Genomic DNA, 57671 nt, shown 5'->3' on the forward strand with positions numbered 1-57671 from the left:
CGCCAAGTACAGATTTAAGCAACGCCAATCAGTTTGCTTATTCCAGAGCAGTATCACAATTTGGATTAAACGGAAGATTTGGTTTTGCACGTTTAAGTTTCAAATTCTAAAATGTAACAATTGAGATTGGCCACAGATTATATTGATTAAACGGATTAACACAGTTTTGTTTTATTCTTTGATTTGTGGCTAATTTTTTTAACAGATACGGATGATTCTATGGCGCGTAGCTTCGGTAGTAAGCTGAACAAGGAAATAAAAACCTGCGTTAATCCGTTTAATACGTGATGTCTGAGGCTGTTTTTTCTAGCGTAAGACCTGTATTTACAAGGAGTAATAAAAATTTTACATTAAATATTGATATTTAATTTGGTAGTTAAGAAAATACTTATTACATTTACTCTATAGAATTAGTCGAATTAAAAAATACATTAATTTTAAATCAAATAAAAATGAAAACAATAGCAAATAGTATGATGATGTGTTGTGAGATGATGCAAATGTGCATCCCAAATTGCTATTACCAAAAGTGAAAGAGTGAATCTTTGTTATAGTTAGAACTATAAGCCCTTTTGGTCGCCATCCGAAAGGGCTTTTTTTAATTCTGAAACTAAAACGAATATCATGAAAACACTACATATTATATTAAGAGAGATTGTATACCGATTGAAAACAGATTTTAAACGATTTGTAGGTATACTTAAAAACAAAAAAGCAAATGCAGTTAAAATAAAAGGAGAGCTGTATTCGAGTGAATCAAACTCCCTGCTTTTTCAAATGTATTTACACGAAGAAGAAGATCTTTTTATATGAGATGAAAAACGACTTAAAAAATTAATAATAAACCAAAAGCTATTAACAATATCTAAAACTAAGAAATCATGAGCACACAAAAATTTGCCACAAACGCACTACACGCAGGACACGACGTTACTAAAAATGCAGGAACCAGAGCAGTTCCAATTTATCAGACATCCTCGTATGTTTTTAACAATTCAGATCACGCAGCCAAATTGTTTGGTCTTGCCGAAGCCGGATTTATTTACACCCGATTAAATAACCCTACAAACGATGTTTTAGAACAGCGTCTTGCAGCGCTTGAAGGCGGAATTGGAGCAGTAGTTACAGCCTCAGGAGCCTCTGCAATTTCCACATCTTTATTGACTTTGCTAAAAGCAGGAGATCATATTGTGGCTTCTAATAGTTTGTACGGAGGGACGTATAATTTATTGAGCGTAACTTTACCGCGTTTAGGGATCACAACTACCTTTGTAGATCCTTCAAAACCCGAAAATTTCACTAAAGCTGCCAAAGAAAACACCCGGGCATTTTTTGTTGAATCTTTAGGGAACCCCAAATTAGATGTGCTCGATCTGAAAGCGATTGCAGTGGAGGCTAAAAAGTTTAAAGTTCCTTTTATTGTAGACAATACAGTAGCTACTCCTTATTTATTAAATCCAATTGAATACGGAGCAGATATTGTCATTCACTCCCTTACCAAATATATTTCAGGAAACGGAACCTCATTAGGAGGAGCCATTATCGACGCCGGAACTTTTGACTGGGCGAATGGTAAATTTCCTGAGTTCACAGAGCCTTCACCGGGTTATCATGGCTTAGTGTATCATGAAGCTTTAGGAAATGCAGCTTTCATTGCTAAAGCAAGAATCGAAGGATTACGTGATTTTGGAGCAGCTTTGAGTCCGTTTAATGCTTTTCAGATCATTCAGGGACTAGAGACTTTACCAATTCGAATTCAAAAACATAGCGAAAATGCTTTGGCTTTGGCTTCCTGGCTAGAAAAACAGGAAGAAGTAGCCTGGGTGAACTATCCGGGCTTAAAAACCAATAAATATTATGACCTGTCACAGCAGTACTTGCCAAAAGGGCAAAGTGGTGTCGTTACCTTTGGATTAAAAGGAGGTTTTGAAGCAGCCAAAAAAGTGGTAGATGAAACCAAACTTTTCTCGCTTCTGGCCAACATTGGTGATACAAAGTCATTAATCATTCATCCGGCAAGTACAACGCATCAGCAATTGTCTGATGCCGAACAATTAGAAACGGGAGTTTCAAAAGATCTGGTTCGACTTTCTGTTGGATTGGAAGATATAGAAGATTTAATTGCTGACTTGCAAACTGTTTTTGCAAGCGTGACCGAGTCACAATACAGCATTAATAAAAACTAGGTTTTTTTGTTTTTTGTTTGAAAAATTGCCTTTAGCAGCGTGAGTTCTGCTAGAGGTGATTTTTTATAAAAAGCAAATCAGTATAAAAGTTTTAAACCTTATAGGTGTTGAGGTTTAATGTAGAGTTAGAGTGCTACAGTGTACTTAAAATAGGTATAAGGTTTAAAAAATAAAAAAGTAAAATTATGTCAAAGCTTAAAATAAATATCATCCTTTTTGGAATTGGAAATATAGGGAGTACTTTGATCAATCAAATTATTGAAAGTCAGGAGTTTTTTCTCAAAAGTAAGAATATCGATTTTCACTTTCCGATTATCACCAATTCAACTGTTGCTTTTTTCGAGAAAGAAGGCGTAGGATATGCTTGGGAAACCAATTTTCTGGAATTGGCCGTTCCTTTTAAGGTGCAGGATATTATTGAATTTGCCAAAGAAAATGAATTTGAAAATTTAATCGCTGTAGATGCCACTGCGAGCGATGAATTAATACATCACTACAACACATTAATCGAAAACGGGTTTAATATTGTAGCGGTAAATAAAAAAGCCAACACGTTACCGATTGATTTGTACAAAGAGATCAGGTCAAACCTTAAAAAGTACGACAAAGAGTTTTTGTATGAAACCTCAGTAGACACCGGATTCCCGGTTTTACAAACTTTGAGAGACTTGTATTATTCAGGCGAAAAAATCACAAAGATTCGTGGTGTTTTTTCAGATAATCTGAGTTATGTTTTTAATCGCTTTGCTGCCGAAGAAACAACCTTCTCTTCTTTATTAAAAGATGCAAGTTTACTCGGTTTAATGCGTTCCACCTTTAAAGAGGATTTATCCGGAAATGATACAGCCCGAAAATTACTGATTCTCACGAGAGAAATTGGAAAAGATTTTGAGCTGTCAGATATAAAAATTAATTCCCTTATCAATGAAGAGCATCTGGAACAAAACGGCATTCTGAATAAAGAAGCAATTGATCGATCGTTTAAGATCGCTAAAATTAGTCAGGCGGATGATCATGTACTGCGATACGTGGGCGAATTTGATGTTCTAAAAAATACATTAGAGGTCAAACTGGTTTCAGAACCTATTACTTCAGCAATAGGTCAGTTGAAAGGATCAGATACCATTTTCGAAATTTATACACAATCGTATGCAGCTGTTCCAATTGTGATTCAAAGTGCTTCGGCCTGTAAGCAAGCCATTTCAAGGGGTGTAATTACAGATATTTTAAAAGTAGCCGAAAAGATCAAAAATAAAGAAGCAGTCTGGTTGTAAGTGGTTTCGAAATACTAGTAAGTTGTTCTTTGATATAATGAAACAGGAAAGTTTTTTAAGTTATTTTTTGTAAGATTTATCTTTTAAATATTGATATGTTAATTTTGTAAGATGTTTTTTAACCTAAAAAGGTCGCTTTTTAACGTTTTTTGGGATTAATTTATTGAGAGTCACTTGCATAATTGATAAAATATTCGCAAATTTGTAAGACTTCAAAGCTAAAGAAGAAATAATTTAGTATTCTGAATGAAAGTTACCTCAATTGAAGCAAAAGTTTTGTCCTCTGTTGATTTAAAAAAGAATAAATTAGAAATATTTCTAAAGTTTAAAGAAGTTTATTAAAATAGAAAAAATGCAAGAATTTTTTAAAATAGCAATTAAGTCCCAAATGAATAAGTCCCTACAGATGAACAAGATGTTTAACGTCGCACGTATTTGTGTATGCGTCTGTTGATACTAAAAGTATATATAAGTTGTAAAAAACTTGAACCCTTTTGGTATTAAAAATCCAAAAGGGTTTTTTTATTCCATTTGGTTACGATAACAAAGAAATAAACATAAAATAAAGATAATAACACGCAAACTAACATAAACTTAAATGTCATGAGCACAATAAACTACCTAACAAAGACTTTTTCAACATTGAAAAACATCAGAGCTAAAAGAAACAATGCACCGCCAACAAATGAATTGACCGATTCAAGATTCGGGGTGACTGAAACAAATAAAAAAACGGAGAAAAAAAATCCGGATTCATTATTATTTTTGATGTATTCAAAAGAAAATGAAACGCTTTTTATTTAAATCTAAAAGCATCATAAAATAGAGGGAAACCTGCTTAATTTTACTGGGCAAATTGTTCGGTAATTTTTTGCGTACACTAGTTTTTGTTTGAATTATGTTTAAGAAATTGAGGAATCAGTTTCGATAAAATTTGTTTGTTTGAGAAATTAGTAGTTAATTTGCACCTTTAAGTTCAAAAACGTATTGAAATGTTATAAAGAAAGGACGAGGGATTAGACCCGATGAATCCTTAGCAACCCTTCGTTAAATCGAAGAAGGTGCTGCATTCTACCACGCCTAAACGTGGAAAGATAACAACAAGAAATTTTCTGGTTTCACTCTAGACTTTCTTTCTAATATTTCCACATACAAATCAAAATTAAATAGATTTGAAATTGGAAAATATACCAAGTCCCATTATAATTCAGGAATTCATCACCGAAAGTGGTGTGTCCTACTCATCATTACCCTTAAGTTTTACACTTTCCGGTTTACCATTGTATAGTGCGCCTATTGTTCTCGTTAATCATGCTTTGACAGGGAATGCAGAGGTCACCGGAGCAAACGGCTGGTGGAATGACCTTATTGGGGAAGAGAAAACAATCGATACTCATAAATTTACTGTACTGGCTTTTAATGTGCCGGGAAATGGGAATGATTCCTTTATCATCGAAAATTACCAGGATTTCACTACCAGAGATATTGCCCGTATTTTTATAAAAGGTTTAGAACTTCTAAATATTAGCCAACTTCACACCATTATTGGTGGTTCTGTTGGAGGAGGCATCGCATGGGAAATCCTTGCATTAGAACCTAATATTACTCAAAACCTAATTCCTATCGCAACGGATTGGAAGTCGACCGACTGGATGATCGCCAATTGCTATTTACAAGAGCAAATTTTGAACAATTCTTCAAAACCTATCGAAGATGCCAGAATTCATGCTATGTTGTGTTACAGGTCTCCGGAATCATTCAAAGAGAAATTTCAACGTACCATTAATGCCAATCGTCCTGTTTTTAATATCGAAAGCTGGCTGGCACATCACGGCGAAAAACTGCAAAAAAGATACCAATTGGCTTCTTATAAACTCATGAACCAATTGCTAAAAACCATAGACATCACCAGAAACAGAGAAGATTTCGAGACTTTGTTATCTAAAACAGACGCCGCGATTCACATTATCGGAATCAATTCGGATTTGTTTTTTATACCCAAAGAAAATCGGGAGACTTATCAGGAATTAAAAAAGTTCAAAGACAATGTTTTTTACAGCGAAATAGATTCTGTTCACGGACATGACGCTTTTTTAATCGAGTACAAACAATTAGATCATTTACTTGCCGATATTTTTAAGGCAGAAACAATAGAAAAATAAAATGAAAATATTAAAATTTGGCGGTAAATCGTTATCAAACGGAGAAGGACTTAATAAAGTAGTTTCAATTATTACGGATAAAGTACAGCAGAATGAAAAAATAGCTGTTGTGGTTTCGGCCCGCGGAAATGCAACAGACGAGTTAGAGTACATTTTAAAAATTGCTGCGAAAAATGGGGATTATAAACCATTATTTGAAAATTTTAAAGCGTATCAGGTTTCAGATTATCCTCAGGTTGATTTATCTGAAGAATTTAATGTGCTCGAGAAACTTTTTGAAGGAGTAAGTCTGATTGGTGATTACAGCAATAAAATTAAAGATCAGATTTTATCAAAAGGAGAATTACTTTCGGCTAAATTGCTGACAGCTATTCTAATCGGAAAAGGAGTTCCGGCAAATTTTGTCGATTCAAGAGAATTGTTGAAAACCGATTCTAAATTTGGTGATGCACAGCCTTTGGAACAGCTTTCTAAGAAAAATGTGATCAATTATTTTAAAGAACACAACGGTTCAACAGTTAACATCGTAACTGGTTTTATTGGATCTAACAATAACAACGATACAACCACTTTAGGAAGAAACGGAAGTAACTATACCGCGTCGCTAATTGCAAACTACCTGAATGCCGAAGAATTGCAGAATTTTACGCATGTTGACGGAATTTACACCGCAAACCCTGATTTGGTTGCCGATGCTAAAAAGATAGAATTCCTGTCGTTTAATGAGGCGAACGAATTAGCCAATTTTGGCGCTACCATTTTGCATGCTAAGACTATTATTCCATTATTGGAAAAAAATATCCCGCTTCGTATTTTAAATACTTTTAATCATGAAAATCGCGGGACTTTAATTACCTCTGATTCAGCTAAAGAAGGAATAAAAACACTTTCTGTTTTAGAGAATGTGTCTTTGGTGAATCTGGAAGGCCGCGGATTACTTGGGAAAGCAGGTGTAGATGCCCGAATTTTTAAAGTAATGGGCGATCACAACATCAGTGTGAGTATTATTTCGCAAGGTTCTTCAGAGCGAGGTATTGGTCTTGTGGTGGCGACCGACAAGGCTACATTGGCAATGGTTGAATTAGAAAAAGAGTTCGAAAATGACTTCTATTCTAAAGATGTAAATCAAATTACGGTAACCGATAATGTTTCGGTAATTTCGATTATCGGTCAGGATTTGAGTACTTTTCATAAACCATACACGGCATTAATTAAAAATAAAATTGTTCCAATTTTGTTCAATAACACCGTTACGGGTAAAAACGTGAGTTTGGTTGTTAAAAAATCTGAACTACATAAAGCCTTGAACGTAATTCACGGAGAGATTTTTGGAGTTTCCAAAAAAATCAATATTGCGATTATTGGTCACGGATTAGTGGGAGGAACTTTAATCAATCAGATTTTAGAATCGACTGACGCTATCGAGAAAAGAAAAGATGTGAGACTGAATGTTTTTGCAATTGCCAATTCTAAAAAAGTACTTTTAGATAAAAACGGAGTAAGTTCGAACTGGAAAACAGACATTGAAAAGGAAGGACTTGCCTATACCATTCAGGATATTATTGCTTATGCGAATCAGCATCATTTAGAAAACCTGATTGCGATTGATAACACCGCCAGTGCAAAATTTGTTGAGAATTATATTCCGCTGGTGGAGAGCAGTTTTGATTTAATCTCTTCTAACAAAGTAGCCAATACACTCAGTTACGGCTTTTACAAAGAATTGAGAAAATCTTTAGCCGAAAATCAGAAGAATTATTTATACGAAACCAATGTTGGTGCCGGATTGCCATTAATTGATACGATTAAATTATTACACCTTTCAGGAGAAAACATCACAAAGATAAAAGGGGTATTCTCCGGAACACTAAGTTATTTATTCAATAATTTTTCGGCAAAAGATGTTCCGTTTAGTGAGATTTTGCAGGAAGCAATTGATAACGGATACACAGAACCGGATCCTCGTGAGGATTTATGCGGAAATGATGTGGGAAGAAAATTATTGATTCTGGCAAGAGAATTAGACTTGCAGAATGAATTTGAAGAAATCTCGATTCAGAATTTAATTCCGGAACATTTGCGTGAAGGCAACGTTGGAGATTTCTTAACGAAATTGAAAGAGTTCGATCCAATTTATGAAAAAATCAAAGCCGATCAAAAGCCAAATCACGTATTGAGATACATTGGTGAATTGTCAGGAGATTTACAAAACGATAAAGGGATTTTGGAAGTAAAGCTAGTTTCCGTGCCTTCTGACACCGCTTTGGGCGGATTAAAAGGATCTGATTCTTTCTTCGAAATTTATACCGAATCTTACGGAGACCGTCCAATCGTAATCCAGGGAGCTGGTGCAGGCTCTGCGGTAACAGCGAGAGGAGTGTTTGGTGATATTTTGAGATTATCAGATAAAGGGTAAGGGGTTTTAAATTTTAAATTGCAGATTTTAGATTTTGGATTTCTGATTTGTCATTTTGACGTAAGGAGACTTGAGCGATAGCGAACAGACGAAGTAAATCACACAAGGAACTCCGCAACGAAGAATTCTAATCTTTGTCAACAATCTAATGTGATTTTTCCTTACGTCGAAAGGATAAGATTGCAAAGAATAAAAAATAAAAAAATAACAACACAATGAAAGTAACTTTGAACAGAGTAAATGACGCGTTTCATTTTAAACTTAAAAACGAACGTGGTCATGTAGTGGATGTTGACAGCAGAGCCGAATTTGGCGGAAGCGATTTAGGTGCAAGTCCAATGGAATTAGTATTAATGGGGGTTGCGGGATGCAGCGCCATTGATATGATTTCGATCTTAAAAAAACAACGTCAGGAAATCACTTCATTTAATGCTGAGGTAGAAGGAGAGCGTGTGCAAGTTGGTGAAGCAAAACCTTTTAAAGAAATCTATGTGGTTTTTTATTTAGAAGGAGACATTAACCCTGAAAAAGCACAACGTGCAGCCCAGCTTTCTTTTGAGAAATATTGCTCGGTTTCTAAAACAATTGAGCCAACTGCTACTATAAAATATAAAGTGGTTCTGAACAACGAAGAATTAAAATAATTAGATAATTAGTCAATTAGATAATTTTTTGATTTTTAATCACACAATGAAAATTCATATTAAACTCCAGGCGAAACACTGCGTTTTGCTTTGTGAATCTTTGTGAAATTTTATAAAAAGCGAATTTGTGCTAATCGGTGCAATTCGTGTTTTAGTCAATTTGAGAATTAGATAATTTTCGAAATGAATATTAATTAATAACGCTATACCGTTTAAATTTTAAGTTTTTGTTTTAAACAATGCCGAAACTTGAAACTTGAAACAAGAAAAACAAAAAAAATGAACACAGAAGAATTTGGTTTTGAAACCCAGGCCATTAGAACGCAATTAGAAAGAAGTCAGTATCTAGAGCATTCGGTGCCATTATACTTATCATCAAGTTTTGTATTTGAAGATGCCGAAGACATGAGAGCTTCTTTTACAGAAGAAAAAGAAAGAAACATTTACAGCCGTTTCAGCAATCCGAATACCACAGAGTTTGTGGACAAAATTTGTAAAATGGAAGGCGCAGAGGCAGGCTATGCTTTTGCAACCGGAATGGCAGCGGTATATTCTACTTTTGCGGCCTTATTAAATTCAGGAGATCATATCGTGTCTGCGAGCAGTGTTTTTGGCTCGACACATGCTTTGTTTATGACGTATTTTCCAAAATGGAATATCGAAACTTCTTATTTTGATATTAGCAAGCCGGAAACCATTGAAGGATTTATTAAACCGAATACAAAAATTTTATACGCAGAGTCGCCTACAAATCCGGGTGTTGATGTGATCGATTTACAATTGTTAGGTGATCTTGCTAAAAAACACAACCTGATTTTAATTATCGATAACTGTTTTGCCACGCCTTACCTTCAACAACCTATAAAGTTTGGAGCGCATCTGGTCGTACATTCAGCAACTAAATTGATTGACGGTCAGGGAAGAGTTTTAGGCGGAGTTACGGTTGGAAGCGAAGATTTAATCAGACAGATTTACTTGTTCTCCAGAAATACAGGACCGGCTTTGTCTCCGTTTAATGCATGGGTTTTGTCAAAAAGTTTAGAGACATTGGCAGTTCGCGTTGAAAAACACTGTGAAAATGCTTTAAAAGTAGCAGAGTTTTTAGAGGCACATCCAAATGTGAATAGTATAAAATATCCATTCCTGAAATCACATCCACAATATGAAATTGCCAAAAAGCAAATGAAATTGGGTGGAAATATTATCGCTTTTGAAATTAAAGGCGGAATTGAAGCAGGAAGAAAATTTTTAGATAAAATAAAACTTTGCTCGCTATCTGCAAATATTGGCGATACGAGATCGATTGTGACGCATCCTGCTTCAACAACACACAGTAAGCTGTCTGAAGAAGATCAGCTGGCAGTCGGAATTACACAAGGTCTTGTGCGTGTTTCTGTAGGTTTAGAAACCGTAGAAGATGTAATTGCTGATTTGAAACAAGCGCTTTCTTAAGATAATTTTAGATTTCTGATTTTAGATATTAGATTTTATGCTGATATCTAAAATCTTATCTTTACACTATGATAAAACCAAGATTACTTATTTTATCAGATTTATTTGGAGGTAAAGATCCGGAGTGGATAAAAATCTATTCAGAATTATTAAGGTCTGAATTTGAGATTCAGTATTATGATGTTCTGGAATTGGCTGATATTAATTCTGATAACCTTATTGAAAGCGATATTCATAATCAATTTTTAAACGGCGGTATTGATCGTGCAGTTCAAAAAATACTTCAATTAGAAACAGAAAAAATAGTTGTTTTAGGATTTAGCATTGGAGGAACTATTGGTTGGAAAGCTTCTTTGCGAGGATTAAATACTACTCATCTGTTTGCTGTTTCGTCAACAAGATTAAGATACGAAGCTGAAGTTCCAAATTGTGGTATAAAATTATACTTTGGAGAAGAAGATCCAAACAAACCGGACTCACAATGGTTTTTTGAATTGAATGTGGTCCATAAAATGATTAAAAAAGAGAATCATCAGCTATACAGAACGGAAAATAATGCGTCCTTGGTTTGCAATGATATTTTGAAAATTTTATTAAGATGACGGCTTTTAACGAAAAAAAAACAGTTAAAGGCCGTTTTTTATTGGGTTTTATTTAAACTATACTGATTTAGTAGAATTTAAATTTTTGTTCTATTACTATTCTCATTTAAAAAGTTTATTTTTGTGGCAGAAAAACAAGACGATTGTTGTTTTGGGTCAGAGGCCTAAAATTGGCAATAGCAATTAAAATAGATATAACGTGCTTTCAAAGAAAACTAAATACGGAATCAAAGCTTTAACTTACCTGGCCAGACGTGAAAACAATGAGCCGGTACAAATTGCTGAAATTGCGAAAAGTGAACATATTTCGATTAAATTTTTGGAAAGTATTTTGCTGTTGCTTAGAAACTCAGGATTTCTGGGGGCTAAAAAAGGAAAAGGCGGAGGTTATTATCTGATAAAAGACCCAAAAGACATTAGTATGGCCAAAGTCTATCGCATTCTCGAAGGGCCTATTGCATTGCTTCCCTGTGCAAGTCATAATTTTTACGAAAGATGTGATGATTGTGATGATGAATCTACCTGTGCTGCAAGACGTTTAATGACCGAAGTGAGAGATAATACACTTAAAATTCTGGAGAGTAACTCGTTAGCAGATATTGCATTTTAAGCAGATCTCTATTCTGGGATTTCCTATAAAAAAGACCATTTCAATATTTTTAATGAAATGGTCTTTTCTTTTTAGATTCAGATTATATTTTAAAGAGTAGTAATACGTTAGAAAATCAATTTATATCCTGCCATAAAAAGCATTACGGCAATCGCATTTCTAAGGAATTGATCTGGAACTTTTCCGCTCAGCATACTTCCCATATAAATTCCCGGAAGCGAGCCCATCAATAATTGCCCTAATAAAGCAAGATCTAAATTTCCCATTGAGGCGTGTCCGATTCCCGCAACTAATGTCAAAGGAACGGCATGTGCAATTTCAGTTCCTACTAAACGAGGGGTCGGCAGTAGCGGATAAAGAAAAAATAAAGTGACAGTTCCTAAAGCTCCCGCACCAATTGAAGTTAGAGTTACAGTAGCACCTAATAGAACACCTATGGCGATAGTTAGTGTGTTTTGAGTGGTACTTTCGCTGTGAAATTTATCTCCGGCATGTTTTTGAGAGAATTCTAAAAGTCTTTTTTTAAAGATAATAGCAACCGAAGTAAATAACAATGCCCAGCCTAAGCTGTATTTGATAACATGATTTATAGTTTCAATGTCGGTTTTGATACTGTTCAGAATCCATAAGGTGACCAAAGCGGCAGGAACACTCCCTAAAGTCAGCCAGCCTGTGATTTTCCAGTTGATGTTGCCTTTTTTGTTGTGAACGAACACCCCTCCGGCTTTAGTAAAAGCAGCATAAAGTAAATCGGTACCAACTGCTGTTGTTGGGGGGATACCAAACCATAATAAAATTGGAGTCATCAAAGAACCGCCTCCAACACCTGTTAACCCCACTATAAAACCTACTGCTAAACCTGCAATTATAAGACCTATTTGGAAATCCATGGATAAATATTTGCTGTAAAAATAACAACATTTTTATAATTATCCTATGGATGTTGTAGACTTTAAAAATACTATTTAAAAAATGATGAAATTTTTACTGTTATAGTTCTGTAATACAGTTTTATATGTTTTTTTTGAGCCGTTTGACGATTGATGGATATTGTTATGGATTCCTTTTTGTTATTATTAAGATAAGGAGGATGTAAAAAAATCAAATATTGTTTTGATATTTAGAAATAAGTAGTAATTTTGCCATTCAATCTACTAACCCGATAGGGTAATAGATTTTAAAGCAAAAACAAGTCACAGGAATGGAAAAGGAACTTAAAATAAATACCGCAGCAGTTAAGGCTGATGCCACAATTAAAGAAAGATTGTGGGTTTTGGTACCGGCAGCTTTACTGATAGGTTTGTTGACGACTTTGATCTACAATCACCATGCGGAATTTTCATGGAATGCATTTGTTGACGGTTTTAATCAGGAATTTTTAGTATTTTTTGCGATTGGAGTTTTTGCACAATTGGTGGATGGAACTTTAGGAATGGGATATGGAGCAACTTCTACATCATTTTTATTAGCATACGGGGTTCCGCCGGTTATTAGCAGTACGGCAGTTCACGTTTCTGAAATGTTTACCACTGGAGCATCGGCACTTTCTCACCACCGATTTGGAAATATCAATAAAAAATTGGTAAAACATTTATTAATTCCGGGGTTTTAGGTTCCATTACAGGTGCTTATTTATTATCGGATGTTATTAACGGAGATATTATAAAGCCTTTTATTGCAGTTTATATGATTGTTTTGGCTATTATAATTATTAGAAAAGCTTTAGTTAAAAAAATCATCAAGAAGAAAACTAAAAAACTTGGAGCTTTGGCTGTTTTTGGAGGTTTTATGGACTCAGTTGGAGGCGGAGGCTGGGGGCCGATTGTAACTTCAACCTTGTTAGGAAGAGGCAGAAATCCGAGATACACTATAGGTTCTGTAAATGCAGCCGAGTTTGCAATTTCATTTGCAAGTGGTTTAACTTTCATGCTTTTTGGCGGAATCCATGGCTGGCAGGTTATTATAGGTTTGATTTTGGGAGGTGTAATTGCAGCACCATTGGGAGCTTATCTTTTAAATAAAATCAGAAGAAAACCAATGATGATTGCGGTTGGTATTTTAATTATATTATTAAGTTTAAAAACATTATCTAAATTATTGTAATATTTTTTAGAAGGAAAGAGAGAGAATATGAGTGCGACTATTATACAATCATTATTAGATAAAACGAAAGACTTTTCACTTGACGAAACATTGGCTTTCTTAGCAAATGAATACCCAGGAAAAGTAATCTTCTCAACATCTTTTGGACAGGAAGATCAGGTTATAACTGATTTTATTGCAAAAAGCAATCAGGATATAGCCATTTTTACACTTGATACCGGAAGGTTATTTCAGGAAACGTATGATGTTTTTCATAAAACATTAAAAAAATACAAAAAGCCAATTGAGGTTTATTTCCCGGAAGCGGCAGCCATAGAGAGTTTACTTCAGTCAAAAGGGCCGAATAGTTTTTATGATTCGGTTGAGAACAGAAAAGAATGCTGTTTTATTCGAAAAGTAGTTCCGTTACGAAAAGCTTTAGCAGGAAATTCGGTCTGGATTACAGGTTTAAGGGCAGAACAATCCGAGAATAGAAACGATTTACAATTGTTTGAATACGACGGAGGTTTTGAAATTATAAAGTTCAATCCCTTGTTGAAGTGGACATTAGAAGAGGTTGAAACTTATTTGTCCGAAAACAATGTTCCTCAAAATGCTTTGCACAAACAAGGTTTTGTAAGCATCGGATGCGCACCCTGTACGAGAGCAATTTTTCCGGGTGAAGATATCAGAGCCGGAAGATGGTGGTGGGAATCCAGTCATAAAGAATGTGGATTGCATAGTGCTAAGAAAGAGTAGGTAGAAGAAAGAAGCTAGAGGCAAGAGAATAGATTAAAGAATTAAAGAATATAGATTTTTGAGTTCCGAAGGAATGACCGATATCGTAGCGTCGGGTTTCAACCCGATGAAGATGAAGGAACGACCCATATTGTAGCGTCGGATTTTAATCCGATGGGAATGCAAGAAGAAGATTTATAATATATCGTCGGAGTTTAACCCGATGAAGAGTAAAGAAAGTAAAGAATAATAGTAGAAAGTTTTAGGAAACTCACAATAAACAACAACCTGAAACTTTAAACTTGAAACAAAAAAACAAAATGAGTTCAGTATTAAAAACAAACGCTTTAGAGAGCGAAGCAATATATATTTTCAGAGAAGTAATTTCACAGTTTGATAAACCGGTTTTACTTTTTTCTGGAGGAAAAGATTCGATAACATTAGTGCGTTTGGCACAAAAAGCATTCTTCCCTGCCAAAATCCCGTTTCCTCTTTTGCATGTTGATACCGGACATAATTTTCCGGAAACTATTGCTTTCAGAGACAAATTGGTAGAAGAGTTAGGGTTAGAACTAATTGTACGTAATGTTCAGGATGCTATCGACGAAGGAAAAGTGGTAGAAGAAACCGGTAAATATTCCAGTAGAAACAGTTTACAGACGACTACACTTTTAGATGCAATTGAAGAATTTAAGTTTGATGCCTGTATCGGAGGAGCGCGTCGTGATGAGGAGAAGGCAAGAGCGAAAGAGCGTATTTTTTCAGTTCGTGACGATTTTGGTCAATGGGATGAAAAAAACCAACGTCCGGAATTATTTGACATTTTAAACGGAAAAATAGAGAATGGTCAAAACGTTCGTGTTTTCCCAATTTCAAACTGGACAGAATTAGATGTATGGAGTTATATCGAGAAAGAACATATCGAAATTCCATCTATTTATTTCTCACATAAAAGAAAAGTTTTTTTGAGAGACGGTTTGATCTGGTCACATTCTCCTTTTGTGTACCAGGAAGAAGACGAACAAATCGAAGAAAGAATTGTTCGTTTTAGAACCGTTGGAGATATGAGCTGTACAGCAGCTGTTGAATCTTATGCAGCAACCATCGAAGAAGTAGTAGGAGAAATCAGAAGCTCTACGATTTCTGAAAGAGGAGCCAGAATTGACGATAAACGTTCTGAAGCGGCAATGGAAAAGAGAAAACAACAAGGGTATTTTTAATTGATAATTGATAATTGACAATTGATAATTAAAAAGTAGAATCAAGAAAACAAAAAAAACATACAGCTTGAAACTTTAGTTCAAAGGAAATCAACTTGAAACCTGAAACTAAATTTTTAAACCTGAAACAAAATAAAATAGAATGGACGTTTTAAAAATAGCAACAGCAGGAAGTGTAGATGACGGGAAAAGTACTTTGATCGGAAGATTACTGTACGATACAAAATCATTGACGACAGATAAAATCGAAGCGATCGAGAAAAGCAGTAAACAAAAAGGATACGATTATCTTGATTTTTCACTGGCAACTGACGGATTAGTGGCGGAGAGAGAACAAGGAATCACAATTGATGTGGCTCATATTTATTTCTCGACTGCAAAGAAAAGTTACATTATTGCCGATACTCCGGGACACGTAGAATATACCAGAAACATGGTAACGGGAGCTTCGACTTCTCAGGTCTCCATTATCTTAATTGATGCGAGAAAAGGCGTAATCGAGCAAACGTACCGTCATTTTTTTATCAATAATTTATTGAGAGTAAAAGAGGTGATTGTGGCGATCAACAAAATGGATTTAGTTGATTATTCAGAAGAAGTTTTCAATAAAATCAAAGCCGATTTCCAGGCTTTGAATGCTAAAAGCACTTTCAAAGAACAAAACGTAAGTTACATTCCGTTAAGTGCCATCAACGGAGGAAATGTTGTGGACAAATCAGAAAACATGAAGTGGTACGATGGACAAACGGTGCTGGAGCATTTAGAAGGATTGCATTCTCATGATGTTTACGAGCAGGGGAAAGCACGTTTTCCGGTTCAGACCGTTATTCGTCCTAAAACGGAAGAATACCATGACTTTAGAGGTTATGCCGGGAAATTATACGGAAACTCAATAAAAGTAGGAGACGCTGTAACAGTACTGCCTTCATTGACAGAATCAAAAGTTTCAAAAATTCACTTTTTCGACAAACAATTTGATGAAGCCGTTGCAGGTTCTTCGATTACCATCGAATTAGAAAATGATATCAATGTGACAAGAGGTGATATGATTGTAAAATCGTCAGAACTTCCAAAAATTGAAAAAGAAATACACACAACAGTTTGCTGGATGGACAGTAAAAAACTGGTTCCGGGTACCAAATATATTGTTCAGCACAACACCAATTCGGTTTTGGCAAAAGTAGAAAGTATTAAAAATACAATTGCAACAGATTACTCAGGAACAACACCGGCATCGCAGTTAGCAATTAACGAGATAGGAGAAGTAAGCATTAAATTAAGCAAGCCGTTATATTTTGACGCCTATAATGACAATAAATCAAACGGTGCATTCATCTTAATTGATACTGCAACGAATACAACAGCAGGAGTAGGATTCATCAGGTAAACCTGCTATAAGCAATAAGCTTTAGGCTGTAAGCTTTAAGCGAAAATGTATAACAAGGTATTTTAAAAAGCTTATAGCCTAAAGCTTAAAGCTAAAAAAAAGCCTAAAGCGAAATAAAAATGGAAAGTTTTAGAACAGAAATAGAAAATCCGGTAGTTCAGAAAGAGATTATCGAGTTAGAAAAAAAGATTCATTTGTTCCGTGGAGGAAAAATTGATGATGAGCGTTTTCGTAGTCTTCGTTTAGCACGTGGAATCTATGGACAACGCCAGGAAGGTGTTCAAATGATTCGTATTAAACTGCCTTATGGTAAAGTAACCAGCGAACAATTGATTCGTATTACAAAAGTTTCTGATGAATATTCTACAGGGCGTTTGCACATTACAACACGTCAGGACATTCAGATTCACTATGTAAGTCTGGACAGAACTCCGGAACTTTGGGCAAATCTGGCCAAAGATGATGTTACTTTGCGTGAAGCTTGTGGTAACACTGTTCGAAATATTACAGGAAGCGAATTGGCAGGTGTGGATGTAAACGAACCATTTGACGTTTCGCCTTATGCACATGCCTTATTTCAATATCTTTTAAGAAATCCTATCTGTCAGGAAATGGGACGTAAATTTAAAATTTCGTTCTCGTCCTCTGATGAAGATACTGCTTTAAGTTATTTACATGATTTAGGATTTATTCCAAAAATTGTAAATGGTGAGCGTGGTTTCAAAATCATGTTTGGTGGAGGCTTAGGTTCTCAGCCTGCTCATGCCGAATTACTTTCCGAATTCGTTCCGGCAAATCAGATCATTCCAACAGCAGAAGGAATCGTTCGTATTTTTGATCGATACGGTGAACGTGCTAAGAGAATGAAAGCTCGTATGAAATTCCTGATCAAAGAAATGGGAAGAGATGTTTTCCTTGATTTGGTTGAAAAAGAGAAAAAAGCAATCGCTTTTGAAACGTACGAAATTGACACCACAGCTTTTGACGGACCAATTCCGGAACCGTTATTAGAAGTGCCACAAGTTACCATTGAAGATACAGAAGCATACGAAGCCTGGAAAAAATCTAATGTAATTGCTCAAAAGCAAGAAGGTTATTACGCTATTGGAATCAAAGTTTTATTAGGAGACTTTTACACCGATAAAGCCCGATTATTAGCCGATTTAATTAAAAATTACGCCGCAAATGAACTTCGTTTTTCATTGCGTCAGAATATTGTAATACGTCATGTGAAAGAAGCGAGTTTGCCTTTCTTCTATCAGGAATTGGCCAAACTGAACTTTGTTCATTTAGGATATAATTCAACGGCAGATATTACAGCTTGTCCGGGTACAGATACTTGCAATTTGGGGATTGCAAGTAGTACCGGAATTGCAGAAGAATTAGAAAAAGTATTAAATGCTGAATATCCTCAGTATTTAAACAACCGCGAAATTGAAATCAAAATCAGTGGTTGTATGAATGCTTGCGGACAGCACAATATGTCGGCAATTGGATTTCAGGGAATGTCAATCAATTCCGGAAAACTGGTAGCTCCGGCTTTACAGGTTTTGTTAGGCGGAGGAAGATTAGGAAACGGAGTAGGTCGTTTTGCCGATAAAGTAATTAAAGTACCTAGTCGTAGAGGACCGGATGCGTTGCGTACGATCTTAAATGATTTTGATACCAATGGAAGCGGACAAAAGTTTCTTGATTATTATGATTCAAAAGGAGAGAAGTATTTCTATGAAATCTTAAAACCTTACGCTGATGTAACCAATTTAACTGAAGCTGATTTCGTAGATTGGGGTAATGCAGATAATTATGTAAAAGCAGTAGGAGTTGGAGAATGTGCCGGAGTGGTAATTGATTTGGTGGCGACCTTATTGTTAGAAGCCAAAGACAAATTAACATTCGCACAGGAATCTTTCGACGAAAATAAATGGTCAGATGCGATTTACCATGCTTATGCCGGATTTGTAAATGGTGCAAAAGCTTTATTGCTTTCTGAAAATGAAAAAACAAACAATCATGCAGGAATCGTTGATTTGTTTGATACCGTTTTCATTGCGACCGGTAAAATTGAACTGGCAACATCATTTAGAGAATTAGTGTATCAAATCAATGCAATACAACCTTCAGAAGCATTTGCAAAACAATACATTCAGGAAGGAATTGCATTTTTTGATACGATAGAAAAATATAGAGCTCAACAATTAGAAAATGCTTAATATCAAACCAAAAGTAACTTTAGTTGGTGCGGGTCCCGGCGATCCGGATTTGCTTACGCTGAAAGCTGTAAAAGCACTTGCTGGAGCGAATGTGGTTTTGTACGATGCATTGGCCAATGAAGAGATATTAGCACACGCCCCTAAAAATGCGATTCGGATTTTTGTTGGAAAAAAAATAGGCAATCATGCATACACGCAGGATCAGATTAATCAGCTTATTGTGGATAATGCTTTGACCTACGGAAATGTAGTCCGTTTAAAAGGTGGTGATCCGTTTATTTTTGGACGTGGAAGTGAAGAAATTGAATTCATCGAAAGTTTTGGAATCGAGACGTTAGTGGTTCCCGGAATATCTTCGGTAGTGGCAGTTCCGGCAAGCCAAGGCATATCAATCACCAAAAGAGGTGTCTCCGAAAGTTTTTGGGCCATTACTGGTACAACTTCTGACAGGAAATTATCTTCAGACGTTGCTTTGGCTGCACAGTCATCAGCAACAGTCGTAATTTTGATGGGAATGCACAAATTGCCTCAGATTATTGATTTGTTTCAAAAAGAAAACAAAGGAAATTTGCCCGTTGCGATCATTCAAAATGGAACAATGCCCGATGAAAAAGTAGGTGTAGGAACCGTAAATTCGATTCTGGAAATTGTAAAAGAGAAGAAACTGAGTTCACCAGCAATTATTGTGCTTGGAGAAGTTGTTCGCGAAAGCAATAAACTAAAAGGATTTTACGAAGAATTTCTCTCAAAAGAAATGGTGAGATAAAGTGCCGTAAAAATGATTCCTATCATAACGGTGATTTTCAGTCCGTAAAATGTCTTGGGTATAAAATTGGATTTTTAACCTGATGAAAGCAAAAAATCATCTAATTTTGATTGGATGAAATTGAATTAAAATGGAACAAAACGAATTATATCCTGTATTCCTGAAGCTTCACAATCTAAATGTTCTTATTGTTGGCGGAGGAAATGTAGGATTGGAAAAGCTCTCTTTTTTATTAAAGTCGAGTCCCAATGCAAATGTTGAGGTAGTCGCTCCAAATTTTCATTTGGAAATAAAGGTTTTGGCTGAGAAACATCCTTCGATTACATTAACAAAATCGAAGTTTAAAAAGAGAATGCTTAAAAGACGCCATATGGTAATTGCCTGTACGGATAATCTAAAAGTCAATAAAAAGATATATGAATTATCCCGAAAGCGTTATTTGATTTGCAATATTGCAGACACACCGGATTTATGTGATTATTATTTAGGTGGAATCGTAACCAAAGGCAATGTAAAAATTGCCATTTCGACCAACGGAAAATCGCCAACAACAGCCAAAAGACTTCGTGAGTTTTTTGAAGAGGTAATTCCGGAGGATATAAATAAAATGGTTGAAAACCTCAATGAATATCGAAAGACATTGAAAGGTAATTTTGAAGAGAAAGTGAAAAGAATGAACGAAATCACAGCTTCATTGAAAAATAAGGAATAGTAATAGTTCCGTAAGAACAGTTCCTATTGTAGCGTCGGGTTTTAACCCGATGGATGAACGAAATAACCGCTTCATTAAAAAATAAAGAGTAAAAAATTCCGCAAGGAAATCAATGACAAAAATCATTGAAATTAGAATAAATTATTCGTTCCTTTGCATTATTAAGAATGATTATAAACAACAACATAATGATTAAAACAGATATACTTATAATTGGAGCAGGCCCAACAGGATTATTTGCCGTTTTCGAGGCAGGATTATTAAAATTAAAATGTCATATTTTAGATGCTTTACCACAAGCAGGAGGACAACTTTCGGAATTGTATCCAAAAAAACCTATTTATGATATTCCTGGATTCCCTGAAGTATTGGCAGGAGATTTAATCGACGGACTGATGGAGCAAATCAAACAATTTGAGCCTGGTTTTACGTTAGGAGAGCGTGCGGAAACGATTGAGAAGCAAGAAGACGGAAGTTTTATTGTAACTTCAAATAAGGGAACTAAATTTCACGCACCGGTTATTGCTATTGCAGGAGGTTTGGGAAGTTTTGAGCCACGTAAACCACTTATTGAAGATATCGAGTTTTATGAGGATAAAGGAGTTAAATATTTCATTAAAAATCCGGAGAAATTCAGAAACAAAAAGGTTGTAATCGCCGGAGGAGGAGATTCGGCTTTAGACTGGAGTATCTTTTTAGCGAATGTAGCTTCAGAAGTTACTTTAATTCACCGTAGAAATGAATTTAGAGGAGCTTTAGATTCAGTAGAAAAAGTACAGGAATTGAAGACAGCCGGAAAAATTAAATTAATCACACCGGCAGAAGTGATCGGAATCAATGGTGCTGAGCATGTTGAATCATTAGATATCGAAGAAAACGGAGCGCACCGTAAAATTGAAACAGACTATTTTATTCCGCTTTTCGGATTAACACCTAAATTAGGACCAATCGGAGACTGGGGATTAGAAATCGAGAAAAATGCCATTAAAGTAAATAATGCATTAGATTACCAAACTAATATTCCGGGAATCTTCGCTATTGGAGACGTAAACACTTACCCAGGAAAATTAAAACTGATTCTTTGTGGATTCCACGAAGCTACTTTAATGTGTCAGGCCGCTTATCAAATCATCAATCCGGGTAAAAAATACGTTTTAAAATATACTACTGTTTCAGGTGTAGATGGTTTCGACGGAACTCGTAAAGAAGCTCCAAAAGCAGTTGTTAAGGCGATAGTTTAATTCTAAGGTGCTGAGGTATTGAGGTGCTAAGGTTCTAAGATTTTATATAGAGAAAGCTCAAACTTTTAGTTTGGGCTTTTTTTGTTAAATCCCGGCGGGATGCCGTATATTTTGAGGTGCTGAGGTACTGAGGTGCTAAGGTTCTAAGATTTTATATATAGAAAGCTCAAACTTTTAGTTTGAGTTTTTTTAATCCCAGCGGGATGCCATATTTATAGAATTAACGGTGTTTGAAAAAAAAGCCCCCGAGGGGCGATACATAGATAGAGGAAAGAAAGATAATGCCGCTCCGTTGGAGCTTTCATGTGTATGGAGATAGTTTTGTTATAAATATTATGCTCCTCTGGAGCTAAACTATTTTAAACTTTTTGTTAAATCCCGTAGGGATGATATATTTATAGAATTGACGGTGTTTGTAAAAAAGCCCCAGCGGGGCGGCATATAATTAAAAACCAGAATGGCAATGTTGCTCCGTTGGAGCTTAAAGACATTTGGTAAAATAGTAGGAAAGCACAAAGTAATTTCAAACTTAGCATCTCAGTTTCTTGGCCTCTTAAAAAAAGAAACTTAGAACCTCAGAACCTTAGCATCTCAGAAACTTTAAAAAACACTTGCAATTGTTGAGACTATGTCTTTACTTTGCACTGTTCTTAAAATTATTGAAAGTTATCACGAAAGGCGGAGGGAAAGACCCAATGAAACCTTAGCAACCCTTTATCATAAAGAAGGTGCTACATTCTACTTAATACAACATCTTTGTATTCAAGATAGATAACACAAATACATTACACGTATTTCTCAAACTTTTCCTGACAACCTTACAATATTATTTTACTGAATTCAGTATCATGAGCGAATCATTAACGCATTTTTTTGTGCTTAATCTTTCCCGCTTTTTGTTACAAACCTTTTAGATCTGACAGAATTTTTTAACTGTTGGATTTAAAGCGAAAATAGAATTAATAAAAAACTTAGCGCCTAAGAACCTCAGTGTCTTAGTGGCTAAAAGAATAAAAATATGTCAATAACAATTCAGGAAGCAATAAAAAAAAATATCCTAATCCTTGATGGAGCAATGGGAACGATGTTGCAGCGTTATAATTTCTCGGAAGAAGACTTTAGAGGAGAGCGTTTCAAAGATTTTCCGCATCCGTTAAAAGGAAACAACGATTTACTATCCATAACACAACCACAAGCAATCCGCGATGTTCACGCCGCTTATTTTGAAGCTGGTGCAGACATCGTAGAAACCAATACTTTTTCAGGAACTACGATCGGTATGGCTGACTATTTCCTGGAAGATTTGGTTTATGAACTGAACTATGAATCGGCGAAAATTGCCCGTGAAGTAGCGGATGAATTCACCGCTAAAAATCCGGATAAGCCACGTTTCGTAGCGGGTTCTATCGGACCAACAAACCGTACGGCAAGTATGTCACCGGACGTAAACGACCCGGGGTACAGAGCTGTAACGTTTGATGATTTGCGAATTGCCTACAAACAACAGGCGGAAGCCTTAATGGATGGTGGATGTGATCTATTATTAGTAGAAACGATTTTCGACACCTTAAATGCAAAAGCAGCACTTTTTGCCATCGAAGAAGTAAAAGAAGAACGCAATCTGGATATTCCAATCATGGTTTCAGGAACGATTACAGATGCTTCAGGAAGAACACTTTCAGGACAGACGGTTGAAGCATTCCTGATTTCAGTATCACATATTCCGTTATTGAGTGTAGGGTTCAATTGTGCTTTAGGAGCCGATTTGCTAAAACCATACCTGAAAACATTATCACAACATACGCAGTTTAATGTTTCGGCACATCCAAATGCAGGATTGCCAAATGCTTTCGGACAATACGACGAAACTCCGGAACAGACACAAGCCTTAATCAAAGAATACTTAGACGATAACTTAATCAATATTATTGGAGGCTGTTGCGGAACCACTCCGGATCATATTCGATTAATTGCTGAGGTGGCGAAGGATTATAAACCGAGAGTGGCGCCTGTCTTGACTTAATCGTTATGGGTGAAAGAAATGATGCGAAAGTAAATTATTTGGCAGTAGCTGGTTTTATAATAGCAATAATGCTAATGATTCTTTTTAGTCGTAAAAATGCTGATGAATCTGAAAAGTATGGAAAGACTTTTAAAGGAGAAACTATTGGATTTACAACTAGAATTGAACATGAAGGGAAAAGAGATTATTTAAAATATTATTTCTATTCAGATAGAAAAATTTTGTCCGCGGTTTTAAGTAGAGATTATGATCTTGTTAATAAGTTTTACAAGGTAAAATATGACTTAAATAATCCAGAAGAAAACTATATAGTCTTGGAAGAAGAATTAAAACCGGATTCACTTTCGCTTGTTAAAGCGGGCTTTGTAAAAACTAAATATTATTTCTATGATGCAGGTGTAACCTGCAAATACATAGAAAAATCAAAATGGAAGTAAAAGTTCCGTAGGAACGACATATTTTGTAGCAACGGGATTTATTCCGTTGAAAAAGGTATCATCCAAAGCAAGAGTTCCGTAGGAACGAAACATTATATATGTTGCGGTTGTAACAGACCAATATATACAAAAAAACAAAATAGAAATAAATGTTCCGTTAGGAACAACATATCGGTAAAACATAAAACATAAATACCTGTAAGGTTTTAAAATCTTACAGTTACAGAAATATAGAATAAAAAAACTCAGAACCTAAGAACCTTAGGAACTTAGTACCTTAAGAAAAATGGCAGAAAATAGAAGAGACCTTGTATTATCAGGATTAGAACCGTTAATTATTACACCTACCAGTGTTTTTGTTAACGTTGGAGAACGTACAAACGTTACCGGTTCGAGAAAATTCCTGCGTTTAATCAAGGAAGAGAAATATGACGAGGCACTTGATATTGCAAGGCAGCAGGTAGAAGGAGGGGCGCAAATCATCGATATTAATATGGATGAGGGAATGCTTGATGGCGTTCAGGCAATGACTAAATTTTTGAATTTAATTGCATCAGAACCAGACATTTCGAGAGTACCTATTATGATCGACAGCTCGAAATGGGAAATCATTGAAGCGGGTCTTAAAGTAGTACAGGGAAAAAGTGTTGTAAACTCGATTTCATTAAAAGAAGGAGAAGAAGCCTTTATTCATCACGCTAAATTAATCAAACGTTATGGAGCGGCAGCCATTATTATGGCTTTTGATGAAGTAGGTCAGGCTGATAATTATGACCGAAGAGTGGAAATTTGTCAGCGTTCGTATGATATATTAGTCAACAAAGTTGATTTTCCGCCTCAGGATATCATTTTTGATTTGAATATTTTTCCGGTTGCAACCGGAATGGAAGAACACCGTTTGAATGCTCTGGATTTTTTCAGAGGAACAAAATGGGTTCGCGATAATTTGCCTCATGCGCACATCAGTGGTGGGGTAAGTAATGTTTCGTTTTCTTTCAGAGGAAACGATACCGTTCGTGAAGCGATGCACTCGGTATTTTTGTACCATGCAATCAAGAACGGAATGACGATGGGAATCGTGAATCCGGAAATGCTTTCGATTTACGATGACATCCCAAAAGATTTATTGGAGCACGTTGAGGACGTAATTCTGGACAGACGTGACGATGCAACAGAACGACTTTTAGATTTTGCCGAGAACGTAAAAGGAGAAGTAAAATCAGATGAAAAAGCGGTTCAGGAATGGCGTTTAGGTACGGTTCAGGAACGTATTACACACTCACTGGTTAAAGGAGTGGATGCTTTTATTGAAGAAGATGTAGAAGAAGCACGTTTGGCTGCTACAAAACCAATTGAAGTTATCGAAATCAATTTGATGACTGGAATGAATGTCGTAGGAGATTTGTTCGGAAGCGGAAAAATGTTCCTGCCGCAGGTCGTAAAATCGGCACGTGTGATGAAAAAAGCGGTAGCTTATTTATTGCCTTATATCGAAGCCAGTAAACAGGCCGGAGACAAACAAGGAAACGGAAAAATCCTGATGGCTACTGTAAAAGGGGACGTTCACGATATTGGTAAAAACATTGTTTCGGTGGTTTTAGCCTGTAACAATTACGAGATTGTAGATCTTGGTGTTATGGTGCCTCCGGAGAAAATTATTGCTGCTGCGATAGAACACAATGTAGATATCATTGGTCTAAGCGGATTGATTACGCCTTCGCTTGACGAAATGGTGTATCTGGCCAAAGAATTAGACAAACAAGGAATTAAAATTCCGATTATGATTGGTGGAGCAACCACTTCGCGTGCGCATACCGCTGTGAAAATTGCACCTCAATACAGAGAAACGGTTATTCACGTAAACGATGCTTCGAGAGCTGTTACTGTTGCCGGAAATCTGTTAGATCATAACCGTAAAATATATGCAAGCGATATTCGTGCAGAGTACGATTCTTTTAGAGAAACATTTTTGAATCGTTCGAGAGATAAGAATTTTTTAAGTATTGAAGACGCGCGTAAAAACAAATTACAATTGGATTGGGAAAATTTCAATCCGGTGAAGCCAAATATTATTGGTGAACAAATTGTTGAAGTCGATTTGGATGTTTTGGTTCCGTATATCGACTGGACACCGTTTTTCAGAACTTGGGAATTGTTTGGAAAATTCCCGGCAATATTAACAGATGAGGTTGTAGGGAAAGAAGCGACTTCTGTTTATGCGGATGCGCAGGCGATGCTGAAAGTAATTTTAGCAGAGAAAAAACTATCAGCAAAAGGGATCTACGGAATATTTCCGGCCAATCAGATCAACGATGATGATATCGAATTGACAGATGAAAACGGAAAACCGTTACAGACATTTTTGACTTTGCGTCAGCAATCGCAAAAAACAAAAGGAGCTCCTAATATTGCATTAGCCGATTTTATCGCTCCGAAAGAAAGCGGGAAAGTGGATTATATGGGAGCATTTTGTGTAACAACCGGTTTTGGTGTTGATGAATGGGCAGCTGAATTTGAGAAAGATCTGGACGATTACAATTCGATTATGGTGAAAGCATTAGCGGATCGTTTTGCCGAGGCTTTCGCTGAATATCTTCATGAAAAAATACGTAAAGAAATCTGGGGATATTCATCAGATGAGAACTTAACTAACGAAGAAATGATTTCTGAAGAGTACAAAGGAATCCGTCCTGCTCCGGGTTATCCGGCATGTCCTGACCATTTGGAGAAACCAACAATCTGGAAACTTTTAAATGTAGAAAAAGAAATAGGCGTAACATTAACTGAAAGCATGGCAATGTGGCCGGCTTCATCCGTTTCAGGGTACTATTTTGGAAATCCGGAAAGTAAATATTTCGGACTGGGGAAAATAAAAGAGGATCAGGTAGTCGACTATGCCAAACGACGCAATGTTTCAACCGACTATGCCATGAAATGGTTGAACCCAAATATAGCAGATTAACTAAAAGTTTCAGGTTTTAAGTTTCAGGTTTTCTACGGCAACTTGAAACTTGAAACTTGAAACAACCAATATTTGATTTATGTTTTTTGATTCAGATTTTTTACACCATTTTTCAAAACTCATAATTCATAACTCATAATTAAAAGAATGAAAGTAACAGAACATATAGAAAACGCGAAAGGAAATACATTATTCTCGTTTGAACTTATTCCGCCTCAAAAAGGGAAGAGCATTCAGGAATTGTATGATAATATTGATCCGTTGATGGAGTTTAAACCGCCATTTATTGATGTAACCACTTCGCGTGAAGAATATATCTATATTGATAAAGGAAACGGACTTTTAGATAAAAAGCTAACACGTATGCGTCCGGGAACGCTTGGAATTTGTGCTTCTATAAAACATAAATACAATGTTGATACGGTGCCACATTTGCTTTGCGGAGGATTTACGCAGGAAGAAACGGAATACATGCTGGTAGATTGCCAGTATTTAGGAATCAATAATGTAATGGCACTTCGCGGTGACGCTATGAAAGACGAGCAATCTTTTGTGCCAAAAGCGGGTGGGAATAGTTACGCTATTGATTTGGTGCGTCAGATCAACAACTTAAACAGCGGAAAATATCTTCATGAATTAATGGACGCTGATAATAAGGCCGATTTTTGTATAGGTGTTGCGGGTTATCCGGAAAAACACCTGGAATCTCCTTCTTTGCAATCTGATCTAAAAAGATTGAAAGAGAAAGTAGATGCGGGAGCCGATTATGTGGTGACCCAAATGTTTTTTGATAATGCTAAATATTTTGCCTTTGTAGAAAAAGCAAGAGAAATTGGTATCACAATTCCGATTATTCCGGGAATTAAGCCCATTGCCGTTCAAAGACATTTACAGATTTTACCTCAGATTTTTAGAATCGATTTGCCGGAGGATTTAATTGATGCTGTAGATAAATGTAAAAACAATGCCGAAATCAAGCAAGTCGGAATCGAGTGGGCTGTTCAGCAATCATTAGAATTAAAAGCTGCCGGAGTTCCTGTTTTACATTATTATTCAATGGGGAAATCAGAGAATATCCGCCAGATTGCGCGTCAGGTTTTCTAAGATTTTATGCATAAATTTTGTCATTTCGATGTAGTAGAAATGACAAAATTTTACCGATAATTGCTTTTTAGGATTAATTTTGAATTTATTTTAAAGATGATGAAAAAAGAAGAATTACAGGCAATAGCCTCTCAGCTAAAGCATCCTACAGGAGAAAAAGGAATAGAAATGGCGAATATGATGCATGAAATCAACATCAATATGACGCGCCATTCCGTTCAAAATCTGCACGTAATATCGGGAAATGCAATTTTAGAATTAGGCCACGGAAATGCCGGACATTTAGAGTATGTACTAGAGCAAGCCCAGGATCTGACTTACTACGGACTTGAAATGTCGGAGTTAATGTGTCAGGAAGCGCAACAAATTAATATTGCTTTTGTAGCTAAAAAGCAGGCTCACTTTTCTCTTTATGGTGGAACCGATATTCCATTTGAAGAAGCCTCTTTTGATAAAATATTTACGGTAAACACCATTTACTTTTGGCAGGAACCGGAGAAGCTGCTCTCAGAAATTTACAGAGTTTTAAAACCGGAGGGTACTTTTTGCATCACCTTTGCCGAAGAAAGTTTTATGAAACAACTGCCTTTTACTCAGTTTGAATTCAATCTTTACAGTACTGAAAAAGCGGAAAGTTTAATTGAGAAAACAGCTTTCCAAGTCGTGCATAAAGAAACGCTGACTGAAAGTGTAAAAAGTAAACTGGGCGAATGGGTAGACAGAGATTTTACCACTTTGGTATTAGGAAAACGTTGATCCCCTGATTTTCTTCACCGTATTTTTTTTGCATATTTTCATAGATTCCGAAGTAATTTGACTCTTTGGAATTAAAAAAATGATACCGTTAATTTTAGTACTCCTTTTTTGAGTAATTTAATTGGCTTTATTTTATGTTGCTATTTCTGAATGTAATCCTTTAAAATTATGGAGATTAAAAAGATCGATTTTCTAAAAAGTTACAGCAGTATTCTATTGCTTTTAGGCGGAATCTTGCTTGGAAGTATTTTGGGATTAGTTTTCAAGGAAAAAGTTGAGGTCATAAAACCATTGGGAGATATTTTCCTCAATCTGCTCTTTACGGCTATTATCCCTTTAATTTTCTTTACCATTGCGTCTTCAATTGCCAGTCTGGAAAGAACAGAGAAATTAGGAAAACTGTTTGTAATCATGGTTTTGGTTTTTTTAAGCACCATTTTAATTTCGGCAATTGTAATGATTTTGGCAGTATATCTTTTTCCAATTCATCAGAATATTATATTATCTAAAGTCCCGATAGAAAACATCCAATCAGGAAGTATTGGTGAGCAAATAGCACAGCTGGTTACCGTAAATGATTTCTTTGAATTACTGTCCCGAAAAAGTATGCTGGCGCTTATTATTTTTTCTTTTCTAATTGGTTTTGCCAGTCTGCAATCCGGAGAAAAAGGAAGCGCTTTCAGAAGTTTTCTTGATTCAGGTAACGAAGTCATGAAGCAGCTTTTGAACCTTATTATGAAATTGGCTCCAATTGGTTTGGGGGCTTATTTTGCGTATCAGGTTGGAGTTTTTGGTCCGCAATTGTTTGGTGTTTATGCCAAGCCTTTAGGGGTTTATTATGCGGCCTGTATATTCTATTTCTTTGTATTTTTCAGTTTGTACGCCTTAGTGGCCGGAGGGAAAAGAGCTTTTGTGGTATTTTGGAGCAATAATATTACGCCGGCTTTAACGGCGGTTGGAACCTGCAGCAGTATTGCCACCATCCCTGCGAATCTGGAAGCCGCTGAGAAGATGAATATTCCTAAACACGTTCGCAATTTGGTCATTCCGCTTGGAGCGCCCTTGCATAAAGACGGTTCAAGTATGTCCTCTATCCTTAAAATAACCGTTCTTTTTGCCATGTTTGGAAAAGATTTCACGGCACCTTCGACCATACTTTTGGCGCTCGGAATTACCGTAATCGTTTCAATTGTAGAAGGTGGAATTCCAAATGGAGGTTATATCGGAGAAGTTCTGGCCATTACAGTTTACGGCCTGCCAATGGAACAAGCCCTGCCGGTCGCTATGATTTTAGGAACTCTGGTCGACCCGATAGCGACTTTGCTAAATGTCAATGGCGATCTCATTTGTTCGATGGTGGTCTCGAGGTTTTCCGAAAAAACGAAGTGGTAGCTTCAGTCTTTCAAAACAAATAAATCTAATACTAAAATCAGCGTTAATCTGCTTAACCTGTAAAATCCGTGTGCTAATTTTTAGCAGTAAAGAAGTTTTACAGCCAGGCATAAAAAGTAGTTTACAATGAATTCAATACTTCAAAATGATCTGAACGATCTTGAAAACATTCTGGAAAAAGCAAAACAGCACGGAATAGCGTTTTTGGACAATCTTGAAAACGTTCCAACTTCCAGTAAAAACACAATTGATCCAACCCGAAAGCTAGACGAGACAGGCTTAGGGTCATTAGGGGCTTTGGAAGAATTTAAGGAGAGATTGGCACCATTGATGGTAGCTTCTCCGGGGCCAAGGTATTTAGGTTTTGTAACCGGAGGATCAACGCCAGCTTCTATTGTGGGCGACTGGTTGTCTACAATTTACGATCAGAATACTCAGGCGGTTAAGGCGCAAGGAGGAACTTCGGCTCTAATCGAGTTTGAGACCATTCATTTATTGCGACAGTTATTAGAGCTTCCCGAATCTTTTTTAGGGGGATTTGTGACTGGAGCGACCATGTCAAATTTTACCTGTTTAGGAGTGGCAAGACAGTGGATTGGTGCCCAGTCAGGAAAAGATTTTGCTAAAAACGGAGTATCCGGGCCCATACCTATCTTAACTGCAACACCTCATTCGTCATCCATAAAAACATTATCGATGCTGGGGATTGGAAGTAACAATTATACGGTGCTTAAAACTGCAGAAGGCAATAGAGAAGCTATTGATATCGGCGACCTGCAGAAGAATATAGAAAGTTTAAATGGAGAGCCGTTTATCCTGATTTCGAGCGCTGGAACCGTGAATACAGCCGATTTTGATGATTTTGTGGCTATTGCAAAACTTAGAGAAAAATACAATTTCTGGTGGCATATTGATGCCGCTTTTGGTGGTTTTGCAGCAGTTTCTGAAAAATTCAAACATCTTACAGAAGGCTGGGAAGGTGCAGACAGTATTACAATTGATTGTCACAAATGGTTAAACGTGCCTTATGAAAGTGCTTTTTATTTAATTAAAAAAGAGCATGTTGGACTGCAAATCGAGACGTTCCAAAATTCTAACGCACCTTATTTAGGGAATCCTCTGGAGAATTTTAATTACCTGAATGTGCTGCCTGAAAATTCACGCCGATTAAGAGCTTTACCGGTTTGGTTCTCTTTACTGGCCTACGGAAAAGAAGGATTTAAAGATATCGTAGAGAAAAGTACGGCATTGGCACTGCATTTTGCAAACGCCCTTATCGAAGAAGAGAATTTCGAACTGTTGGCTCCAATCCGACTGAATAACGTTTGTTTTACATTAAAAGGAGACCATAATCAGGACAATGTAAGTACGTTTTTGATGCATTTAAATGACACAGGAAAGGTGTTTATGACGCCAACCGTTTATCAAAACCGAAAAGGAATTAGAGCGTCTTTTGTCAATTGGCGCACTACTGAAAATGATATCAAAATAATTATTGAAGAGATAAAAAAGACCATTTCTGAATTGGATTTTTAATTCGATAGTCTAAATTTTTAAAGCCCGATTAGATTCTAGTCGGGCTTTTTTTTGCCCTTTTTTGAAAATTTGAGGAGCGGTCAGCCTGGATTTTTTAATTTTTATCTCATGATTTCTTAAGGAAAGTTTAAGTAAAATTTAATTATTCTTTAAGTATTGATCTGTTTGTTATGTTTTCTGTTATTTAAAAGTTAATCACTATTCTTATTTAGAATAATTAAAAATAACTTGGAAAAAACCTTTTGAGAGCCTAATTTTGTTGCTAATTTAATTTTCAAACCAAAATTTATTAGATGCAAATAAGTAGATTAATGCTCTTGATCGCCATTTTTTTTATTTCACTTCAAGGGTACTCACAAAAGGACAAAGTAAATTTAACAGGAGTTATTGTTAATCATCTTGGGAAAACTGCCGAAGGAGTTTCGGTAGCTTTAAAAGGAACAGAATACAGTACACTGACGAATAATAAAGGGGAGTATAAAATTAGTGCCAAGCCGGGAAATTATGTTTTGCTGGTTACACATGTGGGTTATAAAACCACAGAAACGGCAATTTTTCTGAAGCTGGGAGGAAAGCCTACTCAGAATGTTACGATGGAAGAAGATATGGCAGCTTTAAACGAAGTTGCAGTAACGGGAAAGTCCAAAGTTCAAAGGGTACGGGAACAGGCGTATAATATTACAGCAATAGATTTAAAGAAAACCTACAATACGTCAGCCGATTTAAATCAGGTGTTGAATAAAACCACCGGAGTCCGCATTCGGGAATATGGAGGATTGGGATCGGCTTTTAATTTTTCACTGAATGGTTTCTCCGGGAATCAGGTTAGATTCTTTTTGGACGGTGTACCGATGGACAGTTATGGTTCAGCTCTTACGCTGAATAATATTCCGGTAAATATGGCTGAGAGAATTGATGTGTACAAAGGAGTTGTTCCTATAGAGTTAGGAGCAGATGCACTTGGAGGAGCTGTTAATATTGTAACCAATAAAAATGTAAACCGTTACATCGATGCTTCTTATAGTTACGGATCGTTTAACACTCACAGAGCAGCAATAAATACGAGATTCTCCGGTCGGGATGGTTTTATTGCCAACATTAACGCTTTTGCAAATTATGCCGACAATGATTATAAGGTAGATGTAAGTGTGGTGGATAAAAATACCTCGAAGTTTTTACCGGAACAAAAATACAAGCATTTTCATGATGCCTATAAATCAGGAACTATAATGGCAGAAGCAGGATTTAAAAACAAGAGTTTTGCCGATTATCTGCTTGTTGGTTTTGCCGTTGCGGGCAATAAAAAAGAAATTCAGCAGGGAAGAACAATGCAAAAAGTAGTAGGGCAGGCTTTTACAGATAGTCAAAGTTTTATTACCTCTTTGAAATTCAAAAAAAGTGATCTTTTTACTAAAGGATTGTCCCTCAGTATTAACTCCACTTATGCTTTAGTAAACAACCGCTCGATAGATACTTCTTCGCGAGTGTATGACTGGACAGGGAATTATGTGTACAGACAATTTGCCGGAGCAAATGATAAAGGTGAATTAGGAAACAAAACAATATACGTTTACGACGAGGCTAATGCACAGGTGACAACAAACTTAAAATACCAGTTAGATGAGCAGCATTCGCTAGCGGTAAATTACTCTTATTTGGGCTACAAACGTAAAGAAACAAATGAGTATTTAAAAGTTGTACAACTGGGAGAACCTACTATTGACAAAAATATTCTGGGGTTAAGTTATAATTTTAGCGGTCTCGATAATCGACTGGCTGTTTCAGGCTTTGGTAAAATGTTTGATTTAGCAACTCAAATGATCGCCAATAACATAACGCAATCTTCTTCATCAACAAATTATGGTTATGGCGCTACTTCAGCATACCATTTGACAGATAAATTTCAAATTAAAGGTTCTTATGAACATGCGTATCGTTTGCCTTCTGCTACAGAAATGCTGGGCGACGGACTTACGGTAAACAGCAACATCGGATTAAAACCTGAAAGTAGTGATAATGCAAATCTGGGACTGGCTTTTAATACTCAGAACAGCAAAAATCATTTTAATGTTGAGACGAGTATCATTTACAGAGAAGCAAAAGATTTTATCAGAGAAAAGCAGGAGGGAGACAAAACGGTTTTTGAAAATCTTCAAAACGTGCAAATAACAGGTATTGACGGCGTTTTTAGATACGGGTACAAAGACTTAATAAATTTTGAAGTAAACGGAACGTATCAAAAGAGCCTTAACAAAAACAAATACAAAGCAGGAACAACCAGTCCTGATGCCTTGTATGATGCACAATTGCCTAACGTTCCGATCTTCTACGGAAACGCTGATCTGACTTTTAACTTTAAAAACATCAGACATCAGGACGATAGACTTTCTTTAAATGTAAGCGCCAATTATATAGATGCTTTTTATCTGACCTGGCCGGTACTGGGAAGTCTGGAAACCAAAAAAGCTATTCCGGAACAATTTACTCAGAATGCTATGGTTGCCTATTCTTTTTTAAACGGCAAATACAATTTGGCTTTCGAGTGTAGAAATATTACCGATATAAAGGTTTACGACTACTTTAAGGTTCAAAAACCGGGACGTGCTTTTTCGGTGAAGTTCAGATACTTTCTACAGTAATTTAAATAATAATCCTAAATAATAATTAATCATGTTTGTAAACAAATTCGCAAAATGCTTTGCATTGGCTTTTCTGTCATGCTCTATCTTTTCATGCAGCAGTGATGATTCCTCTAAAGATGAAACACCAACTGTAAACGGAACTAAATATGTAGCATCTTACTGGCTGGCCGATTATACGCAGTATATATTAGATTTTAATTCTACTGATCAGTTAATGACCGGAGAAATTAGTGCAAAAGGAGTTGGAATTGAGCAGGGAGGAAGTTGTTTTCCTGTGAACAATACATTTTTTGCCTTAAGTACAGAAGACGAAGGGTCAGTATCGTTTCGTCTGAACAATTCCGGAAAGCTGGGAGCGGGAGATAAAATTTCTTTCGAGTCATCTTATGCTGTAGGTTACACGGATGATAAAAAACTGATCAATATTGGTGCTACCTGGGACGGTAGTTCATCCGATTACGAATTGATGATTTACAATCCTGCTACTGTTTCCATCGATGCCCGTAAGTTCAACGATTTTAGTGTGAATCCGGCCAATAAAAAAATATTATACTGGCCAACAGGAGCGGCAGTTTCAGGAGATAAACTTTTTGTTCCGGTGTATACCAAAGATGTAAGCGACGGAACCAATAAAGTATTATCATCTGATGCTACTATGAGAGTGTACAAATATCCTTCTTTAGAATATGTAAGCACCATAAAAGATGCCAGAACAACTGCAATTGGTCTTTATTATACCAATACCGGAATTGTTCAGACAGAATCAGGGGATATTTATACGTTCTCCTCTAATGCACGTGCAGGAGGTTATCCGGTTACGGGTGTTTCATCAGGAGTTTTACGTGTTAGAAAAGGTGATGCTAAGTTTGATCCGGGGTACTTTTTCGATCTTCAGTCAAGTACGTTAAAAGGTAAAGTTCTTGCCGCTTATCCTTTAGGAGGAGAGAAAGTTTTCATCTCCTATATCCCTACCGAAGTTGATGCTGCCAATTCTGTGTACAGCTTCCTTAACACAAAAACAATTTTCAAATCGGCAATATTGGATTTATCTGCCAAAACAATTTTAGCAGTTACAGGATTACCGGATCATGGCGGAGATGAATTCTTCGGATTGGGAAGTATGTTTGTAGAGAACGGAAAAGCATACAAAAGTTTTGTAACAGGCGATCAGGCTCGTGTGTACCAAATTGATATTGCAACCGGTACTGCAAAAGCGGGTGCACTTATTAAAGAAGGTCTTTATTTGCCTTCAATTGGTAAACTTACCTACTAAATTACTACAGTTTTAAGCGGCTTGAGGATTGCTAAAAATCCTCAAGCCGTTTTATTTATAAATTTTGTCTTAGTTATAAATTACTATTTTAATGAATATTATTAAAAACCGCACAGGTAAACCACCCAATAAAGGAAAATCACGCTTTAGTAAAATCAATGCCTGGCTGCACTTATGGCTGGGACTCGCTTCCGGAATAATTGTATTCATCATGGCAATTACCGGTTGTATTTTGGTTTTTGAACAAGAAATCAAAGAGTTTACCTCTCCCTGGCTCAATGTCGAGGCTCAAAGTCCTGAGCACTTATTACCTCCTTCTCAAATTTATGCAGCAGTTCAAAAAGTACTGCCCAATAAAGAAATTCATGGTTTCTGGTATAATGGTTTAGACAAATCAGTTAAAGTCGATATCGAATCGGATTCGTTGATTTATGTAAACCCCTATAACGGGAAAATTACCGGGATGGTTGATCATGAAGATTTCTTTCACATAATCGATGAAGGACATCGAAATCTTTGGCTGGAGCGGGATATTGGAGCGCAGATAACTGCCTGGGCAACCTTTATTTTCTTCTTTTTATTGATTAGCGGACTACTATTGTGGTTTCCGAAAAAGTGGAACAAAACAACCATTAACAGTAGTTTTAAAATAAAGTGGGAGGCTAAGTTCAAACGCCTCAACTACGATTTGCACAATGTAATGGGTTTTTATGTGCTCATTTTGGCATTATTGATTTCTTTTACCGGATTGTTAATGAGTTTTCATTGGCTAAGGGAAAGTACGTATTGGATTAGTGGTGGATGGGCAGAGGTAAAGGAGCAGACGGTTTCGGTTAAAAAAGAGCCCTTGTCCAAAGAGCAATTAGACAAACTGACTGCTGTCGATTTTATTTGGAAAAAGGTTCGGACGGAAATTGCCAAAGAAAACAAAGAAGCGGTTATCATCCATTTTCCCGATGATCCGAAAGAAGATTTTTATGCCTGTACGGACATGTACAAAGGCATTTGGAGAGATCTGTATTTTGACTCCCAAACGCTTGAATTACTTCCAAAATCAGAAAAATATATTGGTAATGAACGTTTTTCAGATTGGTTGATGCGATCCAATTACAGCCTTCATATTGGTGCAATAGGAGGATTGTCGACCAAAATAATTTATTTCATCGGGAGTTTAATCTGCGCCAGTTTGCCAATTACCGGATTTTACATCTGGTGGGGCAGAAAGAAAAAGCAAAAATCAAAAGCTTAGTGTTGATTTGATTTTAGCAGTTTTGTATTAGTTAGTTTCCTTAAAGTCTTTTGTGCGAAGTAAAATTCCTCAAAAGACTTTTTTTGGCTTTGTGGGACTTCGACTTCGCTCAGTCTGACACGTCGGGCAAAGCGAAGTCGATTTTTTGTATGCAGGACTACTTTTTTTGGGGGGACTTCGACTTCGCTCAGTCTGACCAAGTTTTCAATATCATTTTCAAGGTCTTTTTACTTGTGGCGGTGTGCTGCAGGATAAATAATCTCAACAAGACAAAGCACTGGAAAATGATTTAAGATTTTTGATTAACGATTTTTGATTTTTGATCTCTTGTTATTCAATAGTGAAATTGTCAATTTTGTACAACTCCAAACATCTGAAATCAAGAATCGTTAATCTTCATTCTAAAATCTCTTAATTTAATCACATTGACCGAAGCTCTGGAATTGCGTCTTTGCGAGCAAAAATGCCATACTTGCTTTGCAGTTAACCCCACAAACAAAAAGAGCCTGCTAACTACAAACAGGCTCTTTCATTCAAAAAAAAAACAAAAACAAGGAAACTAAAGATCCAAATATTAAATTCTGTACGTAAACGCTATAGTAGCAATACGGTTGTCCAGATCATATCTTTTATTGATGCTCGTTTGAGCTATGACTGAATTGATGTGAAAATTATTGGTATTAAAAATGTCCGTAATATTAAATTTGATACTTCCTTTCTTTGCCAGTACCTGTTTCGAGATTCCAATACTAAAATCAAAAAAAGCATCTCTTTCATAAATACCAAGATTCGATTTGGACTGATATTGTGCGTTAGCTTCAGCTTTTAGGCTCTCGCTGATCGTAAAGGAGTTCTGTACACTAAGGTTTAAAGTAACAATAGGAACAATTTTATCCGTATTCACTACATTCCCCATGAACTTATTCTCGAAAATGTTGAATAGCGTATTAACAGACCACCATTTGTAAATTTCGGCTGTGTTGGTAATATTTACGCCATAATTAAAGGATTTGCTCACGTTAATTTGGGAAGTTACAGTAGTGTTGTTGGCGGGATTGTAATCGTAAACCTCTGTAAAAACATCTTTGGTTTTACTGAAATACAACGAAGCCATAAAAGCACTTTTCCAGGCGTATCCAATTTCTGACGAATGAGTAATCTCCGGAACCAAATTCGGATTTCCCTGTGAATAATTAAAAGAATCATCGTAAAAACGAAACGGATTCAAATCAAACTGACTCGGTCTGTTGATTCTTTTACTGTAGGAGGCGTGCAAAGAATGGTCGTTGCTTAGCTCATATTTCAAAGAAACACTTGGAAACCATTTTAAATAATCGTCTTTATGAGTTTGATTTAAGGTTTTTTGTAATATCTCAATCGCAGTGTATTCCGTTCTTAACCCTCCCTGGATATTTAAATTTTCCAGTTGGTATTTGTAATTAGCATAGGCAGCATAAATTTGTTCTTTGTACTCAAAATGATTGGTTGAGTTAGGATCAACGATCCATTGATTATTGTCGTAATACTCGTAAACAGATGGATTGTCATTGTTTTTCACGCTGGCTTTGACTCCCCATTCGATAGACTGCTTTTCCTTTAACGGATTGACGAAATCAATTTTTCCTGTAAAAACACTCAATTGCGACGGAATAAACCCCCTGCGATCATTAATGTTAGCTGCAATAGCGGGATCTATATTTTTTGCACTCTGAAACTGATTCGATCTGAATTTTGACGTTTCATACTCAAAATCAAAAGACATGTTTTTGCCCTCGGTATTAAATTTATGCACTCCTGAAAAGCCATACGTATAATCATTCCACTTTTCTTTACTGTCGTTGAAGGTCAAAGCATCAAATTGCACCTGATTTGAAGCATTTAGCAATGTATTTCTACCGTTAGCGATGTTTTCGTAACGCCCCAGTTTGGCATCAATATACACTTCTAAATTCGTTTTAGGAGAAACTTCGTAGGTAGTCCCAATTTTAAAATTATTAGAAGTCAGCGGTTCGTCTGTAACCGAGGTCTGATGGTTTTTTGTTGAAATAGTTTGACGTGTGTTGTCAGTATATTGAATCTGATCGAATTCTTTACGTTCTTCTTCACCTCTAAAGGTATAACTGTAGTTTCCGTAAACGCCAAATTTATCTTTGTTGTAGCTTAAATTAACACCTGAATTGGTTCTGTTCTTACGGGCTCTTCCGTAATTGGTGAATACCGTTCCTTTAAGTCCGCCCGCATTAGGTTTCTTTAAAATAATATTAATAATTCCGGCTTTACCGGTCGCATCATATTTAGAAGAAGGATTAGTAATCACTTCAATTTGTTTGATATTGGATGAGGTAGTTGACTTTAAATAATTGGCTAGTTCCTTTTGTGAAAGCTGTGTTAACTTACCATTAATCATCACTCCGACACCTTGTTGTCCGCGGATCGATAATTCGCCGTCCTGAGAAACGACAACGCCCGGAGCACGTGATAAAACATCTAAAGCAGTGCCGCCTTCAGAAACAATGCTGTTTTCTACATTAAAAACCAGTCGATCTGATTTCTGAGTATATAAAACCTTCTTTTTTGTGATTACAATTTCATCTAAAGCATTAATCGAAGTTTCGACAATGCTGTCTCTTCCTTTTTCGGTCTGCGAATATCCGTAGACTGAAAAGGCAAGTACAATAGATGTTATAATATTCTTCATGGTATTTTGGAATGATGAGGGTAAAGTAATTTTTGATTTTGGGCGGATAAGTAACAAATTGATATTTTCCGAAAACTATATTCTACTGAAGAACGAGTTGCTCGAGTTTGTCAGAAAGTGTATTTTGAAGAAGGACTAATCGGTTCGAGAACTTATATAGGGAGGCTTTTATAGGAGTGAGTATTGAAAACATGAGTGATTATTTGAAGTTTCAGTTGTCAAATATAACACTATTTATAATAAGTCTAAATAAATATAGTTAAAATTTACAACAAATAATGTAAAGCATTGATATTGAGTGATTCCTATTTTTAAAGAAAAGTATAAAATCTGTGAAAACACTAAAAATTTAAGAAAAATGCCTGTAAAGACAAGACATCACAGAGTTTGAGAAAATGAAAAATGAGGAGAGGAATAAAAGCAGAAAAACCAACTTATTCTATAATAGAACAAATTGGTTTTTATTTTAAAATGAAGTAAGGCTGGAACCTCTACTTTGTAATTTCTCTGAAAACTGCTTCGAGGTTTTTATTTTTCTGGTTCAGTTGTAATGTTTTTAAACCATTTTCATTGGCAAAATCAAAAATAGCCGGACGCATGTCTTTTTCAGAAACAAAAGTCAGTTCCCAGGTCATATCGTGTGTGTTCTTGTAGGCCGTAATATTTTCAAGTTTAGCCAGAAGCTGTTCTTCTACCTGATAATCGAATTCTACCTCGATCACTTGCTCCGCATTTTCAGATACCAGATGGTCTAGTTTTTTGTCGGCAACAATTTGTCCTTTGTCAATAATAATGACACGATCGCAAATGGCTTCCACTTCCTGCATGATATGAGTAGACAGAAAAACAGTTTTATCTTTCCCTACATTTTTGATAACATTTCGAATTTCCATTAACTGGTTAGGGTCCAGTCCGGTAGTGGGTTCGTCCAGAATTAAAACCTCCGGATTGTGCAGTAAAGCATTGGCAAGTCCCACACGCTGACGGTATCCTTTAGAGAGCTGTCCTATTTTTTTATGACTTTCACCTGACAGTCCTGTCAGTTGTATGACTTCTTCAATTCTTGTTTTCGGAACCTGATAAACATCGGCATTAAAAGCCAAATATTCACGAACATACAAATCCAGATACAACGGATTATGTTCCGGTAAATAGCCAATAGAACGTTGAACTGCCTTTGCATCCGTCATGACATCATGACCGTTTACAAGGGCTGAGCCGTTATCTGCCAGCAAATAGGTTGTCAAAATTTTCATTAATGTAGATTTTCCGGCTCCGTTTGGACCCAAAAATCCGACGATTTCTCCTTTTTCAATAGAGAATGAAATTTCATTTAGCGCTTTTTGCGTTCCGTAACTTTTTGATATATTGTTTACTGCTATCGACATGACTTTTTATTTGCTACAAAAGTAAACAGAAATACGCTCGATTACTACATTTTTGTCTTTTAAAGAAATCATAAAAAAAATATAAAAGTCAGTCGTTACGGCATCGTTCTTGTTAAAGGGATATCAAATTTAAAATAATTTATAATGAAAAAAATGTTGGTGGTTCTTGCATTAGCTATGGTTAGCTTTGCAAACGCACAAAAAGGAACAATCTTAGTTGGTGGTGGTATTGGTTACACTTCTCAAACTACAACTTTAGGGAACAACGAGGTTAAAACGAATGAATTTGATTTTTCTCCAAAAGTTGGTTACCAATTTCACGACAACTGGACTGTAGGGGGTGAGGCTTCTTTTGGTTCAAGCAGAGACGAGCGTGGAGTAAACGAAGTGAAAAACAACACTACTAAATTAGGTGCATTTTTACGTTACACTATGCCATTGAACCAAACTTTCGCTTTCTTTGCTGAGTTAGGAACAGGTTTCCAAAGTGCAAAACAAAAAACGTACACAGGGCCAATGACTTCAACTGCTAAAGCTGACGGTATGTACATTGGTGTAACACCAGCTCTTTTCATCGATATGAAAAAAGGTTTTGGTTTAAACTTTAACATTGGTGGTTTAGGGTACAACACTTTAAACTATGATAACAATGGACCAGAAGTTAAAAACTTTGATTTTAATTTTGGTAGAACATTTAACATTGGAGTTTCTAAAAACTTCTAATCTTAAATAGTATTCAATTTCAGAAAAGCATCCGCCACGGCGGGTGCTTTTTTTGTTTATAGACTATCCTTATGAAAACTAAAATTTGTCGTTTAGCCCCGATAGAAGTGATATCCTTTTGTGGCGGGGTTCGCCATAAAAGATATAACGGATAGCGGGACTGAAGGTCTTTTGAAAAAAAAACTTGTGCTGCTAAAAAAAATGCCAACGGGCGAAGTCGAAAAGAAATCATAACTACAAGAACTTCGACTTCGCCCGTTGGCACTAAAAAAAACAAAATATATTTACACTAAAAACGCGTTGCGTGAAATTATCTAAACACATAGAAACATAGTCTTTGTAAACTTAAATAAGGCGTTTCACTTGTTTAAAAACAGATAGACTGTTATGTGAAAGAAATGTATTTCTTTTGATTTCCTTTATTCTTCGGTTAGTATCTATGTTTCTATGTGTTTAGATAATATCTTGCCACAGATTTCACTAATTATTGCGTTTAGATTAATTCGTGAATTCGTGGCGAATAAAGTATTTAATCTTTTATTCAAATTAATCTGTGGCCTCTTTTATTCCATTAAATCCTAAAATAAAACGTATTTTTGGCGTTTAGATCAAAAAGTCTAAAATCTAAAATTTAAAATTGAAAATGAACTGGGAACAACTTTTATCACTCAAACGCCAAGGCGATACCAGCAAAAGATTACGTGTAGAACAGGACGATACCCGCTTGGGTTTTGAAGTTGATTATGACAGAATAATCTTTTCGGCGGCATTTCGCTCTTTACAGGATAAGACACAAGTTATTCCGCTTTCGAAAACCGATTTTGTGCATACCAGATTGACACACAGTTTAGAAGTTTCGGTGGTCGGACGTTCGCTAGGGCGTTTGGTTGGGAAAAAAATCATCGAAAAATATCCTCATCTAAAAGAAGTTCACGGGTATCACATGAACGATTTTGGCGCTATAGTAGCTGCGGCTTCTCTGGCGCATGATATAGGAAATCCTCCCTTTGGACACTCAGGAGAGAAAGCAATTGGAGAGTATTTTTCGATCGGAAACGGTTTAAAATACAAAGACCAGTTAACCCCAAAACAGTGGCAGGATTTGATTGATTTTGAAGGAAATGCCAATGGATTTTCGGTGCTTACAGCAAGCCGTCCCGGAATTGAGGGAGGACTTCGAATTTCCTATGCTACGCTTGGCGCTTTTATGAAATATCCAAAAGAAAGTTTGCCTAAAAAGCCTACCCAGAATATCGCTGACAAAAAATACGGTTTCTTTCAGACTGACAAATCTTTTTTTGAAGAAGTGGCCAACGATATGGGCATGATTGTCAATAAAACGGGAGATGATATTGGTTTCGAAAGACATCCTTTAGCCTATTTGGTTGAAGCAGCCGATGATATCTGCTATACCATTATTGATTTTGAAGACGGTATAAATCTGGGATTGGTTTCAGAAGATTATGCCCTAGAATACTTAATCAAACTGGTAAAAGACAATATCGGAGTAGCCAAATACAAGACTTTAACAACAAAAGAAGACCGAATTAGCTATTTACGTGCTTTGGCTATCGGGACATTGATAAATGACGCTGTAAATGTTTTTGTTGAAAATGAAGAAGCTATTTTGGATGGAAAATTTCCTTTTGCTTTAACAGATAAGAGCAAATACAAAGCGCAAATGGATGATATTATCAAACTAAGTGTCGATAAAATCTACCAAAGCCGCGAGGTGGTTGAAAAAGAAATTGTAGGGTATCAGATTATTCAAACCCTGTTGGATAAATTTATAACTGCTTTTAACAACAAATATGAAGGAACTGCTTCAAACTACGACAAATTGCTTTTGAAAATGCTGCCTGAAAAACATCACTTAGATAAAACCAATTTATACGAACGTTTGCTGCATATTTGTCATTACGTTTCTTTGCTAACAGACGGGAATGCCCTTGAATTGTTTGAAACCATCAACGGCAGAAAAAACAATTAATACACTAAGTTGTAGCGTGTAATTGACAAGAAAATGATTGAGATTTAAATATAAAATAAAAGGTCTTTTTTATCGACACAGAACCTATGCCACTATGTGTTAAAATGAATTACTTCAACGTTTAATATTTTATTGAAAAGCATATACCAGACCCACGCCTAAGACTTGTCTTAGCTGGGCTCTTGGTCCGTTGTTAACTTGCGAAGTCGCTCCGGTAGCAGGATCCCAAACGTCTTTTTTGGTTTTGATATCATCATCGTACACCAGGTGTACACCAATATTTGCTTTTACATAAGCATTTACTACAAGATCCAGGCGGGTATCATAATCTACGTCGACGTTTCCAAATTTGTTTAGATAATCGGTATACAAACTCAATCGGTTTTCGTAGAAGATGTTTTTGTAAATCTCGGTTTTCATGTATCCGGTAAGCAGAATACCAAATTCGGCTTTTACCTTCTGTCCGTTTTCAACTAAAATTTTAGAACTTGGGTCCATTGGATCCACTATGTAAGTCGCTTTTCGCACACCAAAAGCTCCCTGATTGGCTAAAGTCTGATCTAGAACCAAGGTGGTTTTTAGGGTTATTGGAGAGAAATATAAGGTTCGGTTTTTCTTTTTGTCTGAATTTTCAGCTCCGGCTCCAAGGAAGACATAAGCCGGTGCAAAAGGTCTGGAGATGGCAATATCCTTGTTCGGATAATTGTATCCATCAGTAAATTGAGTATTGAAGTTGAATTTCGCCGAGTAGTACCAATTTGAGAGCGTATCTTTTCTAAAACCATAGGTTGAATTGAATAGAAAAGCATCATCGGTTTTTCGCAATTCTGTACCGTCCTGCTGGTTTAAACCGTATTTTATAATAAGTTCATTGGCCCATTTGTGGTTTCCTTTAATGTAAGTTCGGTTGAACTCACCTTTAAAAAGTCCCGAGATCGAGCTTGTTCCCCCCGCGCTCCAGTTTACAAAAGCAATTTCGGAAATGTCAAAGCCCAGTTGATTTTTTTTGGTCCAGTTTGATGGAGGTGCAGGTAATTCACCAGGATCCAAAGTCGTTTGTATAATTTGAGCAAAGTTATTTGAAGTACACAAAAGCAGCAAAAGCAAAAGGGTAGAACGCAATAATTTCATTGTGATTTTATTTTTTGACAGCGCAAAATAATTATTTTGTATCGTTTGAAAAAAGATTTATTAAACTTTTAACGTCAATTTTACACAATTGTTGTAACTGATTAACTGTTCCATGCTCGATAAACGTGTCCGGAATACCCAAAACCTCGATGGTATTTTTGAAATTATGTGAGGCTGCAAACTCTAAAATGGCACTTCCAAAACCACCATTTACAGTACCGTCTTCGACCGTAATTATCCTTTCGAAACTTGAAAAAACACCGATTAAGGTATTGGTGTCTAGTGGTTTAATAAAAGGGAGGTCGTAATGAGCAATGGCCTCTGGATTCTGAGATTTGTTTATTGCTTCGATCACATTATTTCCAATTGTTCCGGTAGACAAAACGGCGATTTTTGTCCCCTCTTTTAAACAGTTTGCTGTGCCAATTTCAATTTTTTTATAATGTCCGAAATTTTCTACTTCCCAATTTGGGATGACGCCGCGGCCTCTTGGATATCGAATGGCGATGGGATGATTTAATCCCAATTGTGCCGTATATAAAATATTCTGTAAGTCAATTTCGTTGAGAGGAGCATAAATAATCAGGTTCGGAATCGCACGTAAATAGGCAATATCAAAAACACCATGATGTGTTGCACCATCTTCGCCTACTAACCCGGCACGGTCAAGACAAAAAATAACAGGCAAGTTTTGCAGTGCGACATCGTGGATGACCTGATCGTAAGCGCGCTGTAAAAAAGTCGAATAAATATTGCAGTAGACCGTCATTCCCTGTGTAACCATTCCCGCAGCAAGTGTTACTGCATGCTGTTCGGCTATTCCAACGTCAAAAGCGCGTTCGGGAATCTCATCCATCATAAATTTAAGAGAACTTCCGGATGGCATTGCCGGAGTGATTCCGATGATTTTTTCGTTCTTTTTGGCTAAATCTAAGATCGTAAGACCAAAAACGTCCTGATATTTAGGAGGTAAATTTTCTTCTGATTTGGAATAAAGTTCTCCGGTGGAAGCATCAAATTTTCCCGGAGCATGATATTTTACCTGATTTTCTTCAGCCTGCTGTAAACCCTTTCCTTTTGTGGTTACAATATGTAGAAATTTAGGGCCTTTTATCTTCTTTAAACGATTAAGCTCTTTGATTAAGGCAGGAAGGTCATGACCGTCAATTGGCCCTGAATAATCAAAGTTTAACGACTTGATGATGTTATTCTGTTTCGGATTTTTCCCGTTTTTAACCGCTGTTAAATATTTTTTCAAAGCCCCTACACTTGGGTCAATCCCGATAGCATTATCGTTTAGAATGACCAAAAGATTAGCATCTGTAACCCCGGCATGATTCAAACCTTCAAAAGCCATTCCTGAAGCAATCGAAGCATCACCAATTACGGCTATATGCTGTTTGTCGAAATCACCTTTTAGTTTTGAAGCAATGGCCATTCCAAGCGCCGCTGAAATAGAAGTAGAGGAATGTCCTACGCCAAATGTGTCATAAATACTTTCGGTTCTTTTTGGAAAACCGGAAATACCTTCAAGCTGTCTGTTCGTATGAAAAATTTCCCTTCTTTCCGTCAAAATTTTATGCCCGTAAGCCTGATGTCCAACATCCCAAACCAATAAATCGTCAGGAGTATTAAACACATAATGAAGTGCAATGGTCAATTCGATTACACCCAGACTGGAGCCTAAATGCCCTTCTTTAACCGAAACAACATCAATAATAAAATCGCGTAATTCCTGTGCAACCTGAGAAAGCTGCGCTTCGGTTAATAAGCGTAAATCAGCGGGATTGTATATGTTGGAGAGTAAGTTACTTTTCATTGTAAGGTAAAAAGCAAATTTACGGTTTTAAATTTAATTATTGTTTTTTGAGTTTTTAACAGGAACTTTAAATAGGGGAGTTTTATAGAAATGAGACAATTAATAGCGTTAATTGCCTCAAAAAAACGCTATTTATGAGGCGATTAATTTTATTGAACTAAGTTCTACAGAAAAAGCTAAGTTTTGATTAGCGCTTTCCTGACGTTAACTCAGGAGAAATTATTTCAAAAAAACTATTTTTGCACTTATGATAAATCCCTTCACCGACGAATACTTCATGAAAAAAGCTTTGCAGGAAGCTGAAATGGCTTTTGATAAAGGCGAAATTCCTGTTGGAGCAATCATTGTAGTTGCCGATAAAATTATTGCAAGAAGCCATAATTTAACCGAATTGCTTAATGATGTTACGGCTCATGCCGAAATGCAGGCGATAACCGCTGCTGCCAATTTCTTAGGTGGAAAATACCTCAAAGACTGCACATTGTATGTTACCCTCGAACCTTGCCAGATGTGTGCAGGGGCTTTGTATTGGAGTCAGATTTCAAAAATTGTTTTTGGTGCTCGCGATGAACAACGCGGTTTTATGACCATGGGAACCAAATTACACCCAAAAACAACTGTGGTTTCCGGAGTGATGGCCAATGAAGCTGCCGATTTGATGAAACGCTTTTTTGTAGAGAGACGGAAATAATTAGAATAAATATCCCCCCAGATAGACACATATAAATATCATAAAGCAATTAAAGCAGATGATATTATAAAATGTATTTTCTGAAAAGCCTTTTTTTGAAAGTAATATTTTTGTACTTATTCCTATTGAAATAAGGAGAATAAGACAAGTGTAAAATTGAATCCCATTAATACTTAAGTCGCTTGAAAGAAGATTGGTGTAATTTCTTGTTTTGGATTTTATTTTTGTCACAAACTTAAATAATAAAGAAGTTTCAATTTCAATATTATCTTCTTCAATGCCTTCTTTTGCAGTAGAAAAAGTAAATCCCGTTCGTGTAAAATAATGATAAGAAACTTTTTGTTTGGATTTTCCTGAAGTTCGAATAAGGTACCGGGTTATTGTATCATTAGTTCTCGAAGAGGGTAAAACATAATAGTCTGCAAAAGCAACTAAAATCAGAAATGAAATTACCCCCAGCAGATATACAATGGTATTTTTGTTTTTAACGATAAATTCATTTTCTGTAGAATAGTTGTTGGCGTTGCGGGACATTTTTTGCATATTAAGATATACGAAATATACTGTTTTTGTAATAACCTTTTTTGAATTTTCAACAAAAGTTAAATAATTCAATCTACTGAATTTTCCTCTTAAAAGATTTAGAAAAATACATTATATTTATGCAATATAATTGACACACCACTAGTTTATTTATATAGCGGTAGAAGCTAAAGTAAACTGTCAATTTCCAAATTCGTAAACCTGTAATTCTAAATAAAAGTGAAAGTAAAAGGACTATTTCTCGTGTTTTGTACGTTTTTTATTTTTCAATCCTGTGGCCGCAAATCAGCAGCCGATTTCAATTCCGATTTTTCATTATTCAAAGAGTACATTGTCAGTTTTACAGGAGGCATCGTCTCTTCGGAATCTGATATTAGAGTTGTTTTGGCTTTTGATAAAAAAGAATGGAAAGTTAATCAGGAATTAGACGACGATTTATTTGATATCTCGCCAAATGTACGCGGAAAACTAGTAGCACTCTCAACCAATACGATTGCTTTTATTCCGGAGAAAAAACTGGAAGCAGGAACAGAATATCAGGTGACTTTAAACTTAGATAAGCTTATCACTATTCCGAAAGAGAAAGAAGCAACACTTTCAAAGTTCAATTTTACCGTTAAAACCATCAAACAGGATTTTACTATCAATACTGAGGATATTCAATCTTATAGTAAAGATTACCAATATCTGAACTGCGTATTAAAAACGGCTGATAATATGGATGTCGAAACAGCTAAAAAATTAGTTACAGCCAATCAGAACGGGAAAGAGGTTAAAATTAAATTTGAAAAACAAACGGGAACAGCTAAAGAGTTCCGTTTCAAAATTGATAGTATTCAGCGGTTTTTAGAAGCTTCAAATTTGGAAATCGCATACGATGGAAGTGATTTTGATATTGAGCAGAAAGGGCAATTGGATTATCCAATTACAGGTGTGAATGAATTTAAAATTGTAAAAGTCGATATTCCGGAAGGGAACAATCAGTCGATTTTAATTAATTTCTCGGAACCTTTAGAAAAAGGGCAGGATTTTAAAGGATTGGTCTCTATTCAGAATACAAACAATTTAAAATTTTCGACTCAGGGGAATGTGCTGAAAGTATATTTTAGCAATACAGCCCCGGAGAAAAAAGAAGTTCCGGCAGTGGTAGAAGAAAGTGCAGACTTAGCAGTTGATTCGTCAGCTGTCATTGTCGATTCAGCAGCGGTTGCAACGGATAGTGCTGTGGTAGTGGTTCAGAATGAAGAAGTGACTGAGGAACCGGAGGCGGTTTTATCGGGAGAATTGTTACTTGAAGTTTTTGAGGGAATTGAAAGTCAGTACGGCAAAAAGATGGACGCCAATTATACCGAGAAAATCAATTTTGACCAAATAAAACCTAACGTTCGATTGGTTAAAAATGGAACGATTCTGCCAAGTTCAAACAACCTGAAATTGAATTTTGAAGCAGTCAATCTAAGTGCGGTTGATGTAAAGGTGTATAAAATTTACAAGAACAATATTCTTCAGTTTTTGCAGTATAATGAACTGAACGGAAGTCAGAATCTCAAGAAAGTGGCACAACCCATAGCCAAAACCACACTGAATTTAGTCGAAAGCAAACTGATAAATCCGGCTAAGTGGAACACCTTTGCTCTCGATTTATCTAAAATCATTACGCCGGAACCAGGTGCAATTTACCGTGTAGAATTTGTTTACAAAAAGAAATATTCCCTTTATAAATGTGAAACCTCCGAAGAAAGTTCGGAGGAAGAGGAGGAGGAAGTAGATGAAAATGATGTTAACTACAGTGGCAATTCATACGACGATTACTATTATGACGATTACGACTGGAGAGAAAGTCAGGATCCTTGTACAGGATCATACTACTATAATGCCAGAATTGCGACAAATATCTTAGCAACCGATTTAGGGGTTATAGCCAAAAGAGGCGAAAATAAATCGTATCTCTTTGCAGTCAATAATATCGTAACCACAGAGCCGGTTTCGAATGCGAGAGTGGACCTGTACACCTTTCAACAGCAAAAAATTGCAACTGCCGCAACAAGTAGCGAAGGAATTGCTACGTTTCAGCTCAATAAGTTTGCTTACTTTGCTATTGTTACTTTAGGAGACCAGTCCACTTATGTGAAGTTGGATGATGGCTATTCGTTATCGGTAAGTAATTTTGATGTTGCGGGTGAAACTTTGCAAAAAGGCTTAAAAGGATTTATCTACGGCGAGCGTGGTGTTTGGCGTCCGGGAGATAATTTGTATCTGTCCTTTCTCTTAAACGATGCGTCGAATAAACTTCCAAAATCACACCCGATTAAATTTAGATTAAATGATCCGAATGGTAAAACAACTTATCAGACGATTCAGAAAACAAACGACCTGAATCATTACAGTTTTATCGTTCCAACAAGTGCCGACGCGCCAACAGGAAATTGGGAAGCAATGATAAGTGTGGGTGGTGCCAAGTTTTACAAAAGCATTAAAATCGAAACGATTAAACCGAATCGTTTAAAAATTAAAAATAATTTCTCCAGAAAAACATTATCATCCTCTTATCCAAATACCAGTACACTTGAAGTGACCTGGCTTCATGGTGCCATTGCAAAAAATCTGAATGTAGAAATGCAGGCAAAATTTTCGCAGCAGACTACCACATTTAAAGGATATGAGAAGTTTAATTTTGACGATTTGGTGCGCCAGTTTAGTTCAGAAGAAATTAATATTTTCTCCGGAAAATTAAATGAGAACGGAAAAGCATCGGTTGATATCCACCCAAAGCTACAAGGGCAGGCTCCCGGTATGTTGCGTGCCGCCTTCATCACAAAAGTATATGAAGAAGGAGGTGATTTTAGTACGGATGTTATTTCGACGACTTATTCACCCTACAAAACTTATGTTGGGATAAAAGCACCGGAACCTAACAAATATGGAATGCTGGAAACCAGAACAAACAACCGTTTTGATATTGTTACGGTGGATGAAAATGGAAGGCCAAAATCAGTGAGAAATCTGGAGGTAAAAGTGTATAAAGTAGATTGGCGCTGGTGGTGGGACGCTTCCAGTGATAATCTTTCAAATTACAACTCATCAGATGCAACCACTTCTTATAAATCTTTTGTGATCAATACAGATTCCAGCGGAAAAGGAAGTATTCAGTTTTCTTTAACCGATGAAGAATGGGGGCGCTATTTGATACGTGTTGCCGATCACACAGACGGACACGCAACTGCTTTAACCGTAAATATTGACTGGCCAATCTGGTCTGGAAAAACCCGTAACAGAGATGCATCTACAGCCAATATGCTGGTATTCTCTACCGATAAGAAGAATTATGCTGTAGGCGAAAAAGCACAGATATCTTTTCCTTCCAGTGAAGGAGGCCGCGCTTTGATTTCGATCGAAAACGGTTCAAAAGTGGTGCAGACCATCTGGGCCAAAACAAAACAGGGAGAAACTAAAGTTGAAATTCCGATTACGGCAGCAATGGCACCAAACGTGTATTTTAACATCACACTCTTGCAGCCACACGCTTCAACTAAAAACGATTCACCTATTCGTATGTATGGAATCGTTCCGATAGAAGTGGTGGATAAAAACACCATTTTAGCGCCAACGCTCTCTATGCCGGATGTTTTAAAACCGGAGCAGACTTTTACCGTAAAAGTGGGAGAGAAAACCGGAAAAGAAATGACATACACTATTGCAGTTGTAGATGAAGGACTTTTAGATTTAACCCGTTTTAAAACACCAAATGCCTGGGACAGTTTTTATGTACGTGAAGCCTTAGGAGTTAAAACCTGGGATATTTATGATGATGTGATCGGAGCATACGGAGGAAAAATAAATCAAATCTTCAGTATTGGTGGAGATCAGGATTTAGGTGGCGGTAAAGCCAAAAAAGCCAACCGATTTAAACCAGTAGTGTTGTACTACGGACCATTCAAATTAGAAAAAGGTCAAACGAAAGCACATCAGTTGAAATTGCCTAAATACATAGGTTCTGTTCGTACGATGGTCGTTGCTGGTGACGCCAGTACAAGTGCTTACGGAAGTGTCGAAAAAGCAACACCGGTTAAAAGTCCGTTGATGGTACTGGCTTCATTGCCTCGAAAAATATCGCCTTCAGAAAAAGTAACTATTCCGGTAACCGTTTTTGCTACCGAAAAGAATATTAAAAAGGTAACGATTCAGCTTAGAACAAGCGGCGGATTAAAAGTAATGGGAAGTGCTGCTCAAAGTCTGAGTTTTGCCCAACCTGACGAAAAAATGGCCTACTTTAATCTGGTAGTAGGTTCTGCTACCGGAATTGGAAAAGTGCAGGTAATTGCGACATCAGGAAAAGAGAAATCAGTATATGATGTAGAGATCGATATGACCAATCCTAATCCGGTTACAAATACATATACCGATGTTGTTTTACCTCCAAACAGCAGCAAAACTATTACCTGGAAGACCTTTGGAGTTTCCGGAAGCAATAAAGCCAGACTGGAAGTTTCATCAATGCCAACGATTAATCTCAATGGAAGACTGCAATATCTTATTCAGTATCCGCATGGCTGTGTAGAGCAAACTACTTCGTCTGTTTTTCCACAGTTGTTCTTAAGTGATATTGTTGATTTGGACAATACCCGAAAAGGAATCATTCAAAAGAATATAACGGCCGGAATTAGCAAGTTGGGAAGTTTTCAATTGCCATCAGGAGGCTTAACTTATTGGCAGGGAAGCACCACTGCCGATGATTGGGGGTCTTCTTATGCTGGACATTTCCTGATTGAAGCAGAGAAAAAAGGTTATGTTTTACCGATTAACTTTAAATCAAAATGGATTTCTTATCAGCAAAGAGAAGCCAAACAATGGCGTTTTGAACCTAAGTACGGTAATGATCTTGCTCAGGCTTACCGATTGTATACGCTGGCGCTGGCTGGCAATGCAGATTTGTCGTCGATGAACAGATTGCGCGAAACAAAAGGCATCTCAAACGAAAGTATGCTTCGTCTGGCCGCTGCCTATGTTTTGGCCGGACAAAAATCGGCAGGGCAAAATTTATTATTGCGCACCAGTATTGATAACGAGTCCAGCGAGTACAATTATTACTATTATGGATCAAGCGAGAGAAACAGAGCGATGGCTTTAGAAACGATGCTGCTTTTAGGACAAAAACAAAAAGCATTCACTATGGCTTCTAAATTGGCTAAAGAAATGTCGACCAACCAATGGATGAGCACGCAAACAACTGCTTATTGCCTGTATGCCATGTCTAAATTTGCTGCGGGCAATGGACCTAAAGGAATTAATCTTCAATTCAGTAAAAATGGAAAAGGGGAAACTATAAATACACAAAAAACAATTGCCGACAGAAGTTTAACAGTTCAGACAGGTGCTAATAGTGTTGTCCTGAAGAATCTTAAAAATAACACGGTTTACGTTAGAGTTTTAAATACCGGAATATTACCAATCGGACAGGAAAATGCGATTCAGAGTGATGTTTCTGCTACTATTGTTTTCAAAAACAGAAAAGGTGGTGTTATTAATGTTTCGAAAATCAGTCAGGGAACTGAATTTGTTGCCGAAGTTACGGTTAGAAACCAAAGAAATGAAAGCGTTCAGAATGTGGCATTGTCACAAATCTTGCCTTCAGGATTTGAAATCGTTAATACCCGTTTTACAGACTACGGTGATGCAGTCAATAATATTGCGGACTATATTGATATTCGCGACGACAGAACCAACTTCTATTTTGGAATGAAATCCAGAGAAACCAAAGTATTCAGAATTCTGTTGAATGCATCCTATTTAGGGAATTATTATTTACCGGGATTGCAGTGCGAAGCGATGTACGACAACACCTTCCTGGCCCGAACAAAAGGATTCTGGGTTGAGGTTGTGAAATAAATTATTGGTCATGATTTTTCGTCACGACTCGAGCGATAGCGAAGAGGCAAAGCAATTCTCGAATCTAAATTATTATAAATTAATTCGAGAATTCGTGGCAAAAAAATCGGTGTTAATCTGTACAATCTGTGGTTAATAAACTTTGTGTACTTTGTCGTAAAATATAGTTTCACACAGATTTTGCAGATCAGGCAGATAAAATAAAATCTGCCAAATCTGCGGAATCTGCGAGCAAAAAAACTTTGCGGACTTAGCGAATAACGTAGCGACTTCGCGGTTAAATAAATATTACGTTGAAAAAGAAACTTATCGCGTTTTCACAACGCATTATAAACTGGATTAAAAAGAACAAAATAAAATCAGCAATTGCATTTGTGCTCTTGCTGATTTATTATTTCTCCATTCCCCGAACATTGTTTAAAGAGCCGTACTCAACGGTTATCGAAAGTAAAGAAGGAGAGCTGTTAGGAGCAAAAATCGCTCCTGACGGACAATGGCGTTTTCCGGCGCAGGACAGTGTACCGGATAAATTCAAGAAATGTATTGTTTATTTTGAAGACGAGTATTTCTATAAACACCCCGGTTTTAATCCGGTTGCGATGGTAAATGCCATCAAACAGAACCAAAAAGCAGGAAAAGTAGTTCGCGGCGGAAGCACACTGACGCAACAAGTCATCCGATTGTCCCGAAAAGGAAAAGGAAGAACCTATTTTGAAAAATTGATCGAAATGATTCTCGCCACGCGATTGGAATTGGGATATTCTAAAGATGAAATTCTCGAGTTATATGCGGCCCATGCTCCATTTGGAGGAAATGTTGTCGGGCTCGAAATGGCTTCGTGGCGTTATTTTGGCGTGCAGTCTAATCAATTGTCGTGGGCAGAAAATGCTACACTGGCGGTTTTACCTAATGCACCGAGTCTGATTTATCCCGGAAAAAATCAAATCAAATTATTAAACAAGCGAAACCGACTCCTTCTTAAACTGCATAAAGAGGGCGTAATTGATCAGCAAACGTATGAACTTGCCATTGAAGAACCGTTGCCTCAAAAACCGTACGATTTACCTCAGATAGCACCTCATTTATTGCAAAGAGCCGCTAAAGATCAGAAAGGAACAAGGGTAAAGACAACGATTGATTATGCGCTGCAAAACAGAGTTAATCAAATCGCGAGATATTATTACAATCAATACAAGCAGAATGAAGTACACAATCTGGCGATTTTGGTCATTGATGTTTCCAATCGAAATGTAATCAGTTACGTGGGGAATGCTCCAACCGATAAAGACCATCAAAAAGATGTTGATATTATCGAAGCACCCAGAAGTACGGGGAGTATTTTGAAACCTCTTTTATATGCAGGTATGCTGGACGATGGTGAATTACTGCCGAATACTTTAGTTGCCGATATTCCAACGCAGATTGCAGGGTATACCCCGCAAAATTTCAATCTGACCTTTGACGGAGCGGTTCCGGCACATCGGGCTCTGTCGCGCTCTCTCAATATCCCTTCGGTTTTGATGCTGCAGGAGTTTGGCGTGAATAAATTTTATGAGGAATTGCAAAAGTTTAAATTGAAGGATATCAATAAAACACCCGATCATTATGGATTGTCTCTTATTTTAGGAGGGGCCGAAAGTAATTTGTGGGATTTATGCCGAACGTATGCAAATCTGTCTTCCACATTAAATTATTATGTTAAGAATCAGGCACAATACCGAACGAATGAATTTACGGAATTAAATTATAAGAGCAATTTTGAACCCGATTTTGGTTCCGAAAGTGATCAGAAGAACATCTTGGGTGCCGGATCAATTTGGTCAGCTTACAATGCCATGGAAGAGGTCAACAGACCGGAAGGAGATGAAGCCTGGAAGTTTTACGACAGCTCTCTTAAAATTGCGTGGAAAACCGGAACCAGTTTTGGTAATCGCGATGCTTGGGCAATTGGTACAAATTCAAGATATGTGGTGGGAATCTGGGTTGGGAATGCAACAGGCGAGGGCAGGCCTACTTTAACAGGAGTTACAAGTGCCGCACCGATTTTATTTGATGTTTTTAATTTACTGCCAAGACAAAGATGGTTTCAAACGCCTTATAAAGATTTAGCAGAAGTTGAGGTGTGTCGTTTAAGCGGCTATTTGGCCAAAGACGGCTGTCCGAAAATAAAGCAATGGGTTCCCAAAAAAGGGAAATCGACCAGTGTTTGTCCGTATCACAAAACGGTTCATCTCAATTCAACCGGACAGTTTCAGGTAAACAGCAGTTGTGAGAGTATTGATAATATTGTGACAAAAAACTGGTTTGTTTTACCTCCGGTTATGGCATGGTATTACAAGAGTCAGCATATTGAGTACTTGCCTTTGCCTCCGTTTAAAGAAGGCTGTCAGGGTACACAAACCACAACAATGGATTTTATTTATCCCAAAACCAATGGTAAAATTTATTTAACCAAAGATTTTAATAGCAAAGTTCAGCCCGTGATTTTAAAAGTAGCCTATTCCGAAAGAGAAAAAGAGCTTTTTTGGTACGTGGATGACGTTTATAAAGCCACCACAAAAACTTTTCACGAATTGCCGGTTACGCCAACTTCGGGAACGCATTATATCACAGTGGTAGATGCTTCTGGCAATGAAATCAGACGAAAAATTGAAATAGTGAGGGAATAAGATTTTTATAAAGAATATAATTCTGGTCCTAAAAGTGTTTTTTGATTTATATCAAACTTTATACTTTTGGGTTTATACACCTTTGTGTTCAATTAATATTAAATAAATTTTAAAATGAACAAAAAGTATTTTAAGTACATCAACACATTGTTTGTTGTAATTCCAATGACATTAATTATGGCATTTGTAGGGTTAATGCGCAATTATGGATTTGGAGAAGATTGGTTTTTAAAGTTTTTGAAAGCTTGGAGTGTGATGCTGCCTGTTGCCTATATTGCAGCCTTTATCATTATTCCAAATGCCAGAAAACTAGCAGAAAAGACAACTACAGGGTCCTAATCTGTAGTATGTTTTTAGGTTTACAATTAGAAGAAATTAAGAAATGAAAGAGCAACTCGCAAATTATATCAAAAGTATTATAACGGTTACCGAGGAAGAGCTGGTTGTAATTCTTTCTTACTTTAAATCTTCAACCGCAGAGAAGAATGAACTATTAGTGGTTCATGGGCAAACCAACCAACGAAGTTTTTTTGTTGGTTCCGGTTGTTTGCGAATCTATTTTATTACTGAAGATGGACAGGAAGCGACACGATATTTAGCGTTCGAAAATAATTTTGCAACAGCATTATGCAGTTTTATTTCAAACGAGCCGTCTTTAGAATTTATTCAGGCGTTAGAGCCAACGGAACTGTTATACATTTCGAGTAGCGATTTTTATTATCTATTGGAAGTTATTCCGGCTTGGGAGAAGTTCTATCGTTATTATTTAGAAAAAGCATATGTAAATAATACCAATAGACTCATGTCTTTTCTTACTCTTGATGCAACAGAAAGATACAAACAGCTAATGAGTATAAATCCCCAAATTATTCAGCGTTTATCCAATCGAATAGTAGCAACTTACCTGAATATTTCACAAGAAACATTAAGTAGACTAAAATCTAAGCGTTACTAAATTTTTACAAGATTATTGTGTGTGCGTGTCCGGCTGAGCGAAGTCGAAGCCCTTCTTTAATGAGAAAGCCTTCGACTCCGCTCAGGCTGACTGTCGTATCCA

The 57671-nt window shown here is 36.6% G+C and carries 41 protein-coding genes, 1 pseudogene and 2 riboswitches (1 of these 44 running past the window's edge); of the genes and pseudogenes, 36 read left to right on the forward strand and 6 right to left on the reverse strand.

What is annotated here, in order from left to right:
- From OLM58_RS09655 to OLM58_RS09705, 11 genes are all read left to right on the forward strand, one after another.
- Window positions 1-110 carry the end of a TonB-dependent receptor plug domain-containing protein gene (locus OLM58_RS09655; RefSeq protein ID WP_264532116.1) on the forward strand. The gene continues 2737 nt to the left of window position 1, outside the view, so the window shows 110 of its 2847 coding nt (coding positions 2738-2847); its start codon lies off the left edge, out of view; its stop codon occupies window positions 108-110.
- A gap of 514 nt (window positions 111-624) precedes the next feature.
- A complete protein-coding gene (locus OLM58_RS09660; protein WP_264532117.1) occupies window positions 625-813 on the forward strand; it encodes a hypothetical protein in 189 nt (62 codons plus the stop codon).
- 68 nt (window positions 814-881) lie between these two features.
- The gene (locus OLM58_RS09665) at window positions 882-2186 is read left to right on the forward strand and encodes an O-acetylhomoserine aminocarboxypropyltransferase/cysteine synthase family protein (RefSeq protein ID WP_264532118.1); all 1305 of its coding nucleotides are present in this window, start codon (window positions 882-884) and stop codon (window positions 2184-2186) included.
- A gap of 185 nt (window positions 2187-2371) precedes the next feature.
- On the forward strand, window positions 2372-3460 hold the full coding sequence (locus tag OLM58_RS09670) for an aspartate kinase (protein ID WP_264532119.1): 1089 nt from the start codon (window positions 2372-2374) through the stop codon (window positions 3458-3460).
- Between the two features lie 603 nt (window positions 3461-4063).
- On the forward strand, window positions 4064-4264 hold the full coding sequence (locus OLM58_RS09675; protein ID WP_264532120.1) for a hypothetical protein: 201 nt from the start codon (window positions 4064-4066) through the stop codon (window positions 4262-4264).
- Between the two features lie 188 nt (window positions 4265-4452).
- A riboswitch (SAM riboswitch) is annotated at window positions 4453-4561 on the forward strand.
- A gap of 77 nt (window positions 4562-4638) precedes the next feature.
- A complete protein-coding gene (locus tag OLM58_RS09680) occupies window positions 4639-5622 on the forward strand; it encodes an alpha/beta fold hydrolase (protein ID WP_264532121.1) in 984 nt (327 codons plus the stop codon).
- Between the two features lies 1 nt (window position 5623).
- Window positions 5624-8038, forward strand: coding sequence for a bifunctional aspartate kinase/homoserine dehydrogenase I (gene thrA, locus OLM58_RS09685; protein WP_264532122.1), 2415 nt, complete (start codon window positions 5624-5626; stop codon window positions 8036-8038).
- 215 nt (window positions 8039-8253) lie between these two features.
- A complete protein-coding gene (locus OLM58_RS09690) occupies window positions 8254-8682 on the forward strand; it encodes an OsmC family protein (RefSeq protein WP_264532123.1) in 429 nt (142 codons plus the stop codon).
- A 279-nt stretch (window positions 8683-8961) separates the two neighbouring features.
- A complete protein-coding gene (locus OLM58_RS09695; protein WP_026110067.1) occupies window positions 8962-10134 on the forward strand; it encodes a trans-sulfuration enzyme family protein in 1173 nt (390 codons plus the stop codon).
- 68 nt (window positions 10135-10202) lie between these two features.
- The gene (locus OLM58_RS09700; protein WP_264532124.1) at window positions 10203-10736 is read left to right on the forward strand and encodes an alpha/beta hydrolase; all 534 of its coding nucleotides are present in this window, start codon (window positions 10203-10205) and stop codon (window positions 10734-10736) included.
- Between the two features lie 199 nt (window positions 10737-10935).
- Window positions 10936-11346 (forward strand): RrF2 family transcriptional regulator, encoded by a 411-nt coding sequence (locus OLM58_RS09705; protein ID WP_008466594.1) that lies wholly within the window; start codon window positions 10936-10938, stop codon window positions 11344-11346.
- Between the two features lie 107 nt (window positions 11347-11453).
- On the opposite strand, the gene OLM58_RS09710 is transcribed toward OLM58_RS09705, so the two are convergent.
- On the reverse strand, window positions 11454-12236 hold the full coding sequence (locus OLM58_RS09710; protein WP_264532125.1) for a sulfite exporter TauE/SafE family protein: 783 nt from the start codon (window positions 12234-12236) through the stop codon (window positions 11454-11456).
- Window positions 12237-12778: 542 nt separating this feature from the next.
- Between OLM58_RS09710 and OLM58_RS09715 the strand changes: the two are divergent.
- The 18 genes and pseudogenes from OLM58_RS09715 to OLM58_RS09800 all read left to right on the forward strand — a co-directional run bounded on the left by OLM58_RS09715 (window position 12779) and on the right by OLM58_RS09800 (window position 37076).
- Window positions 12779-13449: pseudogene (locus tag OLM58_RS09715) on the forward strand (sulfite exporter TauE/SafE family protein).
- Window positions 13450-13476: 27 nt separating this feature from the next.
- The gene (locus OLM58_RS09720; protein ID WP_070905880.1) at window positions 13477-14187 is read left to right on the forward strand and encodes a phosphoadenylyl-sulfate reductase; all 711 of its coding nucleotides are present in this window, start codon (window positions 13477-13479) and stop codon (window positions 14185-14187) included.
- Between the two features lie 299 nt (window positions 14188-14486).
- Window positions 14487-15386, forward strand: a complete 900-nt coding sequence (gene cysD, locus OLM58_RS09725; RefSeq protein ID WP_017497285.1) for a sulfate adenylyltransferase subunit CysD — start codon at window positions 14487-14489, stop codon at window positions 15384-15386.
- A 142-nt stretch (window positions 15387-15528) separates the two neighbouring features.
- The gene (locus OLM58_RS09730; protein WP_264532126.1) at window positions 15529-16773 is read left to right on the forward strand and encodes a sulfate adenylyltransferase subunit 1; all 1245 of its coding nucleotides are present in this window, start codon (window positions 15529-15531) and stop codon (window positions 16771-16773) included.
- A gap of 119 nt (window positions 16774-16892) precedes the next feature.
- Complete coding sequence (locus tag OLM58_RS09735) at window positions 16893-18983, forward strand: nitrite reductase (RefSeq protein WP_264532127.1); 2091 nt, start codon at window positions 16893-16895, stop codon at window positions 18981-18983.
- Entirely contained in the window at window positions 18976-19749 is a 774-nt protein-coding gene (gene cobA, locus OLM58_RS09740; RefSeq protein ID WP_264532128.1) for a uroporphyrinogen-III C-methyltransferase, read from the forward strand. The genes OLM58_RS09735 and cobA overlap by 8 nt, the downstream gene beginning before the upstream one ends.
- Before the next feature lie 130 nt (window positions 19750-19879).
- Window positions 19880-20461, forward strand: coding sequence for a bifunctional precorrin-2 dehydrogenase/sirohydrochlorin ferrochelatase (locus OLM58_RS09745; protein ID WP_264532129.1), 582 nt, complete (start codon window positions 19880-19882; stop codon window positions 20459-20461).
- Window positions 20462-20649: 188 nt separating this feature from the next.
- Window positions 20650-21702: an NAD(P)/FAD-dependent oxidoreductase gene (locus tag OLM58_RS09750; protein ID WP_017497280.1), complete on the forward strand. Its 1053-nt coding sequence runs from the start codon at window positions 20650-20652 to the stop codon at window positions 21700-21702.
- Window positions 21703-22365: 663 nt separating this feature from the next.
- Window positions 22366-22480, forward strand: a riboswitch (SAM riboswitch).
- 240 nt (window positions 22481-22720) lie between these two features.
- Entirely contained in the window at window positions 22721-23725 is a 1005-nt protein-coding gene (locus tag OLM58_RS09755) for a homocysteine S-methyltransferase family protein (RefSeq protein WP_264532130.1), read from the forward strand.
- A 5-nt stretch (window positions 23726-23730) separates the two neighbouring features.
- Window positions 23731-24162 carry a hypothetical protein gene (locus OLM58_RS09760; protein ID WP_264532131.1) on the forward strand — a complete coding sequence of 144 codons (432 nt, stop codon included), beginning with the start codon at window positions 23731-23733 and terminating at the stop codon, window positions 24160-24162.
- A gap of 286 nt (window positions 24163-24448) precedes the next feature.
- Window positions 24449-27124, forward strand: coding sequence for a methionine synthase (gene metH, locus OLM58_RS09765; protein WP_264532132.1), 2676 nt, complete (start codon window positions 24449-24451; stop codon window positions 27122-27124).
- Between the two features lie 147 nt (window positions 27125-27271).
- Window positions 27272-28228: a methylenetetrahydrofolate reductase [NAD(P)H] gene (gene metF, locus OLM58_RS09770; protein ID WP_264532133.1), complete on the forward strand. Its 957-nt coding sequence runs from the start codon at window positions 27272-27274 to the stop codon at window positions 28226-28228.
- Window positions 28229-28324: 96 nt separating this feature from the next.
- On the forward strand, window positions 28325-28984 hold the full coding sequence (locus OLM58_RS09775) for a class I SAM-dependent methyltransferase (RefSeq protein ID WP_264532134.1): 660 nt from the start codon (window positions 28325-28327) through the stop codon (window positions 28982-28984).
- A 168-nt stretch (window positions 28985-29152) separates the two neighbouring features.
- Window positions 29153-30376 carry a dicarboxylate/amino acid:cation symporter gene (locus tag OLM58_RS09780; RefSeq protein ID WP_249966937.1) on the forward strand — a complete coding sequence of 408 codons (1224 nt, stop codon included), beginning with the start codon at window positions 29153-29155 and terminating at the stop codon, window positions 30374-30376.
- 126 nt (window positions 30377-30502) lie between these two features.
- The gene (locus OLM58_RS09785; RefSeq protein WP_264532135.1) at window positions 30503-31912 is read left to right on the forward strand and encodes a pyridoxal phosphate-dependent decarboxylase family protein; all 1410 of its coding nucleotides are present in this window, start codon (window positions 30503-30505) and stop codon (window positions 31910-31912) included.
- 293 nt (window positions 31913-32205) lie between these two features.
- Entirely contained in the window at window positions 32206-34551 is a 2346-nt protein-coding gene (locus OLM58_RS09790) for a TonB-dependent receptor plug domain-containing protein (protein ID WP_264532136.1), read from the forward strand.
- Between the two features lie 31 nt (window positions 34552-34582).
- Window positions 34583-35827, forward strand: a complete 1245-nt coding sequence (locus tag OLM58_RS09795; protein ID WP_017497271.1) for a DUF4374 domain-containing protein — start codon at window positions 34583-34585, stop codon at window positions 35825-35827.
- 91 nt (window positions 35828-35918) lie between these two features.
- Window positions 35919-37076 carry a PepSY-associated TM helix domain-containing protein gene (locus tag OLM58_RS09800; protein WP_264532137.1) on the forward strand — a complete coding sequence of 386 codons (1158 nt, stop codon included), beginning with the start codon at window positions 35919-35921 and terminating at the stop codon, window positions 37074-37076.
- Window positions 37077-37650: 574 nt separating this feature from the next.
- On the opposite strand, the gene OLM58_RS09805 is transcribed toward OLM58_RS09800, so the two are convergent.
- A complete protein-coding gene (locus OLM58_RS09805) occupies window positions 37651-39774 on the reverse strand; it encodes an outer membrane beta-barrel family protein (RefSeq protein WP_264532138.1) in 2124 nt (707 codons plus the stop codon).
- A 491-nt stretch (window positions 39775-40265) separates the two neighbouring features.
- On the reverse strand, window positions 40266-41162 hold the full coding sequence (gldA, locus tag OLM58_RS09810) for a gliding motility-associated ABC transporter ATP-binding subunit GldA (protein ID WP_264532139.1): 897 nt from the start codon (window positions 41160-41162) through the stop codon (window positions 40266-40268).
- Window positions 41163-41306: 144 nt separating this feature from the next.
- On the opposite strand from gldA, the gene OLM58_RS09815 reads away from it, so the two are divergent.
- Together OLM58_RS09815 and OLM58_RS09820 are read left to right on the forward strand one after the other, a co-directional pair.
- Window positions 41307-41885 (forward strand): porin family protein, encoded by a 579-nt coding sequence (locus tag OLM58_RS09815; RefSeq protein WP_264532140.1) that lies wholly within the window; start codon window positions 41307-41309, stop codon window positions 41883-41885.
- A 643-nt stretch (window positions 41886-42528) separates the two neighbouring features.
- Entirely contained in the window at window positions 42529-43875 is a 1347-nt protein-coding gene (locus OLM58_RS09820; RefSeq protein WP_264532141.1) for a deoxyguanosinetriphosphate triphosphohydrolase, read from the forward strand.
- 129 nt (window positions 43876-44004) lie between these two features.
- On the opposite strand, the gene OLM58_RS09825 is transcribed toward OLM58_RS09820, so the two are convergent.
- Together OLM58_RS09825 and OLM58_RS09830 are read right to left on the reverse strand one after the other, a co-directional pair.
- Window positions 44005-45006 carry a DUF3078 domain-containing protein gene (locus tag OLM58_RS09825; RefSeq protein ID WP_264532142.1) on the reverse strand — a complete coding sequence of 334 codons (1002 nt, stop codon included), beginning with the start codon at window positions 45004-45006 and terminating at the stop codon, window positions 44005-44007.
- A gap of 31 nt (window positions 45007-45037) precedes the next feature.
- Window positions 45038-46825: a 1-deoxy-D-xylulose-5-phosphate synthase gene (locus tag OLM58_RS09830; protein WP_264532143.1), complete on the reverse strand. Its 1788-nt coding sequence runs from the start codon at window positions 46823-46825 to the stop codon at window positions 45038-45040.
- Between the two features lie 247 nt (window positions 46826-47072).
- Between OLM58_RS09830 and OLM58_RS09835 the strand changes: the two genes are divergently transcribed.
- Window positions 47073-47516, forward strand: a complete 444-nt coding sequence (locus OLM58_RS09835) for a nucleoside deaminase (RefSeq protein WP_264532144.1) — start codon at window positions 47073-47075, stop codon at window positions 47514-47516.
- Here OLM58_RS09835 and OLM58_RS09840 read toward each other — a convergent pair whose 3' ends face one another.
- Window positions 47517-48131: a hypothetical protein gene (locus tag OLM58_RS09840; protein ID WP_264532145.1), complete on the reverse strand. Its 615-nt coding sequence runs from the start codon at window positions 48129-48131 to the stop codon at window positions 47517-47519.
- Between the two features lie 147 nt (window positions 48132-48278).
- On the opposite strand from OLM58_RS09840, the gene OLM58_RS09845 reads away from it, so the two are divergent.
- From OLM58_RS09845 to OLM58_RS09860, 4 genes are all read left to right on the forward strand, one after another.
- A complete protein-coding gene (locus OLM58_RS09845) occupies window positions 48279-53945 on the forward strand; it encodes an alpha-2-macroglobulin family protein (protein ID WP_264532146.1) in 5667 nt (1888 codons plus the stop codon).
- Between the two features lie 293 nt (window positions 53946-54238).
- The gene (pbpC, locus tag OLM58_RS09850) at window positions 54239-56614 is read left to right on the forward strand and encodes a penicillin-binding protein 1C (protein WP_264532147.1); all 2376 of its coding nucleotides are present in this window, start codon (window positions 54239-54241) and stop codon (window positions 56612-56614) included.
- Window positions 56615-56728: 114 nt separating this feature from the next.
- Window positions 56729-56953 carry a DUF2798 domain-containing protein gene (locus tag OLM58_RS09855; protein WP_070905857.1) on the forward strand — a complete coding sequence of 75 codons (225 nt, stop codon included), beginning with the start codon at window positions 56729-56731 and terminating at the stop codon, window positions 56951-56953.
- A 43-nt stretch (window positions 56954-56996) separates the two neighbouring features.
- Window positions 56997-57569 carry a Crp/Fnr family transcriptional regulator gene (locus OLM58_RS09860; RefSeq protein ID WP_070905856.1) on the forward strand — a complete coding sequence of 191 codons (573 nt, stop codon included), beginning with the start codon at window positions 56997-56999 and terminating at the stop codon, window positions 57567-57569.
- The last annotated feature ends 102 nt before the right edge of the window (window positions 57570-57671 follow it).

The organism is Flavobacterium sp. N502540 (genome assembly GCF_025947365.1).
Lineage (GTDB): Bacteria > Bacteroidota > Bacteroidia > Flavobacteriales > Flavobacteriaceae > Flavobacterium.

What these genes read in the sequence shown, in the direction of transcription:
- OLM58_RS09660 (WP_264532117.1), top strand. Translation starts at nt 625, where the DNA reads ATGAAAACACTACATATTATATTAAGAGAGATTGTATACCGATTGAAA.
- OLM58_RS09665 (WP_264532118.1), top strand. Translation starts at nt 882, where the DNA reads ATGAGCACACAAAAATTTGCCACAAACGCACTACACGCAGGACACGAC.
- OLM58_RS09670 (WP_264532119.1), top strand. Translation starts at nt 2,372, where the DNA reads ATGTCAAAGCTTAAAATAAATATCATCCTTTTTGGAATTGGAAATATA.
- OLM58_RS09675 (WP_264532120.1), top strand. Translation starts at nt 4,064, where the DNA reads ATGAGCACAATAAACTACCTAACAAAGACTTTTTCAACATTGAAAAAC.
- thrA (WP_264532122.1), top strand. Translation starts at nt 5,624, where the DNA reads ATGAAAATATTAAAATTTGGCGGTAAATCGTTATCAAACGGAGAAGGA.
- OLM58_RS09690 (WP_264532123.1), top strand. Translation starts at nt 8,254, where the DNA reads ATGAAAGTAACTTTGAACAGAGTAAATGACGCGTTTCATTTTAAACTT.
- OLM58_RS09695 (WP_026110067.1), top strand. Translation starts at nt 8,962, where the DNA reads ATGAACACAGAAGAATTTGGTTTTGAAACCCAGGCCATTAGAACGCAA.
- OLM58_RS09700 (WP_264532124.1), top strand. Translation starts at nt 10,203, where the DNA reads ATGATAAAACCAAGATTACTTATTTTATCAGATTTATTTGGAGGTAAA.
- OLM58_RS09710 (WP_264532125.1), bottom strand. Translation starts at nt 12,236, where the DNA reads ATGGATTTCCAAATAGGTCTTATAATTGCAGGTTTAGCAGTAGGTTTT.
- OLM58_RS09720 (WP_070905880.1), top strand. Translation starts at nt 13,477, where the DNA reads ATGAGTGCGACTATTATACAATCATTATTAGATAAAACGAAAGACTTT.
- cysD (WP_017497285.1), top strand. Translation starts at nt 14,487, where the DNA reads ATGAGTTCAGTATTAAAAACAAACGCTTTAGAGAGCGAAGCAATATAT.
- OLM58_RS09730 (WP_264532126.1), top strand. Translation starts at nt 15,529, where the DNA reads ATGGACGTTTTAAAAATAGCAACAGCAGGAAGTGTAGATGACGGGAAA.
- OLM58_RS09735 (WP_264532127.1), top strand. Translation starts at nt 16,893, where the DNA reads ATGGAAAGTTTTAGAACAGAAATAGAAAATCCGGTAGTTCAGAAAGAG.
- cobA (WP_264532128.1), top strand. Translation starts at nt 18,976, where the DNA reads ATGCTTAATATCAAACCAAAAGTAACTTTAGTTGGTGCGGGTCCCGGC.
- OLM58_RS09745 (WP_264532129.1), top strand. Translation starts at nt 19,880, where the DNA reads ATGGAACAAAACGAATTATATCCTGTATTCCTGAAGCTTCACAATCTA.
- OLM58_RS09750 (WP_017497280.1), top strand. Translation starts at nt 20,650, where the DNA reads ATGATTAAAACAGATATACTTATAATTGGAGCAGGCCCAACAGGATTA.
- OLM58_RS09755 (WP_264532130.1), top strand. Translation starts at nt 22,721, where the DNA reads ATGTCAATAACAATTCAGGAAGCAATAAAAAAAAATATCCTAATCCTT.
- OLM58_RS09760 (WP_264532131.1), top strand. Translation starts at nt 23,731, where the DNA reads ATGGGTGAAAGAAATGATGCGAAAGTAAATTATTTGGCAGTAGCTGGT.
- metH (WP_264532132.1), top strand. Translation starts at nt 24,449, where the DNA reads ATGGCAGAAAATAGAAGAGACCTTGTATTATCAGGATTAGAACCGTTA.
- metF (WP_264532133.1), top strand. Translation starts at nt 27,272, where the DNA reads ATGAAAGTAACAGAACATATAGAAAACGCGAAAGGAAATACATTATTC.
- OLM58_RS09775 (WP_264532134.1), top strand. Translation starts at nt 28,325, where the DNA reads ATGATGAAAAAAGAAGAATTACAGGCAATAGCCTCTCAGCTAAAGCAT.
- OLM58_RS09780 (WP_249966937.1), top strand. Translation starts at nt 29,153, where the DNA reads ATGGAGATTAAAAAGATCGATTTTCTAAAAAGTTACAGCAGTATTCTA.
- OLM58_RS09785 (WP_264532135.1), top strand. Translation starts at nt 30,503, where the DNA reads ATGAATTCAATACTTCAAAATGATCTGAACGATCTTGAAAACATTCTG.
- OLM58_RS09790 (WP_264532136.1), top strand. Translation starts at nt 32,206, where the DNA reads ATGCAAATAAGTAGATTAATGCTCTTGATCGCCATTTTTTTTATTTCA.
- OLM58_RS09795 (WP_017497271.1), top strand. Translation starts at nt 34,583, where the DNA reads ATGTTTGTAAACAAATTCGCAAAATGCTTTGCATTGGCTTTTCTGTCA.
- OLM58_RS09800 (WP_264532137.1), top strand. Translation starts at nt 35,919, where the DNA reads ATGAATATTATTAAAAACCGCACAGGTAAACCACCCAATAAAGGAAAA.
- OLM58_RS09805 (WP_264532138.1), bottom strand. Translation starts at nt 39,774, where the DNA reads ATGAAGAATATTATAACATCTATTGTACTTGCCTTTTCAGTCTACGGA.
- gldA (WP_264532139.1), bottom strand. Translation starts at nt 41,162, where the DNA reads ATGTCGATAGCAGTAAACAATATATCAAAAAGTTACGGAACGCAAAAA.
- OLM58_RS09815 (WP_264532140.1), top strand. Translation starts at nt 41,307, where the DNA reads ATGAAAAAAATGTTGGTGGTTCTTGCATTAGCTATGGTTAGCTTTGCA.
- OLM58_RS09820 (WP_264532141.1), top strand. Translation starts at nt 42,529, where the DNA reads ATGAACTGGGAACAACTTTTATCACTCAAACGCCAAGGCGATACCAGC.
- OLM58_RS09825 (WP_264532142.1), bottom strand. Translation starts at nt 45,006, where the DNA reads ATGAAATTATTGCGTTCTACCCTTTTGCTTTTGCTGCTTTTGTGTACT.
- OLM58_RS09830 (WP_264532143.1), bottom strand. Translation starts at nt 46,825, where the DNA reads ATGAAAAGTAACTTACTCTCCAACATATACAATCCCGCTGATTTACGC.
- OLM58_RS09835 (WP_264532144.1), top strand. Translation starts at nt 47,073, where the DNA reads ATGATAAATCCCTTCACCGACGAATACTTCATGAAAAAAGCTTTGCAG.
- OLM58_RS09855 (WP_070905857.1), top strand. Translation starts at nt 56,729, where the DNA reads ATGAACAAAAAGTATTTTAAGTACATCAACACATTGTTTGTTGTAATT.
- OLM58_RS09860 (WP_070905856.1), top strand. Translation starts at nt 56,997, where the DNA reads ATGAAAGAGCAACTCGCAAATTATATCAAAAGTATTATAACGGTTACC.